The organism is Tsukamurella sp. PLM1, from assembly GCF_023168325.1.
Classification (GTDB): domain Bacteria; phylum Actinomycetota; class Actinomycetes; order Mycobacteriales; family Mycobacteriaceae; genus Tsukamurella.
In genome coordinates this window covers 682910-737601 of record NZ_AP025688.1, presented here as the reverse complement: position 1 = coordinate 737601, position 54692 = coordinate 682910, and the positions used below count along the sequence as shown (strand labels likewise).

The following is a 54692-nucleotide window of genomic DNA, read 5'->3' as shown; positions in this document are numbered from 1 at the left end:
GGGCTGGCCCCCTAGTCCTCCCGGGTGAGCCGGCGCATCGACCGCGGTTTCGGCAGCGCGCGGGCGGTTCTCGGACCCGCGGTGGCAGGAGGACAACGGGCGCCACTCAGGCGGCAGGTGTCAGATCAGGCGGCGGGTGAGCTCGTCGGGGGCGTGCCGGAGCACGGCGCCGAGCGGGGTCCACGGCCACGGCGGCACAGCGGCCTCCTTCGGCTCGCGGTCGATGGCCTTGACGAGGGCCTTCACGCCGTCGTCGAGCGACGCCTTCATGGACGTCTTCACGCCCTTGTTGATGTCGGTCTCGATGAAGCCGGGCTTGATCACGGTGACGGTGATGTCGCTGTCCGCGAACTCGGCCTGCAGGCCCTCGCCGAGCGCGGTGAGCCCGGCCTTGCTCGCCGAGTACGCGGTCTGCGCCTTGGGCATGCCGCGCTGGCCGGCGATCGAGGAGATGAGCACGAGGTGCCCGCGCCCCTGCGCGCGGAACACCTCCAGCACCGCCTCGATCTGCGCGAGCGCGCCGGTGAGGTTGGTCTGCACCGTTTCGAGATTCGCGTACGCCTTCCCCGTGCCGAGCGGCGCGCCCTTGCCGATGCCGGCGTTGATGATCGCGCGGTCCAGGCCGCCCAGGCGCTCCACGACCGTGCCGATCGCCACCGGGACCGCGGCGAAATCGGTGACGTCCAGCTGCTCGATCGCGACGGCGCCGGACTTCGGGCAGGCGGTGAGCTCGGCGCGCAGCGCCTCGAGCCGGTCGAGGCGCCGCGCGAGGAGACCTACGTCCTCGCCGCGCTCCGCATACGTCCGAGCCATGCCTTCGCCGAGACCGGAGCTGGCTCCGGTGATGAGGATCCGCATTCACTCACCTTAACCGCGGCATGGTCATCCGCCGCGGGAGCCGGAGCGCCGTGCGCGTCGCCACGGGCCGCCAGCGCGGGGCCGCCCAAGCCGGTGCGCGCGAACAGCTGGATCAACGGCCCGACACCGACGGCGTAGAGCACCGTCCCCACGCCCAGCGTGCCGCCGAGCACGAACCCGACCACCACGACCGCAACCTCCATCGACGTGCGCACCACCCGGACCGAGCCGCCCGTCCGGGCGACGAGCCCCGTCATCAGGCCGTCGCGCGGGCCCGGGCCCATCCCGGCCCCGATGTAGAGCACCGTCGCGAAGGCGTTGAGCACGATCCCGCCCAGCATCATCGGCACGGCGATCACCAGGGCCGGGTTCGCGGGGAACAGCGGGGCCATGGCGTCGAACGCGACGCCGATCACCACCACGTTGGCGACGGTGCCGAACCCGGGTTTCTGCCGGATCGGGACCCACGCGAGCAGGACGACCGCGCCCACCAGGATCGACGTCACGCCCACCGAGAGCCCCGACTTCCCGGCGAGCCCCTGGTGCAGCACGTCCCACGGCATGTTGCCCAGGCCGGCCTTGAGAATGGCCACCATCGCGGTCCCGTACAGCCACAGGCCCACGAACAGCTTCAGCAATCGGATCATCATGCCGACAACCATCCCGCGTGGTGGACTGATATTCCATAGCCAGTTCTGACATACTGGCTTCGTGTTCCCGTCAACTGGCACCGTCGGCGCGGCCGCCCTCACCAAGCAACTGGGCGCGTGGCGTCCCGACGGTCCGCGGTCGGCCTACGTCGCGCTCGCCGAGGCGCTGCGCCTGCTGGTACTGGACGGGCGGGTCCCCGTCGGGACCGCGCTGCCGAGCGAGCGCGCCCTGGCCGCCCACCTCCAGGTGAGCCGAACGACGGTGACCGCCGCGTACGCCGAGCTCCGCGACAGCGGCCACCTGCAGTCCCGGCAGGGCGCGCAGCGTGCTCACGCTGCCGCACTCCGCGCCCGCCGAACCTGCCGACACCGGCGCCGAGGCCGACCTGATCCGGCTGAACATCGCGGCACCGTCGGCCCCGGACCAGATCGTGCACGACGGATACCGCCACGCCCTCGAGTGCGCTCCGCCGTACCTGGCGGGCATCGGCCTGTACCCCGGCGGCGTGCGGGCGCTGCGCGAGTCGATCGCCCGGCGCTACACCGACCGCGGCCTGCCGACGTCGTCCGAGCAGGTGCTGGTCACCTCCGGCGCGCAGCACGCGCTGCGCGTGGTGCTGGACACGCTGGTGCACCCCGGCGACCGGGTGGTCATCGAGCAGCCGACGCACCACGGCACCATCCTGGCGCTGCGCCGGCACAACGCCCGCCCGATCGCGGTGGGGCTGCACCCCGAGCACGGCTGGGACCTGGACCAGCTGGAAGCAGTTGTGAAACAGCAGAATCCGCGGATCATCTTCACCATCCCGGACTTCCACAACCCGACCGGCCTGCTGCTCGATGAGGCCGGGCGGGCGCGGCTCGGCGAGATCTCGGCGCGCTACCGGGTGCCGATCGTCGTCGACGAGACGATGGCCGAGCTCGCGCTCGACGTTCCCGCGCCGCCGCCCGTCGCCGCCTTCGCGCCGCGCGGCGCCCGGATCATCACGCTCGGATCCGCGAGCAAGACGGTGTGGGCGGGCCTGCGCGTGGGGTGGATCCGCACCGAGACCTCGCCGGACTCCCTGACCGCCGCGCGCTACGACATGGACCTCGCGGGTGCGGTCTTCGAACAGCTCGCCGCCGCGTACGCGCTCGATCACCTCGCGGACTTCCTGCCGGGACGGCTCGACTCGCTGCGCGCGTCGCGCGCAGTGGCCCGCGCCGCCGTCGCGCGGCACCTCCCCGGCGCCACGGCGTCCCCGGCCTCGGCGGCCTGTGTCTGTGGGTCACGCTGTCGCGCCCGGTCGGGACCGCCACCGCCGCAGCGGCCGCCGGACTCGGGGTGCGCATCGCCGCCGGCTCGGCCTTCGGGGTCGACGGTGCCCTCGAGCGGAACATCCGCATCCCGTACTCGCTGCCGTCGGACGTTCTGGAAGGCGCGATCGAATCGGTGGGGACCGCGTACCGTCGGGCGACGGGCGGCGCGACGGTGCCCGACCTGGCCGGGCAGCTCGTCGTGTGACTCCCGGCACACCCGGAATGCCTCGGACCACGGTCCGGTTGAATGTCTCAGTACCTCGCACCTCTAGGAAGGATCCATCGTGAGCAAGACCCGTGACCTCGGACTGTTGGCCCTGCGTACCGTCGTGGGAGGCACGCTGGCGTACCACGGCGCACAGAAGCTGTTCGGCGCATTCGGCGGCGGCGGCCTCGAGGGCACCGGCCAGGGCTTCGAGTCGATGGGCTTCGCCCCCGGCAAGCCGAACGCCGCCATCGCCGGTGCCGGCGAGTTCGCGGGCGCCGCGCTCGCGCTCGGTGCCGCGACCCCGCTGGCCGCCGCCGGCGGTGTGGGCGCGATGATCGTGGCCGCCGACGTGCACCGGCCCAACGGCTTCGCCGCGCAGAGCGGTGGCCTCGAGTACCAGGTGGTGCTCGGCACCGCCGCCGCAGCACTCGCCCTGACCGGCCCCGGCAAGTACTCCGTCGACCACCTGCTGGGCGACCGCCTGAACAAGCCGTGGCTCGCGGCCGTCGCGCTCGGTGGCGCCGTCGCCGGCGGTGCGATCACCATCGCGCGCCGCAACGCCGCGCTCGCCCAGGCCGAGGCTGTGTCCGAGGCGATCGAGGAGGAGGCCGCCGAGGGCGACGTGATCCTGGGCGACTACGACCCCGAGACCGGCAAGAACGACGGCGCGGACAAGCTCATCAAGTAGTCCCGCCGGAGCGGCACTCACCGGCCGCTGGAACACGGATGCCGCCGGACCCCTCACCCAGGGTCCGGCGGCATCGTCGTCCATCGCGCCTGCGCTTCACGATGTCGGGTTCCGGGGCGTCACAGGTGCGCTGGCACCCCAGTTCATTCCTATTGAGGTAGGGCGCCTGCCCGTCAACGCCACGCGATGCCGACCCTCAGGGCGGTTTCGCCTATTTCAGCAGTTTCGACATCCGACGGTCCGCGAGCACCTTGCCGCCCGTCTGGCAGGTGGCGCAGTACTGGAACGAGCGGTCGGCGAACGAGACCTCGCGCACCGTATCGCCGCACACCGGGCACGGGCTGCCGGTGCGGGCGTGCACCTTCATCCCGGATCGCTTCTCTGCCTTGAGGGTGGCCACGTGCTGCCCGACGGACCGCTCGACCGCGTCCTCGAGCTCGGACCGCATGGCGGCGTACAGGGCGTCGGCCTGCGCCTCGTCGAGCGACTTCGCCGCCGCGAAGGGCGAGAGCTTGGCGGTGTGCAGGATCTCATCGGAGTAAGCGTTGCCGATGCCGGCGATCGTGCGCTGGTCGCGCAGCAGCGTCTTGAGCTGCGCCCGCGAGCCCACGAGGATCGCACCGAACTCGTCGCGGGTCACGGCCAGCGCGTCCGGACCGAGCGTCGCGACCATCTCGATCTCCTGCGGGTCGCGCACGATCCACACCGCGAGCCGCTTCTGCGTGCCCGCCTCGGTGAGATCGAAGCCCTCCCCCTCCGGTCCGACGTGCACACGCAGGGCGATGGGCGACTTGCCACCCGGTTTGAGCGGTGTCGGCGACAGCTTCTCGGACCAGCGCAGCCACCCGGCCCGGGAGAGGTGCACGACGAGGGCCGGGCATCGTCGCCCTTGCGTGCATCGAGGACGAAGTACTTGCCGATCCGGCGGGTGCCGGTGACGGTGGCGCCCACCAGGTCGTGCGGGCCCGGCGCGTAGGTCTTGAGCACCGACAGCGCCGCCACGTCCACCCTGCGGACGGCGGTGCCGACGGCCTTGGCGCCCACGTAGTCCGCGATCGCGGCGATCTCGGGAAGCTCCGGCATGACCCCACTCTAGGGTGGGGGTATGACGTTCTTCGGCCGTTCCGGCGGCGGCGCCCTGTCCGACATCGACCTCGCGGCCGAGATCGCCGACGGTGCCGGGCGGATCCTGCAGGCCATCCGGCACGGATCGCTGCTCGACGGTCCGCTGCTCGGCGACACCGGCGACCGCCTCGCGCAGGCATGGATCGCGCGCGTCCTGCGCACCCACCGCCCGCACGACGCGGTGCTCTCCGAGGAGGCCCCCGACTCGACCGAGCGGCTCGCCGCCGATCGGGTGTGGGTGATCGACCCGCTCGACGGCACCCGCGACTACGCCGCGCACCGTCCGGACTACGCCGTGCACGTCGCGCTCACGCAGGACGGACGGCCGGTGCAGAGCGCGGTCTCGCTGCCCGCGACGGGCCAGATGTTCCGGTCCGACACCGTCACCGCACCGACCGGCGCGCTCACCGGGAACCTCGCGCTGTCGCGCAGCCGCGCGACCCCGGGCATGTTCCGGGTCGCGGATCAGCTGGGGCTACAGCCGGTCTCGCTCGGCTCGGCCGGCGTGAAGACGATGGCCGTGGTGAGCGGGCAGGTGGACGTGTACCTGCACGCGGGCGGCCAGTACGAGTGGGACTCCTGCGCCCCCGTCGGCGTCGCGCGGGCCGCGGGGCTGCACTGCTCGCGCCTCGACGGCAGCGAGCTCACCTACAACAACCCCGACCCCTACCTCCCCGACCTCGTGATCTGCCGGCCGGAGTTGGCGGAGAAGGTGCTCGACGCGTTGAACTGAATCAGGGGCGGCGGAGCAGGTACACGTCCATGATCCAGCCGTGCTTCGCGCGGGCCTCGGCGCGGGTGCGGGCGATCAGCTCGCCCACTTCGCCGACGGGTCCATCGATCAGGATCTCGTCGGGCGTGCCGAGGTAGGCGCCCCAGTAGATGTGGTCCGTCGGCTCGGCGGTCTCACGGAAGGTGCAGTCGGCGTCGAGCATCACCACTGTGTTGCGGCCGTCGTCCTCGTGCAGGCGCCGGCCGGTGGTGATATGGATCGGCTCGCCGACGCGGTTGAGCAGGATCGCGTGGGCGGCGGTCAGCGCCTGCACGCTGGTGATGCCGGGGATCACCTTCGGCGCCAGCGGGAGCGTGCGGGCCACGCGCTCGACGACCCGCAGCGTCGAGTCGTACAGCGACGGGTCGCCCCACACCAGAAATCCCGCGCTCCCGCCGTCGGGCACGTGCTCCGCGATCGCCGCGGCCAGCGCCGCAGCGCGGGCGTCGTGCCAGTCGGCGACGTTCCGGGCATAGGCACCGTCGGGCCGGGAGGCGCCGCGTTCGGCGGACCGGTCCCGCGGCGGATCCGGCACGAGGACGACCTTCGCGCCGGGCGCGTGCCGGTCCACGATCTCCTGCCGGATGCCGGTGAGCGTGCCCGCGTTCGGCTTGTCGAGGACGAAGAGGGCGTCGGCCGCGCGCATCGCCTCGATCGCGCCGACCGTGACGTGCCCCGGGTCACCGGCGCCGATGCCGATGACCAGCGCCGTGCGGGTCACGCGATCGGCTCGCTGTACATGTTGAGGGTCGCGGTGAGCAGATCGATCCGGTTCTGCTTGAGGATCTCGTTGTCCGGGTCGATCACGCAGTACGAGGCGGTGCCCTCGTGCACCGCGAGCAGCGCGTAGCCGAGCGCCTCCGGCTTGGTCACGCGGCGGCCGGCCGCCTCGAGCACGTGCATCACGGTGGGGATCATGTTGGCGAGCAGCATCTGCTGGGCGTCGCGGACCGTCTGGTTGAGCTCCGGGGTGCGGGTGCAGAGCGCCACGAAATCGCCGTTCACGCGCTGCCAGCGCTCGTTGACCGGGATCGCGCGGACGGCCATCTCGATGAGCTTGCCGTAATCGGCGCCCGCCACCACGTAGGTGTCGACCACCTTGGCCATGACGTCCATGATCCACTGCACGTGGAACTTCCAGACCTCGATGAACAGCTCTTCGAGGCTGGTGAAGTTCGAGTAGAACGCGCCCCGCGTGAAACCCGCGGCCTCGCACACCATCTTGACATTGGTCGAGCCGTACCCGTGCTGCGCGAACACCAGGTAAGCCGCGCGGATCAGGCGCCGACGGGTGCGCGCGCGCCCCTTGGCGTCGTCGGTCGATTGCAGCGCCGCGGTCATCCGACCGTCCCCGTGGGACAGATTGCGCGTCGCTGTTTCATCCGCTCAGTGTACCCGTCGGTAGCCACCGCTTTGGTGCGAGTTCAGCGACCGCCAACCAGTGCGTCGTACGGTGGGAACCGACTCGCTCTAGGAGGCCCGCAATGCCCGATTCCTCGTCCGTACCCGCCGCATCCGGCGGCGTCCTGCCGCGCCTGGCCGGGCTCGCTCTCGCCGCGATCGGCGGCGCGGTACTGATCGTCGCGGCCTTCCTGCCCTGGTTCACCGCGACTCCCGACCTCAGCGGGCTCGGCAGTCTCCTCTCGGGACGGAGCCTCGAGGCCGAGATCTCGGGCGTGGGCGCGGTCACCATGCCCGAATTCGACGGCTACGACGTGAGCTCCGCGATCGCCACCGACGCCGCGTGGGCCGGCTGGACCGTGATCGTGCTCGCCGTGGCCGCCGTCGCCGCGGCCGCGGCGGGCGCGTTCCTCCGCTCGCCCCTCGGGCGCACTGCGGGCGCGGTGACAGGGCTCTGTGGGCTCGCGGCCCTCGGCGTCGCGGCGTACGCCCTGATCATCCCCACCGGCCACCAGGCCGTCCCCGTCGCCGGACTGTCGGTCGACGTCGACACCACCGCGGCGGCCGGTCCGTACATCGTGATCGGCGGAGCAGTGGCGCTGCTGCTCGGCTCCCTCGCGCTGCTCCTCGCCCGACGGTCCGCCGTCACCCCGGTCCGGCACCTGCTGCGGCGCCCGCGGCACCGTTCGCGCCGGCCCCGGCGAACCCGGGGCAGCCGGTGCCGGGGCAGCCGGTGCCCCCGGTGCAGGCGAACGCCGCGCCCCCGGCCCGGTGCCGCCGCACGGTCCCGGCGCCGACGCCGGGTGGGCCCGGCCCGCGTCCTCTGTGCAGGGGCCCGCAGCACCGTCGAACCCCGAGCCGCCGCAGGCCGACGAGCACCAGGTGACCGCGATCGCGCCGGTCGCGCAGCGCCGGCCGCAACCGGAGTGGGACCGGAACTGGCCGACCGCGATACCGCCGCAGCCGCAGGGCGCGACGCCGCCGGCCCCGACGGTGCCATCCGAACAGCACACCGTCGTGGTCAAGCGGCCGCCGCGTCCGGTACGGGTCTCGCCCAAGCCCGAGACCGAGGCGATCCCGCGACGCGACCCGCGCTTCGACGGGCCCACCGGGCCGCTCTGATCCGGCGCTCGCTCAGCGGCCCGCGAGGATTCAGCGCTCGAGCTCGGCGACGCGGGCGCGCAGTCTGTCGATCTCGGCCTGCAGCTCCGCCTCCCGCTCCGCGGCGACCTTCTGGTACGCCTGGCCCAGCTGCTTGATGTACTCGCGGTCGAAGCGCGGGATGATGCTGCGCTGGCAGTTCCAGTCGTATGCCTCGACCGTGACCTCGATGATGCGACGGTCCGCGGTCTCGCGCACCGCGCCGCGCCCGAATACCTTGAGTCGCACCCGCCGCGGGTAGTCGACGAAGAACATCGCGAGCCGGTCGTCGTCAGCGAGGTTGCCCAGCGTCACGAACTGGTTGTTGCCCGGCAGATCGATGAAGCCGAGCCGCCCCGTCGCCGGGTCGTGCTGCACGAAACCGGCGGGGCCGCTGCGGTACTGCAGGTACGGCCATCCGTGCGGGGTGATCGTGGCCAGGCAGAACTGATCGGCACGGCTGATCATCAGCAGCTCGCGGTCGGTGAGGGCCTGCGGGCCGTCGTCGCCGCGTTCGAGCTGCCGGCCGTAGGCCACGTAGCTGCCGTTGGCCCGTTGCCGCGCCAGCGCCTCGTCGCCGAAGACGAGGTGGTGGTAGTGGTTGTTCGGCACGCAACTACGCTACGACACGTGGCGGACGAGATCGTGATCTACACCGACGGTGCCTGCCTGGGCAATCCCGGGCCCGGCGGCTGGGGTGCGGTGCTGCGCTTCGGTGCGCACCAGAAGGAGCTGTACGGCGCCGAGAAGGACACCACCAACAACCGCATGGAACTCATGGGCGCCATCTCCGCGCTGGAGGCGATCACGCGCCCGCTCCCGGTGGTGCTCTACACCGACAGCTCGTACGTGAAGAACGGCATCACCAAGTGGGTCGCGGGCTGGAAGCGCAACGGCTGGAAGACGGCGAGCAAGCAGCCCGTCAAGAACGTCGAATTGTGGCAACGGCTGGAGCGGGCCGCAGCGCAGTACGAGATCGAGTGGCGCTGGGTGAAGGGTCATGCCGGCAACGAGGGCAACGAGTTGGCCGATCAGCTGGCCTCCCGCGGCGCGCAGGAGGCCCGGGACGCCGAGGGTGAGGCGCTGGGCCGAGGTGGGCCGCGGTCGCCGTCGACCGCCGCGCGCACGGCCGGTGGGACCACCTACCGCAGCAGCTATTCAGATAGTGAATAACCCCAGGTAGACCTCGCGCGCGAGCATCGGACCTGGAGTTATTCACCTTCTGAATAGCAGTGGCGACCACACCGTGCCCTACTCCCGCCCGGAGCGCCCGGAGCGCTCGGCACGCCGGGGGTACGACGCCAGGTTCGTCGTCGCCCGGGCGAGCCGCGACGTCACCCGCCGCTGCGGCGGGCGCACGGGACGCAGTTTCGGTGGCACGTCCGCGACGCGGGCGCTGACCTTCCCGCCCCGCCCGTCCCGCGGATTCGGCTCGCGCGTCCCGGGCTCGGCGAACTTGCGGGTCCACTTCGCACCGTTCCACCAGCGCATGCGGCCGGGATCCTCCGGGTCCGGGTACCAGCCCCGCGGCGCCACGGGCGGCGGCAGTTCCGCCTTCCGCGGCAGCTTCAGCCCCGTGGCCAGCGCCCTGCGCTTCGCCGGCCCCGCCGGCCGGGCGGGTTTCGCCGGGCGGGCCGACGGTGCCACACTCACCCGGACCGGCCCGACTTCGGTACTCGCGCGTACGTTCATCCGACCGGCCATGCGCCGATTATGTGCGGATCACGCCGCGCGCAGCTGCAGAATCGCGATCTCCGGCGGCGACGCCACCCGCACCGGCGGGCCCCAGGCACCCGCACCGCGGCTGGTGTAGACCGGCATCCCGTCGACCGATTCGAGCCCCGCGAGCGCGGGCTGCTGCAGGCGGACGAAGTACCGAAACGGCCACAGCTGGCCGCCGTGCGTGTGGCCCGCGACCTGGAGGTCAGCGCCGCGGGCGGCGAACTCGCGTCCCTGCAGCGGCTCGTGCGCGACGGCGATCGTGAACTCGGAGCGCTGCACTCCGGCGAAGGCGGCGTCGTAGTCGGGGGTGAGCGGCGCGGTGCCCTTGCGGTCGTTGACCCCGACGACGGTGACCGACGAACCGCCGTTCGGTCCATCCCGCGATACCCGCACCGACTCGTTGACCAGCGGCCGCACGCCCACGTCGCGCCAGCGCTGCACCCAGTTCACGGCGTCGCCCGCGTAGTACTCGTGGTTCCCGGTCACCGCCAGCACCCCCATCGGCGCGCGCAGGTCGCGCAGCGGGCCAGGTGGTCGCCGATCTGCGCGACCGTGCCGTCGATGAGGTCTCCGCCCAGGAGCACCAGGTCCGGCTTCTCGGCGTTGGTCCGGTCCACGACGTCCTGCACGAACGCGCGGGTGCGCACCGGCCCGGCGTGGATGTCGGTGATCAGTGCGACCTTCACCGTCCCCAGCGCCGCGGGCATCGACGCGAGCGGCACGTCCGTGTGGGTGACCCGCGGCGTGGCCGCCTCGACCAGCCCGTACAAGGTGGCCGCGACCGCGGCCACGACCCCGGCGAGCGCGATGCCGCGGCGGAGCGGCGCACCGTCGAACCCGGGACGGAGCAGGCGCACCACCCGGCCGAGCACCCACACCACCCCCAGCACGATCAGCGTGAGCAGCAGGTAGAACACGGTGGCCAGCCACGTGAGACCGGCGGCGCTGATCCAGCGGACCCCGGCCGGATCGATAGCGCCGGCACCCGCGAGCAGGCCGACCGCGGCCGCCCCCGTCAGCAGCCCCGCCGCGACCAGCAGCAGGTTCCCGACGAGGCGCGCGGGGCGCGTCGTCCAGTGCGCGACCACCCGGCGCTGCACCAACACGAGCGCGCCCAGGATCACGATCAAGAGCACGGCGATACCACTCGGCACGACGAGAATCCCCCCACATGAGAAAGCAAACCGATTCCGAATGTACCGGCACCCGCTCGCCCCGCTAAACTCGTGCGCGCACGCCCTCGTAGCTCAGTTGGATAGAGCGGATCTCTCCTAAAGATCAGGTCGCACGTTCGATTCGTGTCGGGGGCACCATCACTTCGCGCGCTTGGCGATGGCGGTCACGAAGTCGGTGAGCATCTGCTCCTCCGATTCCGCCGACTGCGCGGTGCCACCGGTGGCATCGGCGATCTTCTTGAGAGCCGCGAGGTCGGCGTCCTTGCTGATGCCGACGGTGTGGATGTTCACCGGCCGCGCCGGGTCCACGAGCTTCGTGAGTTCGGCGACCAGCTCGTCCAGCGTGGTGCCACCGTTCTTCTCGTTGCCGCCGTCGGTGAGCAGGATCAGCGAGTTCGAGTAGGCCGGGTCGAAGTCCTTCACCGCCTGCCGGTAGGCGGCGAGCGTCGTGTCGTACAGGCCGGTGCCGCCGCCCACCTTCCCGGGCAGCGCGTTGACCGCGTCCAGCAGCGCCTGCCGCTGGGGCTTGCCGCCCCGGTCGGCGGACAGGGCAGCGGTGGGGACGACCTCGGCCCAGTCCTTGGCACCGCCGGCGCCCAGCGAGAAAGTCCACAGGCCGACCGCGTTCGCGTCGGGGATCTGCGTGACCACCTTGGTGAATCCCGACGCGAGCATCTTGATCCGCGTGGTGTCGCCCGCCTTCTCCTCCATCGACCCGGACGTGTCCACCACGACGAGCGTCTTGAGCGGCACGGCGAGTGCGGTGTACGCCTGCTCGGCGCGCGCCAGCTGCGCCGCGTCGGGCTCGGGGAGCCGGGCGACCTCGCCCACCCCGCCCGACGGTGCCGGGGTCAGGTCGACGCCGCGCAGGCCCTCACGGGCCAGCGCGTCCTTGCCGTCCGCGGAGGCGAACGCCGCGGCGAGGCGCTTGCCGGCCTGCTCGGCGGCGGCGCGCCGCTCGCCGGTGGCGGTCACCGCGAGCAGGAGCTCATCGCGCGGGGCACCGGACTTCGGGACGGTCGCGACGACGTCGTTCGTCTTCTTCTTGGCCGCCAGGTACGCGAACTCGGGGACGACGACCACGCCGCCCTCGGCCGCCGCGGCGGCGACCGGCTCCCCGGTCACGCGCTTCGCGGCCTGCGCGTACCGGGCGAGCGCCGCGGTGAGCGCCTTCGCATCGGCACCCGGCTGGGTCGATTCGGAGACGCCGGCCACGACGGGGACCGCGGAGAAGGGGGAATCGGCGGGCACCGCGCGGATGGTGGCCTGGGAGAGGGCCTCGAGCCAGCTGGCGGGCTGCGGGATCGCGGCGCCGGCCAGGACGATCGGCGATCCCGCGACCGCCGATGCGGGCAGTTCACGCCCGAGCTGGGCCGACACGGCCGCGGACCGGGTGCGGGAGGGCGAGCCACAGATCGGGCGTCTCGCCCCCGCCGGCCAGCCGACCGGCGGTCTGCGTGTCCGGGGTCTCGGTGACCGCGAAGGTGGTGCACCGATCCGATGCGAGCGCGGTCTGCGCGCGGAGAGCGGGCGCGAGCGTCGGATCGGCCATCACCGTGTAGTGCGCGGAGCCGTCACACTGCGAGACCTTGCCGCCGACGATGGCGAGCACTCCCGCCACCAGGACGGCGATCAGACCGATGCCGAGGAGGACGCGGGCGATGATGCGGCCACGCGGCTTCCCCGCAGCCGGGTCCCCCGGCGCGTAATGACGACCCATGAGTCAGGAAGGCTACTCGGTACCTACTGCTGCTGGTCGGGGTTCTGCTGCCCCTGCTGTCCCTGCTGGCCACCGGCGAACTTCTTCGCCGCGTCCTGCGCCTTGTCGACGTGCGAGGCGTACTTGCCGCCGGTCTTCTTGTCGACGAGATCGCCCGCCTTGTCGATGACGCTCGGGTTCTTACCCAGAGCAGCCTTGGCCTTGTTCGCGAGATCCTTGAAATCCATGTGGCCAGGCTAGCCGACCCTGCTCCACCAGTCCTCCGGACCGGCGGCGCGGGCACCGTCGACCCGGCCTCCCGGCATGGGGATGATCGTCGCGACCCCGGCCTCTCGCGCGGCGGCGAGGAGCCGCTCCACGGGTTCGGACCAGTCGTGGAAGGCCAGGTTGAACGTGGCCCAGTGCACCGGAACCAACGGGGCGCCCGGCTTGGCGATCATCACGTGGATGGCGACCGCCTCCTCCGGATTGGTGTGCACGTCGGGCCAGAGCGGGTCGTAGGCGCCGATCGGCAGCAGCGTCAGGTCGAAGGGGCCGAAATGGTCGCCGACCAGCTTGAACCGCTCCGTGAAGCCGGTGTCGCCGCCGAAGAAGACGGCGTGCTCGGGTCCGACGAGCGACCAGGACGCCCACTGCGTGGAGTTGCGGGTGAGGCCACGCCCGGAGAAGTGCCGGGCCTCGGTGCACACCACCTTGAGGCTCTTCCCGTCGCGCGTCAGGGTGTGCGCCTGGTCCCAGTCCAGCTCGACGATCCGGCCGTCCGGCACGCCCCACGCGCGCAGGTGGCCCCCCACGCCGATCGGCACACAGAACACCACGTCCCGTTCGCGGGTGAGTTCGTCGATCGTGGGGAGGTCGAGGTGGTCGTAATGGTCGTGGCTGATGATCACCGCGTCGATCTCGGGCAGCGCGCTGAGCGCGACCGGCACCGGATGCAGGCGGGCCGGACCGATCGTCGGCGACGGCGACACCCGCTCGCCCCAGACCGGGTCGGCGAGGATCCGGAAACCGTCGACCTCGATGAGCACCGACGAGTGCCCGTACCAGGTGACGGCCAGGTCGGACGCCTGTTCCGGGCTCGGGTCCGCCGCCAACGGGATCGGGCCCGACGGTGCCCCAGCCCGTGCCGGGCACGGCCGACCACGCCGCGGGCGATCTTGGCCGCGTCGAAACGCTGGTGCGGGCTGTCCGGGTCGGTGTTGGTGTAGACCGTGTCGACCTGCGCGCCCATCGACCGCTTCAGGCCACTCGCAGCGCGGAGCCCCGCGGCACCCGCGACCCCGGCGGCCGCGCCGGCGGCGAACGTGACGACGCTGCCGAGCCGCATGATCAACGGCCAAGGAAGCGCGGCTCGCGCTTCTCGAGCCGCGCCATGATGGCCTCCTTGAGGTCCTCGGACTCCCACACGGCGTGCAACCGCGCCTCCTCCGCCTCGGTCAGCGGTTCACGCGCCACGTCGCTCTTGAACAACGCCTTGTAGTTCTGCAGCGACAGCGGCGCCAGCCCGGCGATGTGGCGCGCGTACTCGAGGCCGGCCTCCCGATCACCGACACGGTTCGCGAAGCCCAGCTGCGCGAGTTGCTCGGCCCCGATCTTCTCGGTGGCCATCAGGACGCCGCGCGCATGGCCGCCGCCCACCAGGTCCTCCAGGCGGCGCAGCGTCCACTTGTCGATGGTGACGCCGAGCTTGGCCGCCGGAATGGCGATGACGGTGCTCGGATCCACCACGCGCAGATCGGCGACCATCGCCATCTGCACGCCGGCGCCGTACGCCGGGCCGTTGAGCACCGCGACCACGATCTGCTTCATCGCCTCGACCCGCTGGTAGAACCGGATCACCCGCGTCATGAAGTCCTTGTCCAGTACCGCGCCGGAGCGCAGGTCCGCCCCCGCGGAGAACACCGTGCCCTGGCCCGTGAGCACGATGACGAACACCCCGTCCGCCTCGGCGCGGTCGAACGCCGCCTCCAGGCCGTCCATGAGCTCGGGGTTCAATGCGTTCCGCGCCTCGGGGCGCTGGAACTCGATGATGGCGACCTTGTCCTCCAGCGTGTAACCGATCATGGCCCGCAATCTACGCTACGGGGGTGAAGGATGTCGTCGTGGTCGGTGCCGGCCAGGCCGGGCTGTCGGCCGCGTACTTCCTGCCCCGGTTCGGGATAGGCGATTACGTTGTGCTCGATCACAACTCGGGCCCGGGCGGCGCATGGCGGCAGCGCTGGCCATCGCTGACGCTCCGCGCCGCGAACCGCGTGCACGACCTGCCGGGATGGGGGCTGCAGGACGCGCTCGGAACCGATTGCGATGACATTCCCGCCTCCACCGGCGTCGCACAGTACTTCGGCGAGTACGAGAAACGGTTCGGGATCGACGTGCACCGGCCCGCCCACGTGGCGTCCGTGACGCGCGACGCCGAGGACTACATGGTCTCCGGCCGCGCGCACGACGGGCCGTTCGAGTACCGCACGAGGGCCGTCATCAACTGCACCGGCACCTGGGACAGCCCGTTCCTCCCGGCGCTGCGCGGCGCGCACGAGTTCCGCGGGACGCAGTTGCACGCGCACGACTACCGCACGGCCGAACCGTTCGCGGGAAAGACGGTGGCCGTCGTCGGCGCCGGCATCACGGCGGTGCAGTTGCTCCTCGAGATCGCGGAGGTCGCCGACACCGTCTGGTTCAGCCGGCGGGAGGTGCAGTGGGACGAGACCCCGTTCGACCCCGAGAAGGGCCGCCGCGCCGTCGCGCGCGTCGAGGAGCGGGTGCGGGCGGGCCTGCCGCCCGGCTCCGTCGTGTCGGTGACGGGCCTACCGGTGACCGCCGCGATGCGGCGCGGCATCGACTCCGGGGTGCTCACCCGCCGCCCGATGTTCGCCTCCCTCTCCCCCGACGGTCCGCTGCTCGCCGACGGTTCGCTGGTCCGCGCGGACGTGATCCTGTGGTGCACCGGCTTCCGGTACTCGATGGATCATCTGGCGCCGCTCGGGCTGCGAGCACCCGGCGGCGGCATCGTCATGACGGGGCGGCTCGCGACCGAGGTCGCCGGCGAGCCCCGACTGCACCTGCTCGGGTACGGCCCGTCGGCGTCCACGATCGGCGCGAACCGGGCGGGGAGGGAGGCGGCGCGAGCGATCGCCGAGATTCTTCGCGGGTCCGGCGGGTCTGGACCGGGCCGGGTGGGGGACACGCCGCTCGCTTAGACGTCCTCGCCTCGCCTAGCGGCTCGGGTCGTCCGATGCGCTCGACGGCCTCTCCCCCACCCGTCCCTCGTTCGTTCGTGGTCGCGTCCGGTACGCCGGTCGTCTCGCCGGGGCCTTTGCGGACCGGGGATTCGTGTGCAGGCGCCTCTCCGATTGTGTCCGTGGTGGACTGGCCCACTTGCGCTGTCGTCCCCCGCGCGGCGCCGAATCCCCGCCCCGGGCTTCCGTCCCCTACCGTGCGCCAGGCCTCCCGTGTGGGCTCGATCGTCCCCCACTCGGCACCGAGTCCCCCGCCGCACGCCAGCATCTCCCCCACCGGAATCCGTCTCCCCCACTGGTCGCCGTGGATGATCAGCGGTGGGACGCTTGTCCGAATCGGCCACAATCCGAGTGTCCAGCCGTGGAGGCACCGCCGGTCCCGGGGACTCGACGGTGCCAGCGCGGCGGAAGCCGATGTCAGCGCAGGTTGAACGTGGCCGGGTCGGGGCCGATGCGCTTGCCCTCAACAGCGCTGATGCGGGCGACCTCGTCGTCGGACAGCGTGAAGCCGAAGACGTCGAAGTTCTCGGCGATGCGGGCGGGCGTCACCGACTTGGGGATGACGACGTTGCCGAGCTGTAGGTGCCAGCGCAGGATCGCCTGCGCGGGGTCACGCCGTGCGCGGCTGCGACCTCGACGACTGCGGCATCGGTCAGGGACTCGCCCTGCCCGAGCGGCGACCACGCCTCCGTGGCGATGCCGTGCTCGGCGTGGAAGGCGCGCAGCTCGTCCTGCGGCAGGCCGGGGTGCAGCTCGATCTGGTTGATCGCCGGGGTCTCGCCGGTCTCGTCGATCACGCGGCGCAACGCCTCCACGGTGAAGTTGCTGACGCCGATCGCCTTGGCTCGACCCGAATCGCGGATCTGCTGGAACGCCTTGAAGGTGTCCACGTAACGGTCGTACTCGAGGACGGGCCAGTGGATGAGGTAGAGGTCCACGTAATCGGTGCCGAGACGCTCGAGCGAGCCGTCGAAGGCGCGCAGCGTCTCGTCGTAGCCCTGGTCCGAGTTCCACAGCTTGGTGGTGAGGAAGACGTCCTCGCGCGCGAGCCCGCTCTCGGCGATCGCGCGGCCCGTGCCCTTCTCGTTCTCATACACCTTCGCCGTGTCCACGGACCGGTAGCCCACCCGCAGGGCCTCGGCGACAGCGGCCTCGGCACCGTCGTCGGACACCTGCCAGACGCCGAAGCCGAGCTGAGGGATCGAGGTTCCGTTATTGAGCTTCACGTTCGGTACGGTCATGGCCCGAACAACGCGTCCGCGCCGCCCGGTGTTCCCAGTAGCCTGAATTCCATGGCGATCACGGCGCAGGACCTCATCGATGCGATCCTCGACCGCGGCACCTTCACCAGCTGGGACGGCCCGCTCCTGGACGTGCACCCGGACGCGGAGTACGCCGCCGCGCTGGACCGCGCCCGGGCGGCCTCCCACCACGACGAAGCCGTGATCACCGGCGAAGGCCGCATCCGCGGGCAGCGGGTGGCGCTCATCGCGTGCGACTTCGCCTTCCTCGGCGGTTCGATCGGCGTCGCGGCCGCGGAGCGCATCGTCTCCGCCGTCGAACGGGCCACCGCTCTGCGGCTGCCGCTGCTGGCCACGCCCACGTCGGGCGGTACGCGGATGCAGGAGGGCACCGTCGCCTTCCTGCAGATGGTCAAGATCTCGGCGGCGATCACGCTGCACAAGCAGTCGGGCCTGCCGTATCTGGTGTACCTGCGTGACCCCACGATGGGCGGCGTGTTCGCCTCGTGGGGCTCGCTGGGGCACGTGACGATCGCCGAACCCGGCGCGCGCATCGGCTTCCTCGGGCCGCGGGTCTACGAGGCCCTGCACGGCGAGTCCTTCCCGGACGGCGTCCAGACCGCCGAGCACCTGTTCAGCCGGGGCCTCATCGACGGCGTCGTTCCGCTGCGGTTCGTCCGGCTGCTGGCGCACCGCACGTTGCGGGTGCTCGCCGGCGTCCAGGACGCCGATCCGTTGGCCCCGCACCTCGGCGTGCGCGAGGAGCTCAGCGCGGAGGACGACGGTACGCCCGCGTGGGAGTCCGTCCGGATCAGCCGCGCGGCGGGCCGGCCCGGCGTCCGCGCCTTCCTCCGGCACTCCGCCACCGACCGGCTACCGCTGTCGGGCACCGGCGAGGGCGAGACCGACCACACGCTGCTGCTGTCGCTCGCGCGGGTGCAGGGCTATCCGTGCGTCGTCGTCGGGCAGGACACGACCCGCGCCGACGGCGCCGCTCCCCCGCTGCTGGGCCCTGCAGCGCTCCGCGCTGCCCGCCGCGGCATGCGGCTGGCCGCCGAGCTGAAGCTGCCATTGGTCCTCGTCATCGACACCTGGGGTGCGGCGCTGTCCCGCGAGGCGGAGGAGGGCGGCCTCGCCGGGGAGGTGGCGCGCAGCCTGTCCGATCTGGTCACCCTCACGGTCCCGACGGTGTCCGTCCTGCTCGGCCAGGGCACGGGCGGCGGCGCGCTCGCGATGCTCCCCGCGGACCGGGTGCTGTGCGCGCAGCACGCCTGGCTCGCGCCGCTGCCGCCGGAGGGAGCGAGCGCGGTCATGTATCGCGACACCGAGCACGCGACCGAGATGGCGGACCGGCAGCGGATCCGCGCCGCCGACCTCCTGGCCGACGGGATCGTGGACCGGGTGATCCCCGAGCGGCCCGACGCCGCCGCCGAGCCGACCGAGTTCTCGCGCCGCGTCGGCCTTGCGGTCAGTGAATCGCTCGCGGAACTGTCGCTGATCCCCGACCCGATCCGGATCAGCCGCCGCCTCGACCGTTACCGCTTCCTGGGCGGCCGCGGCTGAGCCGTCACCAGTCCTGCAGGCTGGTGTAGCCGTCCTCCAGCAGACGGACGAAGAGCGCCGTCTTCGAGCGGGCGGGGCGCCCCGCCGCGGCGTACTTGGCGCGGACCCGGGCGATGTGCGTGGCCACCGTGGCCGCGCTGATGAACAGCACCCCCGCGGCTCCGTCCTTCGAGTCGCTCGCGAACCACGCGAGCAGGACCTCGACCTCCCGCGCGGACAGCGCGGGGGACGCGCCACCGAATTCCCCGGGCACGGCCGCACCGGGGTGCGCGGCCGCGCTCTCGACCATTTCGACAACCGTCATGCCGAGGTCACCTACTTCCCAATTCCCCGCCCACGCGAGCCGCGGGGCGTCCTTGAGATGAATCTGTCATCCGGCGCCCGGAATTTCCGTCATCATCGTCGGTGTTCGTACGATCTCCGTACGGCGACCAGCGTGAATGCCGTGAATGCGTGGCGTACGGGGGAGGCGCGATGACATCGCACGACGATCGACCGGAGCGCCCGGATCCGCGCACGGTGGGAACACGCGCGGAACTCGGCGCCGCGCTGCGCGGACTGCGCGACGCCGCAGGTCTCACCGTACGAGAACTCGTGGAACAGGCAGAGGTCCATCTCGGTACCCTGTCGGGCTGGCTGTCCGGGGCGCACGCTCCGACCGCCGCGAATCGCGACGTCTTCAACCGCGTGCTGGCGGTGTGCGGCGTCGCGGAAAGCGACGCCGACACCTGGTGGGACGCCGTCGCTCGGGCCCGTGTTCGTTCGCGCACCAAAGAAAAGAACGGTGGGAAAACCTCCGTACCGGGGTTTCTCGCCCTTCGAGATCGGCGATCTGGACGACTTCTTCGGGCGCGAGAAGGACACCGACAATCTCTTCCGCCGCGTTACTGCGATCGCGAACAACCCGGAACTGAAATCACCGATCATCGTCGTCGGGGCCAGTGGCATCGGGAAGTCCTCGGTGGTCCGCGCCGGCCTCGCGGGGCGGTTCGCCGCCGACGGCGGCGCGCGCTGGGACCACATCGTGATCACGCCGGGCACCGCACCGCAGGAATCCATCGACGAGGCCCTTGCCGCACTGGACGAGCATCCCGCCGCGCACCGCGTCCTGGTGATCGACCAGTTCGAGGAGATCTGGACGCAGGGAGGCGACGCCGCCCGCGCCGTTGTCGCCCGCGCGCTCGCGCTCGCCGCCGGGCGGCCGCGCACCGTCGTGGTCCTGGTCCTGCGTTCCGATTTCCTCGACCGCCTCGTGGCCGAGCCCGGGTACACCGACGCGGCGGCGTCCGGCACCGTCGTCATCGGCCCTCTGGACCGGCCCGGCCTGCGCGCCGCGATCGTCGGCCCCGCCGAACGGGCGGCGGTCACCGTCGACCCCGGACTGGTGGAGCTCCTGCTCGACGACGCCGAGGCCACGGGCGACGCCGCCGGCGTCCTGCCCCTGCTGTCGCACTCGCTGCTCACGACGTGGGAGCGGTCCGGGCCGGGCCGCCTCACCGTCGACGGCTACCTCGAGACGGGACGCCTGTCCGGGGCCGTGGAGAAGAGCGCCGAGACCGTGTACGCGAGCCTCGACGACGCCGGCCGCGCCACGATGCACGATCTGTTTCTGGGCCTGATCAACGTGGGCGAGTACCGGGTCGCCCGCCGGATCGCGCCGCGCGCTGAGCTGGGCGTGGACGCGGACGCCACCGGCCTGCTCGACCGGCTGGTGGACGCGCGGCTGGTGAGCGTCGGCGACGACGGCGTGCAGCTCGCGCACGAGGCACTCGTCCAGGCGTGGCCGAGGCTGTCGCAGTGGGTCGAGGAGGACCGGGCGCGGCTGCGCCTCGAACACCGGATCCGGGTGGCGGCAGCGCACTGGTCGGCGGCGGGCGAGCCGCAGACGTTGCTGCTGTCCTCCGGCATGCTGGACCTGGTCACCTCGCTGACCGAGGAGCGCCCCACACGCTGGGGCACCACCGAGCGGTCGATGATCGAGCAGAGTATCGAGCGGCGCGAGCAGCGCATCGCAGGCGAGCGCCGCCAGGTCCGCAAGCTCCGCGCCGTCGCGGTCACCGCGGGTGCGCTCGCGCTGGTGGCCGTCCTGGCCGCGACGATGGCGTGGTTCGGCCTTGCGGACACCGCGCGCGCCCGGGACGCCGCCGCACAGGCGCACGGCGAGTCGACGAGCCGTCAGCTGGCGCTCGAATCCCGCCGGCTGCGCCCCCGCGACTCGGCGCTGGCGGCGCAGTTGGCCGTGGCCGCGTACCGGATCTCGGAGACGGTGGAGGCACGGTCGAACCTGCTCGACACGCTGTCCGACCCACTGGCCTCGCGCCGCACCATCGGCAGCTACTTCGAGGTGACCGCGGCACCGTCGGGGCTGCTCGCGGCGGTCCGTACGCCGACGCGCCTCGCGCTGTACCGCATCGACGCGCGCGGCGTCGAGGACGTGGTGGGTGCGGCGGATCTCGAGCCGGGTGCGCTCCCCGGGTCCGGCCTGGTGTTCACGACCGACGGTACGGCGGTGCTCGTCGGCACCGGCCGCGGGGTGGTGGAGGTGGACGCGCGCGATCCCGCCGCGCCGCGGGTCACGCGGACCACCGACCTGGGCCGGCCGGTGGTGCGGCTGTCCGCTTCCGCGGACGCGCGCACCGTGCTCGTCTCCCTCGACAACGCGCCGCCGGAGTTGCTGCGCCGCACCGCGCTCGACGCGCCGTGGTCGCGGGTCCCGTTCCCCGACGACGGCTTCGCCGAGTCGCAAGCGGGGGTCGCGCTCAGCGCCGATGCGCGGCTCGCCGCCGTGTCCGCCCCCGGCCGCGGCATCACCCTGTGGGACGTATCGGGCCCAGCGCCGGTGCGGCGCGGCACGTTCCCGCTCGACGGTGCCTCCAACCAGGCGGTCCGGATGTCCTTCCAGGAGCGCACTCTCGCCGCGGGCCTGCGCAGCCGAGAGGCGGTTCTCCTCGACGCCGCGGACCCGGACGCGCCCGGCCTGCGACGCACCGTCTCGGGGTTCACCAGCTACGTCAACGATGTCGAGTTCACCAGCGACGGTGCGCGACTGGTGTCGGCGAGCTCCGACGGACAGGTCAAGATCAGCAGTCTCCGGGACGGCGAGCCGGATCTCGTATTCACCGGGCCCGAGCCGATCGGTCTCGCGACGGTGGCGGGCGGCACCGTGCTTGCCGCCGCCGACGGCGGCGTCCTGCGCAGCTGGCCGCTGCGCTCGGCCGGCCTCGAGCTCGGCTCGCGCGCGGTGTTCCAGATCCCCGTCCACGGCTCGGACGTGCTGGTCGCCAACGGCGGCCCGGATTCCGCGGTCGGACAGTGGCGCGCTGCGCCCGGGCCCGCCCTGGTGAAGGCCGGCCCGGACATCGCGCCGCCGGGCGGTGACCTGTTCTCCGGCGCGCTGGCCCTCTCCCGCGACGGCAGCACCGCCGTCCTGGGCACCGGCAACGGTCGCGTCTTCCTCGCGGACCTCCGGGACCGGACCCGGCCGGCGCTGTCGCCCACCGGGGCGCAGGCACTCGGTTCGATCGTGGAGACCGTGGCGGTCTCGCCGGACGGCCGGACCGCCCTGGTCGGCGGCCTGTCCACGCCGCGGGTCGCGGTCCTCGACATCGCCGACCGCACCGCGCCGCGAGTGATCGGCGGGCTGGACGTGACCGACGGAGTTCCATCATTGGGGTTCCTACGCAACGACTTCGCGGTGCTGGGCACCGCGGGCGGCGCTCTGCTGCAGGTGGATCTGCGCGAACGCGCGGCACCGAAGCCGGTGCGCAGCACCGACGTCTTCGACGCGTCGATCGCGGCTCTCGCCGTGGCCCCGGACGGCAGTACGCTGCTCCTCGCCGCGTCCGGCGGCGGCCACCTGGCGCAGGTCCGCCACGCCGGGACGGGGAACGAGCCGGCGATCATCAGGTTCAGCGGCCCCAGCGGGTCGGTCAACGGCGCGGCCTTCTCCCCGACGGTGCGCGGCTCGTCGTCGCGTCCAGCAGCGGCGAGGCGCGGCTGTACCGGCGGCACGACGGTGCGTCGCCCGAGCGGGAGGCGACGCTCACCGTGGACGGCGCGATCCTGTTCGACGCGCGGTTCACAGGCGACGGCTCGATGGTGGTCGCCTCCGGGAACAGGGGCAGGCTGCGCACATGGGACCTGAGCCCACAGCACGTGATCGACGCGGTATGCGCTTCGCGTTCCGCGCCCATCACGGCGGAGGAGTGGGAACGGCTCGTTCCGGGCGAGCCGTACTTCGCGCCGTGCGGCTGACCCCACCCGGGCGGTCGCCGGGGCCGCGACCGCGGGTGGGTGCGTTCGACGACGTCATTCGGTGACGGTGACGCCCCAGCGCACGTGATCGGGGGTCACCGTCGCCACTTCCACCAGGACGGCGTGCCGCGCACCGCGGGACGTCATCGTGCAGTCCTGGACGGCGCCCACCACCCCGGGGAGCGCCCCGTTGCAGGTCACGACCTCGACGGGGCGCTCGCGGGCGAGTACCTCGCGAGTGCGGATCTCGAGTTCGGCGACGGGGACGCGCTGGCCGGACTCGGGTGCGCCGGCGACGACCGAGTCCCAGCTGACCCGCTCCCCGTCGACGTCCGTGACCGTGAGGTTCACGGAGAACTTCTCGTCCCCGCGGATGAGCGTGCAGGACTGCGCCGCGCCCACCTCGGCGCGCAGCCCACCCTCGCAGTTCAGAGCGTCCGACGGGGCGTCGGCCACCTGCGAGAGGGTGCCGGATTCGACCTGATCCCGCGTCACTTCGGCGGGGGCGAACAGCGACCAGCACACCGCGACTGCGGCACCCACGCCACCGACACCCACCACGAGTGCACGCACGGACATATTGATCGCTTCCTCCGCGAATGATCTCCGCTGTCAAGATCATCTGGTTGCGAACATTGAATCATGGACGTGGTCGGTCTCCACCGTCGACATGCCGCGGAGACGATTCCGTCGCCGCCGGCGCGGTCAGCCCACGAACGTGAGGTAGATCAGTGCGACGTTGAGGGCCACGATCAATGCGGCGGCAGCGGCGGAGGCCCACCGCAACGGGCCACCGTCGACGAACTCGCCCATGAGCGCGCGATCGGAGGTGTACCGGCGCAGCGGCAACAGCGCGAACGGGATCCCGAAGCTGAGGACCACCTGCGAGACGATGAGCGCCTCGGTCGGCGGGAGGCCGAGCCCCAGCACCACGAGCGCGGGGATCATCGTGACCACGCGCCGCACCACCACCGGGATCCGACGGTGCAGCAGCCCCGCCATGATCGTGCCGCCCGCGTAGCTGCCCACCGACGTCGACGCGAGCCCCGACGCGAGCAGGCCCACCGCGAACAGACCGGCGACCACGGGGCCGAGCGCGTCCGCGACCGCGGCGTGCGCACCCTCGATCGAGTCGGTCCCCTCCCGGCCGTACAGGCTGCTCGCCGCCAGGACGAGCAGCGCGATGTTCACGGCGCCGGCGATGATCAAGGCGAGCACCACGTCGACCCGGGTCACCTTCAGCAGCCGACGCGCGCGTTCGGCGCGCCCCGCCTCGGGCGGCGCCCCGTGCCGGTCGATCACGAGGGCCGAGTGCAGGTAGATCGCGTGCGGCATGACGGTGGCTCCCAGCATCGATGCCGCGAGGAGCACCGTCTCCGCGCCCTGCAGCCGGGGAACGAGCCCGGCGAGGAAGGCGGCACCGTCGGGCGGCGCCGCGACGAGACCCGAGAGGAATCCGACCACGATGATCGCAAGGAAGCCCACGACCACGAGTTCGAACCGGTACTGCCGGCGTCCGTCGGCCAACGTGAGCAGCAGGGTCGAGATCACGCCCACGATCAGCCCGCCCCAGAGCAGCGGCAGCCCGAACAGCAGGTTGAGCGCGAGGGCCCCGCCGATGATCTCGGCGATGTCGGTCGCGGCGGCGACGAGCTCGGCCTGACCCCAGAACGCGAGGCGCGCCCGCTTCGACAAACGGTCCCCGAGCACCTGCGGCAGCGAGCGGCCGGTGACGACACCGAGCTTCGCGGACTGGTACTGGATCATCACCGCCATCACGTTGGCGAGCACCAGCACCCACACCAGCAGATACCCGTACTTCGCACCCGCGGTCACGTTCGCGGCCACGTTGCCGGGGTCCACGTACGCGATCGCGGCCACGAACGCCGGCCCGAGCAGCATCAGCGTGCGCACCTTGCTCGGCTTCCGCACGGCGGTATCGGTCAACACAGGTAGAGGGTATGCAAATTATTATTTTCGGTCAACCAAACTTTGAAGTGGCAGCGTGGCGACGCTCTTGACGCGGTCGGGTGGGTTGCGGCCCCGACGCCCGGATCCGCCCGCGCGACACCGGCAATGCTCGCATCGGGCACCTGGAACACCCGAAATGCACGTAGATACCCTGCATGCCGGGTGTCCACGCGCAGAACGGGTGCGTGACGGCTCAGCCACCCCTTCTGCCCGGTGCCGGCGGCTCGGGCACCCGTTCTGCACGGTGCTGACGGCTCGGGCACCTGTTCTGCGCGGTGTTGACGGCTCAGGCACCCGTTCTGCCCGGGGCCCGTCACTCCCCGCGGCGGCCGGTGGCGTCGTGGTCGTGACGATCGGCTTCGCCACCGTGGGCTTGGGCACCGTCGTCCGCACCGGCGGGGGCGCGACGGTGGTCGTCGAGACCGGCACCGTCGTCCGCACGGGCGGCGGGGTAACGGTCGTCGTCTGCACGGGCGGCGGGGCAACGGTCGTCGTCCGCACGGGCGGCGGGGCAACGGTCGTCGTCCGCACGGGCGGCGGGGCAACGGTCGTCGTCGGCACCGTCGTCTGCACCGGCGGGGGCGCGACAGTGGTCGTCAGCACCGGTGGGGCGACGGTGGTCGGGACCGTCGTGGTCGGCGCGGCCGCCGTGGTCGACGGTGCCTCGCCGGCGCCGCTCGGCGGCGCGACCCGCGCGCCGGTCGGGACCGACGCGCCCGTCGACGTCGCCGCGGGCGCCGTGCCGCCGCCCGCAGTCCCCGGCGCCGCGGACGTCTGCGTCCCCGACGTCTGCGCCCCCGTCGCCTGCGCGGTCTCCGTCGTGGTCTGCGCGGAGGTCGCGGCCTTCGCCTCCGTCGTGACCGCCTGCGCGGTCGAGGCGACGGTCGCGGACACGCTGGTCCCGACCGCCTCGTCGAGCTTCGCGACGGAGCCGGCCTGGATCTGCGCGCCCTGCAGCGCGGCCGGGACCGGTGCGGTCACCTTCACGTCGGTGTTGACGTTGCCGGCCACCGCGGCGCCGGGCAGCGCGACGATCGGCTCGACCTTCGCCGAGGTGGGCATCGGCGCCAGCACGACCCCGGAGCGACCGGCGCCGTCACGGTGGTCGTCGTGGTGGTCGTGGTCGTGGTGCTCACCGTGTAGACCGGCGCGACGATCCGGCCCTGGTTCCGCACGTCCACCACGCGACCCGGCGTCACCGCCCACACCGGATAGAACGGCTCGGTGTGGCGCGGGTTCACCCGCCGGAACGGGTTGGTGCCGAGGTTGATGGTGATCGACACGGAGATGATCGGCTGCGGCCTCGGCCGGGTCCAATTGCGCGGGTAGACCCACATCACGGGCACGTCGGAGCGGAACCCGGGGTCGAACCACGGCTTCGGGTAGCCCGGACGGTCCCAGGGGCGCGGCTGCCCGGGCGTCCAGGGCCGCACGCCCAACTGCCGCCCGTACAGCGACCAGCAGGTCTGGGTCTGGCGCTCGACGCCGGCGATCCACGAGCCCCACCGGCCGGTCTCGCAGATGGTGCGGAACGTGTCGATCTGCTGCGGCGTGTACTGCCACGGACGGTAGTTCGCCGGCCGGGACATGGGCTCGGGCACCGCGGGCTGCGGCGCGACCCGCACGCCCGGGATGTCGTCGGGCACCGGCGGGTAGTAGACGGTGGTGTTCTGCGACGTGGAGGTGATGGTCCCCTGGGGGAGGCCGGCGTTCACGACGGCCTGCGCGGCCACCGGGTCGCCGACCATCATGACCTCCTTGGGCGGCACGGCGATGCCGTCGGTCTGGAACGCCCCCGGGTTCGCGGTGAAGTTGTCCCCCGTCACCGGGACGAAGTTCACGGGCGAGTCCTGCGGCTCGCCGTTCGATCCCCCGCAGGCGGCCACCATGCCCGCCGCGAGCAGCACACTGGTGGTCAGGCCGATCTTCTTCGCCGTCATCCCACCACTCTGGCAGGTGAAGGCCCCCAGCGGTATCCCTTGAACGAACGGATCTGCCCTACGCTGCTCCCATGACGACGCGCGATCACGGCGACCCCGGCGACGCCCCCAGCCTGGCCCCGCCCCTGACGGAGATCGACGATCCGGCGCGGCCGTCCGCCGCGGAGGAGGCCCGCACCGTCGCCGGCGCCACGAACACCGCGACGCTCGCGACCCTCTCCTCCGACGGTGCGCCGTGGGCCTCGCTGGTCACCTACGGCCTGCTGGGCGGCGACCCGGTCCTGTGCGTCTCGACGATGGCCGAGCACGGCCGCAATCTGCGCCGCGATCCGCGGGCGAGCGTCTCGGTCGTGGCGCCCGGCGCGAGCGCGGACCCGCTCGCGAACACCCGGATCACGCTGGCCGGCACCGTCCGCCTCCCCGGGCCGGACGAGGCCGCCGCCGCACGCGAGGCGCACCTCGCCGCGGTGCCCGCGGCGCGGTACTACATCGACTACAGCGACTTCACGGTGTGGATCCTGCAGGTCCAGCGGGTGCGCTGGGTCGGCGGATACGGCCGGATGGACTCGGCCGACGCAGCGGCGTACGCCACCGCGGAGCCGGACCCCGTCGAGTACCGGGCCGAGCGCGCGGTGCGCCACCTCAACGACGATCACGCGGCCGCGCTGCTCGCGATGGCGCAGCGCCTCGGCGGCTACCCCGACGCGACCGAGGCGCGCTGCGAGGGCGCCGACCGGTACGGCCTCGACATCCGGGTGAGCACGCCGCGCGGCTGGGCCGTCACGCGCGTCGGGTACGGCACCCGGCTGGACGACCCGGCCGAACTGCGCGCGGCCACCGTCGCCCTTGCGCGCCGCGCCGCCTCGACCGAGTCCTGAGCCCGACCCGGGCAACGCGAGGGCCCCGCACCGTCGGGCGACGGCACGGGGCCCTGAGCGCTTCGAGCTACTTGACGCCGAGCAGCTCATGACGGAGACGAGGCCCCGTGCCCGACGAACGTCGAGCTACTTGACGCCGAGCAGATCGATCACGAAGACGAGCGTCTTGCCCGACAGGCGGTGGCCGCCGCCGGCGGGACCGTAGGCCAGGGCGGGCGGGCAGATCAGCTGGCGGCGACCGCCGACCTTCATGCCGGGGATGCCCTCCTGCCAGCCGGCGATGAGGCTGCGCAGCGGGAAGTTGATCGACTCGCCGCGGCTCCACGAGGAGTCGAACTCCTCGCCGGACTCGAATTCGACGCCCACGTAGTGCACGTCGACGACGCTGCCGGGCTGCGCCTCGGCGCCCTCGCCCACGACGATGTCCTTGATGACGAGCTCGGTGGGCGCGGGGCCCTCGATGAACTCGATCTCCGGCTTGGTCATTCCGACTCCTTTGATCAGGCGGTGCAGGTTGTCGCGACGGATCGGCGGCATCTAGGCACCGGGGTAGTCACGGGCGGTGTGGCCCGTGTAGATCTGCTGAGGCCGACCGATCTTGGTGGTCGGGTCCTCGTGCATCTCGCGCCAATGGGCGATCCAGCCGGGTAGCCGGCCGAGCGCGAACAGCACCGTGAACATGCGCGTCGGGAAGCCCATCGCGCGGTAGATCAGACCGGTGTAGAAGTCCACGTTCGGGTACAGCTTGCGCTCGATGAAGTAGTCGTCGTGGAGCGCGACATCCTCCAGGCCCTTGGCGATGTCGAGCAGCTCGTCGGATACGCCGAGCAGCTCGAAGATGCGGTCCGCGGTCTGCTTCACGATCGCCGCACGCGGGTCGTAGTTCTTGTAGACGCGATGCCCGAAGCCCATGAGCTTCACGCCGTCTTCCTTGTTCTTGACCTTGTTCATGAAGGCCGCGGTGTCGCCACCGGAGGCCTTGATGTCGTCGAGCATCTCGAGGACGGCCTGGTTGGCGCCGCCGTGCAGCGGGCCCCACAGGGCGTTGATGCCGCCGGAGATCGAGGTGAACAGGTTCGCGTTCGACGAGCCCACCAGGCGCACGGTCGACGTGGAGCAGTTCTGCTCGTGGTCGGCGTGCAGGATGAGCAGCATGTCGAGCGCCTTGACGAGCTCCGGATCGACCTCGTAGGGCTCGGCCGGGAAACCGAAGGTCATGCGCAGGAAGTTCTCGACCAGGCTCAGCGAGTTGTCCGGGTAGAGGAACGGCTGGCCGACCGACTTCTTGTACGCGTAGGCGCAGATGGTCGGGAACTTCGCGAGCAGGCGGATGGTCGCGAGCTCGACCTGCGCCGGATCGTTGTGGTTCAGCGAGTCGGGGTAGTACGCACTCAGCGCGTTCACTGCCGACGAGACCACCGGCATCGGATGCGCGTTGCGCGGGAAGCCGTTGAAGAACAGCTTCAGGTCCTCGTGCAGCAGCGTGTGCCGCTGGATCTTCGCGGTGAACTCGGCCAGCTGCTCCGGGGTCGGCAGCTCACCGTGGATCAGCAGGTAGCTGACCTCGATGAACGTCGACTTCTCCGCGAGCTGCTCGATCGGGTACCCGCGGTAGCGCAGGATGCCCGCGCCGCCGTCGATGTACGTGATCGATGACTTGCACGACGCCGTGTTGACGAAGCCGTTGTCGAACGTGCTGTAGCCGGACTGCGCGAGCAGCTTGCCCAGGGCGATACCGTCCGCACCCTCGGTCGCCTTGACGATCGGCAGCTCGATCTGGCCGCCGGGGTAGGCGACCGTAGCGTTCCCGGTGTTGTCATCGGTGGACAATGTTCGTATCCCCTCGCTGTAGTCGGCGGATAAAAGCTACCTGGCTAGAACCTAGCGGTATCGCGGTTCGTGGCGAAAACGGGGGCGTCACCTGATGCCCCATTCGCACGTGTAGACGCCGCCCGGCGGGACGCGTGCGACGTCGGTTCCGGTGTGCAGCGCGTTGCCCGGGCCGGACATGGGCTCGACCGCCGGGCCCGGCCCGGCGCACCGTCGGGCCCGCGGCCGGGGAAGCCCTTCGCGCCGTCCGGGTCGGCGATGAACACCTGGGCCCAGGGCAGCGACGGTGCCGCCCACAGCACCGTCTCCCCCTGCGCCGACTGCAGGGTGTAGGTGCCGGCCGCGGCGGTGAACGGCGTGTCGATGCGCACGCCGCGCAGGGGCTTCGGTGCGCGGTAGTCGTATTCGGTGCCCTCGACGGTGCGTGGTGGACCGTCGGGCAGCAGGCGCGCGTTCAGCGGCTGCCACTGCTCGGCACCCAGTTCGAGCGTGCACTCGTCGACCGGGGCGTCGCCCACGCGCAGGTAGGTGTGGAAGCCCACGACGAACGGCAGGTCGACGGTGCCCGCGTTGCGCGCCTCGAAGCGGCAGGTCAGGCCGTCGTCACCGACGGAGTACCGGATCCGCAGGTGCAGGTCGAACGGCCAGCCGGGATGCCGACCCACGTCGAGGACGAGCGTCACCGCGTCGGCGGCGATCTCCACGTCGTCCCAGTCCCGCTCGCGCACCAGGCCGTGGTTGGCGGTGCCGGTGTCCTCGTGCGTGACCGGGAGGCGGTAGAGCTCGCCGTCCCAGGAGTAGATGCCGTCCTCGGTGCGCCCGGGCCAGGGGGCGAGCACGAGGCCGGCTGACAGTGGCGGCTTCTCCCCGAGCGGCCACTCCTCGGTGAGGGCGACCGCTCCGCGGCGCAGGCCCCGCAGGCCTGCGCCCCTGCGCGCGATCTCGGCGGTGTAACCGCCGGCGGAGATGGTGAACCCCGGTTGCACCGTCATGGGCGTCACAGTACCGGCGGCGCCGCCGGGAGGAGCACCGTCGGGCCGACGGGCGGGGCGTGCAACCCCGCGCAACCCGATTGAACACTGTTTCGGTCCACGCCCACCTGGGATTTCTTCGACGGAAACGGTGTTCAATCGCCGCGGGCGAGCACGCCGGCGAGGACGACGGCCACGGATTCGCGCAGCGCGGGGATCAGGTCCACGCGGAAGACGGCCAGGGTCGGGTCGACGAGGTACGCGGACTCGCAGCCGCGGGACTGCTCCGCCTGCACGTACAGCGCACCGGCGAGCGTGAGCAGCAGCGAGCACGTCTCGCGCGCCCGGTCCCCGAGCTCCGGGAGCGCCCGGGTGAGCACGGCGGCCATCGCGTCGATCGCGACGAGCGCGCTGCGCTTGAACCGCACGATCGCGTCGGTGGAGACGTTGCGCTCGAGCACGCCGGCCTGCGCCGACAGCAGGTCGAGGAGCTCCGGGCGGGCCGCGGCGACGCGGGCGAAGACGTCGGCGACCGCGTCCACGCGCGCCGCCGACGGGCCTCCCGCCGGGACGTCGGCGCGGCACTCGGACTCGAACTCGACGATCCACTCCCCGGCCGCGCGCATCAGCACCTCCAGCAGGACCTCCTCGCGGGACTCGAAGTAGCGCAGCACGTTCGACTTCGCGAGGCCCACCCGACGACTGAGCTCACTCAGCGTGACCGCCGCGACGTCCATCTCGCCCAGCATCGCCTCCGCGGCGGCGAGAATCGCCTCCCGGCGCTGCTGCCGCTGCTCTGCACTGCGTGCCCGCTGGAATCCCACGGATCGATTTTACAGACCGGCGTTCTATTGACAAGAGACCCGGCAGTCTCTTAACGTGGGTTGCAACAGACCGACGGTCTATTAACCCGATTCCCCCGAGGAGTGGACATGAGCTGGACCGAGAACGACGTACCCGATCAGACCGGCCGCACCGCCGTGGTCACCGGCGCCAACACGGGCCTCGGGTTCGAGACCGCCCGAGTGCTGGCGGGGCGCGGCGCGGACGTCGTGCTCGCGGTGCGCGACACGGACAAGGGCGCGGCGGCGGCCCGGCGCATCGCCGCGACCGCCCCGGGGTCGACGGTGCGCGTCCAGCGCCTCGACCTGGGGTCGCTCGCCTCGGTGCGGGATGCGGCGGCGGAGCTGCGCGAGAGCACGCCGCGGATCGACCTGCTGGTGAACAACGCCGGCGTCATGTACCCGCCGAAGCAGACCACCGCCGACGGCTTCGAGCTGCAGTTCGGCACCAACCACCTCGGCCACTTCGCGTGGACCGCGCAGATCCTGGACCTCCTACTGGACGTGCCCGGATCGCGGGTGGTGACGGTCGCGAGCATCGCGCACCGCATCCGCGCCGCGATCCACTTCGACGATCTGCAGTGGGAGCGCTCGTACGAGCGAGTGGCGGCATACGGGCAGAGCAAGCTCGCGAACCTGCTGTTCCACTACGAGCTGCAGCGCCGCCTCGCCGCGCGCGCGTCGGGCGAGCGCGGCACCGTCGCCGTCGCCGCGCACCCCGGCATCGCCGACACCGAGCTGGTGCGGAACCTGCCGAAGGCCCTGCAGGTCGCGCAGGTGGCCGCTCCCCTGTTCTCGCACGACGCGCAGCACGGCGCACTGCCGCAGCTGCGTGCCGCCACCGACCCGGGCGTCCTCGGCGGCCAGTACTACGGCCCGGACGGGCTCGGCGAGCGGCGGGGCGCCCCGAAGGTGGTCACCTCCAGCGCGCAGTCCTACGACCCGGACCTGCAGCGCCGCCTGTGGTCCGTCTCGGAGGAGCTCACGGGCGTCGCCTTCCCCTCCCTCGATTGAACGATGTTCTGGAGAATCTGACCTGCGGTTTTCCTCTCCAGAACATCGTTCAATCAGTCAGGGGCTGCGGTCAGCGCACCACCCGGTAGCGGACGAACGCGGGCACGACGAGGGCCGCCAGCACGGTGAACACGATCACCAGCACGCCACCGCCCGCCGCGGCCATCGCGGCGCCGGCGGTGGCCGCCGCGGCGCCGTGCACCGCGTCGCCGATGCGCGGGCCGCCGGCGACGACCACGATGAACACGCCCTGCAGGCGGCCGCGCATGTCGTCCGTCGCCGCCTCCTGCAGCATCGTGGTGCGGAACGCCGCGGAGAACATGTCGGCGGCGCCGCCCAGTGCGAGCAGCACCAGCGCCGCCCACAGCCAACTGACGTGCGCGGCCACGCCGAAGCCGCCGATCGCCGCGCCCCAGAGGCAGATCATCACGACCACCGCGAGCCCCTGCCGGCGCACGTGCGAGGTCCAGCCGGACAGCACACCGCCGAGCACCGCGCCCACCGACATCGCCGCGAACAGCGCCCCGAACACGAAGCCACCCTCGAGCGGATCTCCGAAGTTCTCGTGCGCGATCTGCGGGAACAGCGCCCGGGGCATGCCGAAGACCATCGCGATGATGTCCACCACGAAGCTCATCATCAGCACCTTGTGACCGGCGAGGTACGCGAATCCGTCCAGCACCGAGCGCAACCCCAGCGACTGTCCCTTGTCCTCCGCCTTGATCGACGGCAGCTTCCACACCGCCCACAGCGTGAACAGCAGCGAGCACGCGTCCAGGGTGTACAGCCAATGCACGCCGATCACCGGGATCAGCGGGGCACCCAGCATCGGCCCGGCAATCGCCCCGAACTGCATCACGGTCATGTTGAGCGAATTCGCGGCCGGCAGCTGTTCGGGCGGCACGAGGCGGGCGTAGATCGCCGACCGGGTCGGCTGGTTCACCCCGAAGAACGCCTGCTGCAGGGCGAACGCGCACAGGATCAGCCACACGTTGTCGGGCAGCAGCGCCAGCAGCAGCGCCGTCCCCGCGAGGCCGAGCGTGGTGCCGATGATCACCAGGCGCCGGTCGAGCGCGTCGGCGATCGCGCCGCCCCACAGGCCGAAGATCACCAGCGGGACCAGGCCGAACACGCCGGTCAGGCCCACGTACGCCGACGATCCGGTGATCGCGTAGATCTGCGCGGGGACCGCGACCGCGGTCAGCTGCGCCCCGATCACCGTGACGATGCCCGTCCACCACAGCCTCCGGTAGTCGGGATTCTGCAGCGGCCGGGTGTCGGCCAGGAGTCTCGGCACCGAAAGATCCTACGACTTCCTCACTACTCGCCGCCAACCGAACGCCGCGCGTCCGGCGCGCTACCGTGGCGCCGGTGAGGCTCGCGAACGCACGGGTCGACGGGGCCGGATCCGTCGATGTCGACATCGATTCCGGTCGCATCGCCGCGCTCTCCCCCGCGGGCTCGACGGTGCCCTCGGCCGATGTCCTCGACCTCGGCGGCCGCCGACTGATCCCCGGCCTCTGGGACGAGCACGTGCACGTGCGCACGTGGGCCGTCTCCTCCCGGCGCGTCGATGTCCGGGCCGCCACCGGGCCGCAGGAGGTCGCGGCGCTGGTCCGCGCGGCCCTCCCGGAAGCGGAGCCGGGCCTGCCGGTGGTCGCCGCGGGGATGCGCGACGGGCTGTGGGGCGGCGCACCGTCGCGCCTGCTCCTGGACGACATCGCGCCCGACGTACCCGTCATGGTGGTCTCCTCGGACCTGCACAGCTCCTGGTCGAACGCCGCCCTCGGCCGGCTGCTGGGCATCGACCTCGACGGGACCGGGATGCTGCGCGAGGCGGCGAGCTTCGCCGCGGCCACCCGCGTCGAGTCGATGGTGGCCGACCGCGCGGACGCCTGGATCGGCGAGGCCCTCGCCGACCTCGGACGCCGGGGCGTCGTCGGGCTCGTCGACCTGGATTTCGACGATGCCGTGCGCGCGTGGGAGCGCCGCGCGGCGCCGCCGGTCCGGATCGACGCGGGCGTCTACCCGCACGACCTCGACGCGGCGGCCGAGCGCGGCGCGCGTACCGGCGACCCGATCAACGGCCTCGCCCGGGTGGGCCCGCTCAAGGTGATCACCGACGGTTCCCTCGGCACCCGCACCGCCTACTGCCACGCTCCGTACCCCGGCACCGCGGACCGGGGCGTCCTCGAGGTGCCGCCGGAACACCTGGAGTCGCTGCTCCGACGCGGCGCGGAGCTGGGCCTGACGCCCGCGATCCACGCCATCGGCGACGCCGCCAACGCGCTCGCCCTGGACGCGTTCGCCCGCACCGGGATCCGCGGCCGCATCGAGCACGCGCAGTTGCTCACCGACGCCGACCTGGCGCGGATGGCCACGCTGCGGATCGGTGCGTCCATCCAGCCGGAGCACATGCTCGACGACCGTGAACTGGTCGCGCGGTACTGGGGCGACCGCGCCACCGACGCGTTCCGCATCGGGTCGCTGGTCGCGGCGGGGATCGACGTGGTCCTCGGCTCCGACGCCCCGGTGACGCCGCTCGACCCGTGGCTCGCGATCTCCGCCGCCGTCACCCGCGCCCGCGACGGCGACCCGCCGTGGCAGCCGGCCGAGGCCGTCGACGTCCGGACCGCGCTACGCCTGTCGGCGCGCAGTCGCATCGCCGTCGGCGAGCCCGCGGACCTGGCCGCCCTCGGCGACGATCCGGAGCCGCACCGGCTGCGTACGATGCCCGTCGACCTCACGATGGTGGCCGGCCGCATCACCCACTCGAACCTCTAGGGCTGCAGGCGGAACGGCACGAAATCCGGGGCCACGAGCCGCACGCGGTTGTGCACCCGGTTCTCGCGGCCCTGCCAGAATTCGACGACCTCCGGCGCGATCCGGTAGCCGCCCCACTCGGGCGGGACGGGCACGTCGGCGCCCTCGAACCGGGCCTCGACCTCGGCGAACCGGTCCGCCATCGCCCGACGGTCCGCCACGGGTCGCGACTGGTCCGACGCCCACGCGCCCAGCTGCGATCCCCGCGGCCGCAGAGCCCAGTACTCCGCCGTCTCCGCCGGGCTCACCCGCGTCACCGCGCCGCGCACATGCACCTGCCGGTGGATTGCGATCCACGGGAAGGTCACGGCCGCACGCGGGTTCGCCTCCAGGGCGCGCGCCTTGTCCGAGCCGTAGTTGGTGTAGAACACCACGCCCCGCTCGTCGAGCCCCTTGCACAGCACCGTCCGCGTGGCGGGAGGCCCGCCTCGTCGACGGTGGCCAGCACCATCGCGTTGGGCTCGGGCGCGCCGGCCGCGACGGCCTCGTCGAACCAGGACCGCCACAGCGGCACCCAGCCGGCCGCCAGGTCCTCGGGCCCAGATCGGACGGATCCCCGTCGTACTTCTCCCGCATCGCAGACAAGTCCACGCCACTAAGGTAATGCCCATGACTGGGATTCCGGGCGGACTCGAAGGCGTCGTCGCGTTCTCCACGGAGATCGCGGAGCCGGACAAGCAGGGCGGGGTGCTGCGGTACCGGGGCGTCGACGTGGCCGACCTGGTGCGCAACGAGGTCACCTACGCCGAGGTGTGGGGCCTGCTCGTGGACGGCGAGTGGGGCAACCCACTGCCCGCCGCGGAGCCCTTCCCCCTGCCGATCCACAGCGGCGACGTCCGCGTGGACGCGCAGGCCGGGCTCGCGATGCTGGGGCCGCTCTGGGGCTTCGAGCCGCTGCTGGACATCGACGACGCGACCGCGCGCGAGAACCTGGCCCGCGCCTCGGTGACGACCCTCAGCTTCGTGGCGCAGTCGGCGCGCGGGCTGGAGCGGCCCGCGGTGCCGCAACGCATCATCGACGAATCCCCCACGGTGACGCACCGTTTCATGACCCGGTGGCACGGCGAGCCGGATCCCGATCACGTGCGGGCCATCGACGCCTACTGGGTCGCGGCGGCGGAACACGGGCTCAACACCTCGACGCTCGCCGCGCGGGTCATCGCCTCGACGGGGGCCGACGTCTCGACGGCACTCTCGGGTGCGGTCGGCGCGCTGTCGGGCCCGCTGCACGGCGGCGCACCGTCGCGCGTGCTGCCGATGCTCGACGAGGTGGAGCGGACCGACGACCCGCGCGGCGTGGTCACGGCCCGGCTGGACCGGGGCGAGCGGATCATGGGCTTCGGGCACCGGGTGTACCGCGCGGAGGACCCCCGCGCCGCGGTGCTGCGCGAGGTGGCCCGCGACCTGGACGCGCCGCGGTACGAGGCCGCCGCCGCACTCGAGCGCGAGGCGAACGCGGTCTTCGCCGAGCGGCGCCCGGACCGCGCGATCTCCACGAACGTCGAGTTCTGGGCCGCGGTGATCCTCGATTACGCGGGCGTGCCCGTGCGGATGATGCCGGCCATGTTCACCTGTGCGCGCACCGCGGGCTGGTGCGCGCACATCCTGGAGCAGAAGCGCTCGAGCAAGCTGATCCGGCCGTCGGCGCAGTACACCGGCCCGGCCGCGCGGCGGCCGGACGAGGTGCCCGGGTGGGACACCATTAGGATTCAGGCATGACGATCGAGATTCCCGCCGCGCTCAAGCCCGTCGACGGCCGCTTCGGCTGCGGCCCGTCCAAGGTCCGCCCGGAGCAGCTGCAGTCGCTCGTCGATACCGGCGCCTCGGTGTTCGGCACCAGCCACCGCCAGGCCCCCGTCAAGAACGTCGTCGGCCGCGTGCGCGAGGGCCTGAAGGATCTGTTCAGCCTCCCCGAGGGCTACGAGGTGGTGCTCGGCAACGGCGGCACCACCGCCTTCTGGGACGCGGCCGCCTTCGGCCTGATCCGCGAGCGCAGCCAGCACTTCACCTACGGCGAGTTCTCCAACAAGTTCGCCTCGGTCGCCAAGGGCAACCCGTTCATCGGCGACCCGGTCGTCGTGTCGAGCGATCCGGGCTCGGCGCCCGAACTCGTCGCGGACGGTTCCGCCGACCTCATCGGCTGGGCCCACAACGAGACCTCGACGGGCGTGGCCGTGCCGGTCAGCCGGCTCGCGGGCAGCGAGAACGCGCTCATCGCGATCGACGCCACCTCGGGCGCCGGCGGCCTGCCGGTGAACGTGGCCGACACCGACGTCTACTACTTCGCGCCGCAGAAGTGCTTCGCCGCCGACGGTGGCCTCTGGGTCGCGCTGATGAGCCCGAAGGCACTGGAGCGGGTTGCCGAGATCAAGGCCGCGGGCCGCTACACCCCCGAGTTCCTCTCGCTGCCCATCGCGGTGGACAACTCGAGCAAGAACCAGACCTACAACACCCCCGCGCTGGCGACACTGCTGCTGTTCGCGAACCAGATCGAGTGGATCAACGGTCAGGGCGGCCTCGACTGGGCCGTGAGCCGCACCAAGGACTCGAGCGACCGCCTCTACCAGTGGGCCGAGGCCAGCGAGTTCGCGACGCCGTTCGTCACCGACCCGGCGCTGCGCAGCCAGGTGGTCGGCACCATCGACTTCGACGAGAAGGTCGACGCGGCCGCCGTCGCCAAGACGCTCCGGGAGAACGGCATCGTCGACACCGAGCCGTACCGGAAGCTGGGTCGCAACCAGCTCCGCATCGGCATGTTCCCGGCGATCGACCCCGAGGACGTCACGGCGTTGACGAAGTGCATCGATTTCGTGGTCGAGCGCGTGTCTGACGGCGCGTAACGATTCGATAACCTACCCTGGATTCATGCAGGAACTGCGGGTTGTGGGACTGGACGACGACGGGACGTCGGTGGTCTGCGAGGCCCCGCAGGGCGGTTCCGCGTGCCGATCGACGAGACCTTGAAGGCGGCCGTGAGCGGTGAGCTGAAGACCGGCACCCAGACCGAGCTCGAGCTGGGTGCCGACCTGTCCCCCGGGAGATCCAGGCCCGCATCCGTGCCGGCGCCACCATCGAGGAGATCGCCGAACTCACCGGCGCCCCGAACCACCGCATCAAGCGGTTCGCTGGCCCGGTGCTCCTGGAACGCTCCCGCGCCGCCGAGATGGCGCAGCTCGCTCACCCCGTGCGCGGCGACGGGCCGATGCACGCCACCCTGGCCGACGTCGTCCGCAGCGCGCTGGCCGAGCGCGGCCACGCCGACACCACCGAGTGGGACGCCTTCAAGGGCGCCGACAACCGCTGGGTGGTCCGGATCTCGTGGAGCGTCGGCAAGTCCGGCAACCAGGCGCACTTCCGGTTCGCGCCGGGTTCGCACGGCGGCACCGCCACCCCGGTGGACGAGACCGCCCGCACCCTCCTCGATCCCGATGCGCGGCAAGGACTCCGGAGCATCCAGCGCACCGTCGACGAGCCGCTGCGCGCGGTCCCCGGACCGGTCGTGGAAGGCACCGTCGAGCCGCGCCCGGAGCAGCCCGAGCGCGCGTCCCAGCAGTTCCCGGCGGCCGCCGCGGCGGGCCAGCACGGGCGCCGTCATCCCGAGATGCCCTCCTGGGAGGACGTACTACTCGGTGTCCGCGGCGGGAAGAACGGGTAGGAACGTTGGGCGCAACAGCTGCGACGCTGTGGTTCATCGACGTGGCGGAGCCCAAGGGCATCCTGGCCATCGTGGGTCGGCCCGACGAGGCCGCGTCCCGCGCGATCGCCGAGCGAGTGCTCGGCGAGCCCGTCGCAGGCCGCCCGGAATCCCTGGCCCGCGCGGCCGACCCTCAGCCCGGTCACGTGTACGTCGCGGCGTGGGGCGGCCTCACGGTGATCGCGCACGACGGACTGCGCACCGACCGGCCCGGTGAACTCTCCGATCAGTGGTGGGACCTGCAGCCCGCGCACCGGCAGTTCCTGCTGGTCTCCGATGCGGAGCGGGCGGTCGGCGGGTTCGCCGTGCGCACCGACGGCGTGCTCAAGCGCGCGTTCGCCGCGCACCCCGTGGACATCCTCGAGGACGAGGGCCTACCCGAGCTGTTCGAGGGCCCGTTCTGGGCCGGCGAGCACCCGCTCACCTACGCGGAGGGCGTCGTCCCCGACCCCCGCGCGCTGCCCTTCCACCCGATGGAGTTCGCGGAGCAGGCGAACCGCGAACTCCTCGGTTTCCGCTACACGCATCCGCTGGACGCGACGGACCTGGATCCCGCCCGGATCCAGGTGATCGATTTCGTGCCGGCGTCCGGCACCGCCGGGCCCGTGGTCCCGTCGGCGCAGGGGGCGCCCGTCCTCGGGCCCGACGGTGCGCCGCCCGCCCCCGTCGAGCGGCCCCTGGACGGCGACTACGAGGACCGCGGAAAGGTCCGCAGCTTCTTCGGGTTCTGACGGCCGCCGCCGCTCGGCGGGGGTGTGTCGGCCGCACGGTCCATACGGAAACTGAATACGCCCAGCCGACCACCGGTTGTACCCGGATTCCGCGATGAAACCGCTGGTCCGATCGCGGAATCGACGTACAACTGCGGCACCGGCGAATCGGAACCTGTTGCGGCGGACGACACGCCGGTATCGGACCGCCACTTCCGCATCCGATTGTGACCCGTGGTATGTGGCGCCCTGATCGGCTGCAGTCCGAATCAACGCTCCTCCGGCCCGCGCGATGCGCCCGCCGTGCCGAATCAGGATCACGGCGTACACCGACCGATGCGCGGGTCGGCATCTTCACCAGGCGTTATTCATGTTCTGAATGGCCCGCACAGAGACCACAACCGCTTCCGCGGCCCGCGCACGACTCGGACTCAACTCCGACTCGGCGACACGCGTCACCGCTGTGGTGCCCGCCGGCGGAGCGCGTAGCCCCCGCACAGCACGCACGTCACCGCCGAGACCACTCCGCCCACCAGCAGCGGCGCGGCGGGGGTGGTGACGTCGGCGATCGCACCCAGCAGCGGCGCCCCCAGCGGGGTGCCGCCGAGGAACGCCAGCATGTAGATCCCCATCACGCGGCCGCGGAACTCGGGATCCACCGACAGCTGCATGATGCTCATCGCGGAAGTGGTGAACGCCATCTGCAGCAGCCCCACCGGCACCAGCAGCGCCGCCACCGCCCAGAACCACGGCGCCATCCCGGCCAGCACGGAAGCCACGCCGAACGCGCACCCGCCCACCAGACAGGTGCGCAGCGACGCCCTACCGGTGCGCTTGGCCGCGAGCAGCGCCCCGGTCAGCGTGCCGACAGCGAGCACCGTCGAGAGCAGGCCGTAGGCGTCGGCCCCCAGGCCGAACTCCTGCCGCGCCAGCAGCGACAGCGCGAGCGGGAAATTGATCCCGAAGGTCGAGACGAAGAACACAGCCACGATCACCAGCAGCAGCTCCCGGTGTTCGCGCACGTACCGGAAGCCCGCGCGCAGCTGGCCCCGCGCCCGCGCCACCGGGGGCGACGGGTGCAACTCCGAGACCCGCATCGCGGCGAGCGCCAGCACGATCGCGGCGGTGAGCACGGCGTTCACCGCGAACACCGTGCCGGTGCTCGACGCGGCGATCACCAGGCCCGCGACCGCCGGACCCACGATCCGTGCGGCGTTGAACACCATCGAGTTCAGCCCGATCGCGTTGGGCAGCAGCGCGTCGCCCACCATCTCGATGGTGAACGCCTGCCGGAACGGGCCCGCGATCGCCGTCACGCACCCGAACACGAACGCCAGCACGAACACGTGCCACAGCCGGACCACGCCGGTCAGGGTGAGCAGCGCCAGCGCCGCGGCGCACATCGCCGCCGACGTCTGCGTGAACATCAGCGCCCGCCGCTTGTCGTATCGGTCGGCGAGGAGACCCGCCCACGGAGACAGGAACAGCGTCGGCCCGAACTGCAGCGCCATCACCACGCCCAGCACCCAGCCGCGTCCGTGCGCGAGGTCCAACACCAGCCAGTCCTCGGCGACACGCTGCATCCACGTGCCGACCAGGCTCACCGACTGGCCACCAGCCCAGAGGCGGTAGTTCCGTGTCCGCAGGGAGACGAACACACTCGGCATTGCACCCACAGTAGTAGGTCAGACCGCCCCGTTCGCCAGCGCCGTGACCGCCGCGAGCCAGGCGATCCCGAGTGCCCCCGCGAAACCCGCGCAGAACCACCTCACCACCGGGGCCCGACGGTACGCCGCCACCACCGGCCCGGCGCCCGCCGTGCCCAGCACCAGGAGGAACAGCCCGAGCCACCGGTTCACCGCCATCACCGCCACGAACAGGCCGGAGAACACCGCCCCCGCGAGCAGCGCGACGAGCGCCGCCACCGCGGCGCCGACGAACCAGGGCGGGAATCTCACGTCACCCCCGTCGCGCGAGTTCGTACAGCGCCACGGCTGCGGCGGTGGCCACGTTGAGCGAATCGGTCCCCCGCGCCATCGGGATCGCGGCGCGGACGTCCGCGGCGGCAAGGGTCTCCGCCGCCAGCCCAGGCCCCTCGGCGCCCACCAGGTAGGCGAGCTTCCCCGGGGCGTCGGCGACCGCGCGGGCCACCGCCGCCTCGCCGGACGGGGTGAGGGCCACCGTCCGGAATCCGTGCTCCGCCAGCATCGCCAGGCCCGTGCCGGGCCAATTCTCCGCGGGCAGGTGCGCGAACGGCACGAGCAGCACGTGCCCCATCGACACCCGCACCGCGCGCCGGTACAGCGGATCCGAGCAGCGGGGCCCGAACAGCACAGCGTCGGCGTCCAGGCCCGCGCAGTTGCGGAAGATCGAGCCCAGGTTCTCGTGGTCGTTGACACCCTCGAGGACGACGACGGTGCGCGCGCCGTCGAGCAGTTCCCCCACCGCGGGCGGCGCGGGACGGCGCGCCGCCGCCAGTACCCCGCGGTTGAGGTGGAATCCCACCACCTCCGCCATGAGCTCGGCGGTCACCTCGTAGCGCGGCACCCCGGCGGCGGCCGCGCCGAGCCGGTCCAGCTTCGACCGCACCCCCATGATCGCGTGCGGCGTGAAGCGCGACGCCAGCATCCGCTCCACCACCGGCACACCCTCCGCCAGCACGACGCCGCGCGCGAGGTCCGGCCGTTTGTCCGCCGCGGACAGGTCGCGGAAGTCGTCCAGCCGCGGATCCTCCGCGTCGTGAACCGGGTAAATCGGTTGCGCCACCACGCCACCAGCCTAATATCGGGCTACGTGATCGAGATCCGCACCGCCGCCGAATCCGACTGGCCGGAGATCTTCGCGCAGGACGTGCGCGCGTTCGGCTCCCCTTCGAGGCCGACGCGATGCCGCTGATCCGGCGCACCCTGGACCTGGACCGCTTCGTCGTCGCCCGTGACACCACCGACGGCGCGCTGGTCGGTGTCGCCGGATCGTTCGACCTCACCCTCACCGTGCCCGGCGGCGCGCAGCTGCGGGCGCCGGGCGTCACGTGGGTCTCCGTCGCGCCCAGCCATCGCCGGCTCGGCGTCCTGCGGAACATGCTCGGCGAGCTCCACGCCCGGTACCGCGCCGACGGCGCGGCGGTCGCGATCCTCACCGCCAGCGAGGGCACGATCTACGAGCGATTCGGGTACGGCCCCACCACGTTCGTCGACGAGGTCACGATCGCGCGGCGCACCGCCCGCCTCCGCGCGCCCCTCGCCGGCCCGCTGCGGACCCGCGCGGTCACGGGCGAGCAGGCCCGCGAGGCGATCGAGGGCCTGCACCGGCGCTGGCACGCCGCCACCCCGGGATCGGTGTCCGTGGAACAGTTCTGGGAGCTCTTCCACGCCGACCCGGAGTGGGTGCGCTGGGGCGGTTCGGCGCGCCGGTACCTACTGCACCCCGACGGCTACGCCACCTACCGCGTCGACGAGAAGGACCGCGCGCAGCTCGAACACTTCGCGGCGCTCACCGACGACGCCGCGGCCGACCTCTGGCAGGCCGTCCTCGGCCTGGACGTCTTCGACGAGGTGACCGCCGACCTGCCGATCGACCACCCGCTGCGGGAGATGCTCGTCGACCCCCGATCGCTCCGCGTCACCGCGCGCCAGGATCGGCTGTGGCTGAAGTTCCTCGACCTGCCCGCCGCCCTCGAGGCCCGGGCCTACGACCATGACGGCGATGTCGTCCTCTCCGTCGACGGTGCCGCGTACCGCCTCACCGTGATCGACGGTGCCGCCCGCTGCCGCGCGACGGACGAGGCACCGTCGGTGCGCCTGACGGGGGCCACGCTGGCGGGCCTGTACCTGGGCGCGGTCACGCCGTCGACGATGGCGCGGGCCGGGCGGGTCGACGGCGATTACGCACTCCTGGAAATCTTCACGACGGCACGCCAACCGGAACTCGGAACCACGTTCTGAATTGGCCTGTACCAGTGAATGCATTTCATCCCATGTTTTTGCATTCCAATAAAGAAGAACGGTCCCGCCGGAATGAATCCGGCAGGACCGTGCGTTGCCCGGGGACGAGAAGTCAGGCCTTCTCCTCCGCGGCGATCAACCCGTTGAGAATGCCGACGGCGCTCGACAGGGTGACGCGCTGCTCATCGGTGAGCTCGTCGAGCTTGCCCCGCAGCCACGCCTCCCGCGCAGCGGCCTCGCCCGTGATGACCTGTTCTCCCTCGTCGGAGAGGCTCACGATCACCTGGCGACCGTCGGTCGGGTGCGGCGCGCGCCGGACCAGGCCCAGGTCGGCGAGCGAAGCGATCACCCGGGTCATCGACGGCGGCTGCACGCGCTCGCGCGCCGCGAGCTGCCCAGGGTGAGCGGCCCGTCGTTCGCGAGGGCGTTCAGCGCCGAGAGCTGCGTCAGGGAGACGAGCGAATCGCGACGCCGGCCGCGCAGGTGGCGGGCGAACCGCACAGTGGCCAGCGCAAGATCCCCCGCCAGCCGATCGTCATTGTCAGTCACGGCGTTAGAGTACATCGATAAGAATGTTTTCCGCGCATGAACCCCTGGAGTACCCGTGAACCTTCAATCGAACGGTCCCGGTGCGGTTGAAGCGCCGGACCTGCCCCGAGCGCTCACCGAACCCCGGCCGGTGGTGGTGGCGGGAACCGTGCTGTTCGCCGTTCTCCTCGTCGTCACCCTGCTCGCTCGGAACACGTTCGGCGACGTGTGGGTCGTGTGCGCCTGCGGCGTGGGTGTGGGTGCCCTGGGCGCTGCCGTCCTCACCCTGCAGCGGCGGGCGGCCCGGCGCGGGGACCGGGGCGCCCAGCGCGGCCTGACGTGAACCGCAGCGCCGCATAGCCGATCAGCACCAGCAGCGCTCCGATCGCCCACCCCGCCAGCACATCGGTCATCCAGTGCGCCGCGAGGTACACGCGGCTCATCCCGATCGCGAACGAGCCCACCAGCGCCGCGACCAGCGGCCACCGTCGGCCCGTGGTCCCGGCTGCGGCGACGGCCAGCACGCCGAGCACGACCATCGAGTTCAGCGCGTGCCCGGACGGGAAGCTCAGGGAGTCGATCTCCACCAGACGCGGCGGGATCGGCGGGCGCTCGCGCCCGAACAGCACTTTCAGGCCGGCCATCAGGCCCCATGCCAGCAGCGAGGTCGCCGCGCAGTACCCCGCCCACGCGCGGCGCCCGCGGCGCAGCAGGAACAGCACGCCGATCGTCGCGATCACGATCAGCGACACCGTGTTCCCCACGGTGGTCACCCCGCGCACGACCGCGGTCAGCGCATCCGAGCGGGCCGACACCATCGTGTCGAGCACCGCCGTGTCCAGCCCGTTCGGCCACGCCCCGTCCGTCACAACCGCTCCGAATCCACATGCAGCACACCGTCGGACACCAGGAACGGCACCCGGCGCTCGCGCCCACGCGCCCGCACCCGCAGTTCGGCGTGGACCTCGATCCCGGGCGCGTCCGGCAGTTCCCCGAGCGCCTGCGCCAGCGTCACGCCCGGATGCGCCCCGCGCACGAATCGCTCTCCGCGCGTGAGTATTCGAACGGCCTCGACGCTCGCCAGCGGCAGGTCGAGAGTCTCCGCGAGCTCCACCGCGACGTCGATGCCGCCGAACACCAGCGCCTCTCCTGTGAACCGCGCGTGCGCAAGGTCCAGCACTGCGGCTACGTCCGCGGCCAGCAGAGCACCGTCGAGGCCTCGCACCCGGTCCGGCGGCGCCGGGCGGTACCCCGCGATCGCGCGATGCGCCGCGAACACCGTCCCGGCCGTGGGGCTGCGCTCCCCGTCGGCGAGGGCGTCCACAAGGATCTGCGCGTCGGCGTCCGAACGCACCCCCGTGAACAACGCGGAGCGCAGGCGCGGCGCCGCGGGATGGGTGCAGGGGTCGAGCAGACCTGCGAACGCCTCCTCGTCCGGGGCCGGAGCCGGCCCAGCGGGGTGTACGTGCGCAGCCACCACGCCGTGTAGCCATCGGGGTCGTCGAGCACGCCCGGCAGATCCGCGAGCAGCGTGAGCGCCTCGTCCCAGTGCTCCACCAGGTCGAGGTCCCGGACCGCGACCAGCTCGTCCGGCTCCGCGGGCAGTTGCTCCCACCAGTCCTCGGCGCCGTCCAGCGTGACGTCCGGCTCGGTGGGCAGCACCTCGCGCAGCACCGGGAACGACCAGACCACCCCGATCGCACGCAGCGCCTCCGCCGAGTGGTGCGCCTCGAACTCCGGGTCGACGGTGCCGTACGGGTGATCGTCGCCCAGCGCCGCCCGCAGCGGTGCCGCCGCCGCGAGCAACTCGTCGGCGGGGTACAGCGCGCCGTCGTCCCCCGGCACCGGCAGCGCGCCCAGCCAACTCGGCCCGACGGGGCCGGGCCGGCCCGGCCCGCCGGCGCCGGCCCGCGCCGCCACGGCCAGCACGGCCTCCGTGAGCGCGAGATCCGAGTCGTCGGGGCCGGCGTCCCAGTCGACCCGCTCCACCTCGGCCCGCAGCGCGTCGTCGGCGAGCAGTTCGGCCGCCGCGACGCGGCGGGCGCCCGCACGGTCGAGCAGCGGGTGCTGCGCCGCAGGGTGCACGACCCGCGCCCACGTCACGGCCGCGAGCGAGTCCGCGGTCCCGAGCGGTTCCGCGGGGCCGCCGGGCAGGATCACGGCGCCACGCGCGCCCGTCACGACCCGCCCGTCGACCAGCGGCACCGGGAGCGCACCGAGGTCCTCGGCAGGCAGCCGCGCGGCGTCGAGGGCGTCGTACAGGGCCGCGTACCAGGCGGGATCGCGGTCGCGCGGCGCGGCGTCGGCGAGGTCGGCGCCGGTCAGCTCGCGCGCCCCGAGCGCGACCAGGGCCGCGGCCTCGGGCGCCCCCGACATCGCCGGTGGCACCAGCGGCAGCACCTCCCGCAGCAGGGCGTACAGCTCGTCGGTCAGCCCCGGCAGCACGGCGGCGCGATCCGGGCGGATCGGCGCACCGTCGGGCCCCGGGACCCAGGGTGCCCGCGCAGCTCGGACATGATCGCCTCCCGCAGGGCGGCGTCCACCGCTCCGGCGGGCGGGCGCCGGGGCGGCAGCAGTCGCAGCGGGTCGGGCTGGGCCGCCACCCAGGCCGCGTACCCGCGTGCGGCGAGCGCGACATCGGCGTCGGGGTGCAGGCGCCGCCGGTCCGGCGTGGTGGGCAGGTCGGCGATCACGCGGACGGGCAGGGTGAGCGGCTCGTCGGTCACCGTCGGCGCGTGCAGGCGCGACGCGTCGGCCCCGCGCACCCAGCGCGCGTGCGGGCCGCGCCCCTCGGGCAGGCCGGGCGGCTCGGTCCGCTCCCCGTCGACGGTGACCGCGACCAGCGCCGGCAGGTCCAGCAGCAGGTCCTCGGCCTGCGCGGCGAACTCGCCGGCGAGCGCCGGGTCGGCACCGAGCAGCACGACCTCGGTCGCGAAGCCCTCCGCCGGCGGCGTGTCCAGGGCGTAGGGCAGGCGCATTGCGGCCACGTCGTCGCGGCCCGCGTCGGCCCGGGAGCGCGCGCCGGAGAACTCGATCCCGCCGCCGGACGAGCGCAGCTGGACGTGGTCGGTCACCGTCAGGACCGCGGCGAACCCGACACCGAATCGGCCGACCGCGCCGGCGGCACCGTCGGACTTGGGAGAGACGCGCAGCGCGGCGAGCGAGGCCACCCCGTCCGCGGTGAGCGGGGCGCCGGTGTTGGCGACGTGCACGCCGTCGGGCGCGGTCCAGACCGCGAGCTCGCCTTCGATCCCGGCGGCGACGGCCGCGTCGGCGGCGTTCTGCGCCAGTTCGACCACGACGCGGTCGCGGTACCCGACGGTGACCAGGTCGCGCTCCGTCGCCGCGTCCTCCGCGGCCCGGGTGGGCGAATCACGCCACGCCGCGAGGACCGCCGACCGCAGCGCGGCGGTCCCGAACGGGTCGCTCTCAGCCCTGCTCGACAGGGACCTTCTCCACGGCGCCGTCGTCGTAGGGGTCGTAGGCGGGGCTCCCCTGGCCCGACGGTGCCGTCACCGACGAGTGCGCGCCGCACCCGTAGTGCGCGTGCACGACGTGGCCGTCGGCCGAGTACTCGTTGCCGCAGACGCCGAACGCCGCGCGCAGCGCGCCCGCGAGCGGCAGGTAGAAGGCGCAGTCGCCGCAGTGATAGCGGGTGGAGCGAGCCATCTCCGACTCCGGGCCGAACGGGCCCTCGAGCCACCGCTCCGCCGCCTCGATCCGGCCGATCCGCGACATCACGCGCTCGAGGTTCACGCCGATCTCGCCCGCGACGTCGTCGACCTCGGAATCCCCCGACAGGGCGTGGCCCGGCTCGATGCGCACGTCGTTCTCGCGGGGCGGCAACGTATCGCCGGGGGCCAGGTCGCCCGCACGGATCCGCTGGTCCCACGGCACCCACTCGGGCGCGGTCAGCGACCCGGGGCCGGGCAGCAGCGCCGTCTCCGACACCGTCAGCTCGCCGCCGGGCGTCGCGGCGATCACCGCGCACCACTGCCAGCCGCGGTAGGCGGGCAGATCGGCCTCGAAGTAGTGGGCGACGGCGAACTCGTCCTCGACGACGGACGCCACGTGCGCCCCCACGGGGGCGCCCTCCTCGGCTTCCAGCGCGGCGCGCGCGAGGTCGACCGCGGCACCCGACTGCAATGCGGAACTCACCCCATAAGTGTGCCGTACGCTCTCGCGCGCGGCGCACGCCCTCCGACACCTGTCGGCCGGATGCGGAACAATGGTGCGCGTGAGCGGTCATCCGGGGCAGCAGCAGTATCCCCCCGACGAGCCCCGGCGCCGTCCGGGGTCGGTTCCGCGCGCCCATACCGTGCCGCCGCGGCGCCCCGGTCCGACCACCGGCAACGGGCCCGCGAGCAACGGGCCGGCGAGCAACGGCCGGGGTGGGAACGGCGCACCGTCGAACCCGGGACGGCCGCGGCCGCGGTTCGAGACCAGCAACCACCATCTGCCCCCGCTCGAGGACACCCCTACGCCCGCCCAGCGTCGCGCGGCCGAGGAGGAGCGGCGGCGGATGCCCCGCAAGATCACCGTCACGCGCGTCGCGGCGATGCGCAGCCGCGAGATCACCGAGGCCGGGCTCGCGAAGTGGCGGCAGGCCACCACCGCCGACGGTGCCGACAAGTCCGGGCTGACCGCGCTCACCTATCCGGTGATCCTCAACAACGCGGTGGACGCGGCCCTGATGGTGGCACTGGCGAACACGCTGTTCTTCGCGGCCGCGCAGGCGGAGTCGAAGTCGAAGGTGGCACTGTACCTGCTGGTGAACATCGCGCCGTTCGCGATCATCGCGCCGTTCATGGGCCCGCTGCTGGACCGGATCCAGCACGGACGCCGGATGGCGCTCGCGGCGTCGTTCGGGATCCGCGTGGCGCTCGCGATCCTGCTCATCACCAACTGCGAGTACGACCCGATCAACAACACTGTGAACTTCGATCCCTGGGTGCTCTATCCCTGCGCGCTCGGGATGATGGTGATGAGTAAATCGTTCTCGGTGCTCAAGTCGGCGATGGTGCCGCGGGTGCTGCCCCGTCGATCGACCTGGCGCGGGTCAACTCGCGGCTCACCCTGTTCGGCCTGGTCGTGGGATCGGGCGTGGGCGGCGCGATCGCGTCGGGCGCCGAGTTCGGGCTCAGCCGGATGCTGCACATCCCCGGCGGGATGTACGTGCTCATCGCGTTCGCGATCGGCGGCGCGGTGCTGTGCATGCGCATCCCCAAGCGGGTCGAGAGCACCGCGGGCGAGGTGCCCACCACACTGTCGTACACCGGAGCGATGGCCCGCGAGGCGGCGGCGCCGGGCGGAGCTCAGGGCGCGGGCGGCGCGTCGGCGCTGGGCGCGGCGTTCAAGAACCTGCGCGTGCCGCTGGGCCGCAGTGTGGTCACCGGGCTCTGGGGCAACACGACGATCCGCATCCTGACGGGGTTCCTCACCCTGTACATCGCGTTCTACAGCAAGGCACAGCAGGCCGCGGGCGGCGCGGCCACGCAGTCGCTGCTCATGATCGGCGCGATCGGCGCCGCGGCGGGCGTGGGCAACTTCCTCGGCAACGGCATCGGCGCGCGGCTGCAGCTGCCCAAGCCGGCCCGGCTCGTGGTCCAGGCCACCTCGGTCACCTGGGTCGCCGCGATCGCGGCCGCGCTCTTCGGCGATCTCCTCGTGGCCGGCGTCGCCACGTTCATCGCGTCGGGCGCCTCGGCCATCGGCAAGGTGTCGCTCGACGCGGCGATCCAGGACGACCTGCCCGACGAGTCGCGGGCGTCGGCCTTCGGCCGCTCGGAGACGGCGCTGCAGCTCGGCTGGGTCGGCGGGGCCGCGCTCGGCGTCCTGCTGCCGCCCACGCTGTGGATCGGCTTCGCGAGCGTGGCCGCGATCATGGCGGTCGGCACCCTGCAGACCGTGCTCACCTACCGTGGCGGCTCGCTGATCCCGAACTTCGGCGGCAAGCGGCCGGAACACGTCCCACCCACGATGAACGGGGTACCTCGATGATCAAGCCCAGCCGGAAACTGCTCGTCGCCGGGGCGGTGTTCCTCGTCGCCGTCGCCGTGCTGATGACGTACACCGTGCTGGCCGCGCTCGACCATCGCAAGCAGCCCGAGGCCCGGCCCGCGCTGCAGGCCACCGTCGGCGCCACGATGCTGACCGTCCCGCCCCTGCAGTTCTGCGACGACGTGGCCGCGCTGCGGTGCGATTCCCCGATCAAGCCCCCGAAGCTGGGCGTCGAGCCCGGGCAGGCGCTCGTGATCTCGCTGCCCGACTACATCACCGCGCGGCCGTGGTTCCTCACCATCCAGCGGTACGACACCAAGCTGGGCGAGGCGAAACTCGAGACGATCACTCACCTCGAACCCGAGGAAGCGACGCTCGTGCTCAAGTCCACCGACGACCTGCTGCTCGCCGCGGTCGAGATCAACGTGCCGTCCACGGTCCAGGACCAGTACGGCAACCTCATCGCGCAAGCGCTCTGGGGCATCGACACCCTGGCCCCCAGCGTCGCCAAGGACTTCGCCCTGGTCCAGAAGCCGTAGCCACCGCGCACTTCGGGTGCGGATGCGCTCGGCTCCGCGCACTTCGGGTGCGGATGCAGGTCCCACACCCGTTTCGCTCAGTTACACCCGGCACGCAGGGTGCGCTCGCGCATTTCGGGTGCGGCTGGCTTCCCACACCCGCTCACCGGGCGGGGCGGACTTCTACGAGTCCAGCTCGCGGGCGATCTCGCGAAGCACCTTGGCGATCTGCTCGGACGCCTTGCGGTCCGGGTAGCGGCCCTTACGCAATTCGGGCTGCACGCCGGCGTCGAGCAGCTGGATCATGTCCTCGATGAGCACATTCAGTTCCTCGGCGGGCCGGCGGTTCGCGGCCGGCCGACGCCCGCCCCGCTGCGCGCCCGCGGTACCCCGCGAGATGCTGGGGGCGGGCTCGAGCACGGTCACCGTCAGGGCCTGCGGTCCGCGGCGGCCGGCGGCCATGCTGAACTCGACCCGCTGGCCCTGCTTCAGCCCGTCGGCACCGTCGGGCAACGCGGACGAGCGGACGTACACGTCCTCCCCGCCCTCCTGGGAGAGGAAGCCGAAGCCCTTGTCCGTGTCGTACCACTTGACCCTGCCGGTAGGCACCGTCGTCACCTTCTTCACTCTGAAGAACAACAAAACGCGCCCCGCTCCCGGCGAGACGCACTGGGATTAGTCTAGAGGAGTGGGCAAGCTGGTTTCCGTCGCCGTCTCCGTCTCGATCGCGCTCTTCGCGATCGGGCTGATCGCGATCGCCGCCCTGTTCCTCACGCCGCTCCTCACCGGCGGCTCCACCGCGCCCACGTGGGTCTATGCGCTGACCCCGCTCGCGCCCGTCGGGTTCCTGGTGGGAATCGTCGGCATCGTCGCGGGCGGCCGGGAGGAGCGGTCGTGAAACCCCTGGTGGATCGGTACGGCCGGGTGGCGAAGGACCTCCGTGTCTCGCTGACCGACCGATGCAATCTGCGCTGCACGTATTGCATGCCCGCGGAGGGCCTGCCGTGGCTCGCGAAGGACCACGTGCTCACCGGGCCCGAGATCAACCGGTTGCTCACCATCGGCGTGCGCGACCTCGGAATCACCGAGATCCGATTCACCGGTGGTGAGCCGCTGCTGCGTGCCGACCTCGACGCCATCGTCGCGCACGCCGCGTCGCTCGAGCCCCGGCCGGAGATCTCGCTGACCACCAACGGTCTGTCGCTGGCCCGGCACGCGGGCAAACTCGCCGCGGCGGGCCTGAACCGGGTGAACGTCTCGCTCGACACCGTCGATCGCGACGAGTACGCGAAGGTCACCCGCCGCGACCGCCTCGACGACGCGCTGGCCGGCATCGCCGCCGCGGCGGCCGCGGGGCTCAACCCGGTGAAGGTCAACGCCGTTCTCGGGCCCGGGCGGCTTCAGGACGCCGCTCCTGCTCCGGCTGTGCCTCGACGCCGGATACGAGCTGCGGATCATCGAGCAGATGCCGCTCGACGCGGGGCACACCTGGGACCGCGGCACCATGATCACCGCGGACGACATCCTGGCCGAGCTGAGCCGCCAGTTCACGCTCACGCCGCACGGCGAGGCTCGCGGCAGCGCCCCCGCGGAACGCTTCCTGGTGGACGGCGGACCGTCGACGGTCGGGATCATCGCGTCCGTCACGCGCCCGTTCTGTGGCGACTGCGACCGCGTCCGCCTCACGGCCGACGGGCAGATCCGCACGTGCCTGTTCGCCACCGGCGAGACCGACCTCAAGCCGCTGCTGCGCGAGGACGCGACCGACGAGCAGATCGCCGACGCGTGGGCGGAGGCGATGGTCGGCAAGCAGGCCGGCCACGGCATCGACGACCCCACGTTCCTCCAACCGGTGCGCCCCATGAGCGCGATCGGGGGCTGATCCGTGCTGATCCGTTACTTCGCCGCCGCCCGCGCGGCCGCGGGGTGCCGGAGGAGACGATCCCGGTGCCCGACGGTGCCTCGGTCGCCCAGGTGACCGACCTCCTGACTGCGCGACACCCCGACCTGGAGAAGGTGCTCACCCGCTGCAGCTTTCTGCTCGACGAGGTGGCCGTCCGCGACGTCTCGGCGCCCGCGTCCGGCGCGATGCTCGACGTGCTGCCGCCGTTCGCGGGCGGCTGACCGGCCAGTGACATCGATCACACATCCGTAAATCACGGTCCGGTAACGGTTGGGCCACGGGCGGGGTTCTGTTACCGTCGCTGGGGGCCGCAGCAGCAGCCACCCGATCGTTCGCAGCGCAGAGCTTCGTCCAGTGTCCGATTCGGGAAATGCACCACAGATCTACACCTGGACGAAGGCGGAGGAACCACCGCGGCCATCCGGTCGCAGGGCGCACGCCCTTGGGGTCAAGCCGACACCCGGCCGAGCAGCCTCTCGCTCGAACCCGACAGCTAACTTCGCACGCGCGTAGAGAGGAAAGACTTCACACGATGACCGGTCGTCACCGCAAGCAGTCCACCACCGCCCGTACCGCCGCCAAGGTCGCCGCCACCGGCGCGATGCTGGGTGGCGCGGGTCTCGCGCTCTCCGCGCCCGCCGCCAACGCAGCACCGGACTCCCAGTGGGACAAGGTCGCGCAGTGCGAGTCGGGCGGCAACTGGGCCATCAACACCGGCAACGGCTACCACGGCGGCCTGCAGTTCAGCCCGTCCACGTGGGCGTCGTACGGCGGCACGCAGTACGCCCCCACCGCCAACCAGGCCAGCCGTGCGCAGCAGATCGCGATCGCCGAGAAGGTCCTCGCGGGCCAGGGCAAGGGCGCATGGCCCTCGTGCGGCACCGGCCTCGGTGCGCCCACGCCGCGCACCGTCTCGCCCACCGAGGCGAGCACCACCAAGCCCGTGACCAAGCCGGTCGCGAAGCCCGCCGCCAAGCCTGTCGCGAAGCCCGTGGCCAAGCCTGCTGCGAAGCCCGTGGCCAAGCCGGTCGCGAAGCCCGCCGCCAAGCCTGCTGCGAAGCCGTGGCCAAGCCGGTGGCGAAGCCCGGGCAGTCGGTCAACTCGGCCTACGTCCAGCAGATCATCTCGCAGGCGCAGAACGGCGGCCAGAAGGTCGATCCGGCCGTGCTCGCGATGCTGCAGCAGGCCGCGGCCAAGGGCTACTGAGCCACACCGCACCTCGATCTCGACCGAATGGGTCGGCAGCTACGCGCTGCCGACCCATTCGTCTGTTCCGTCCCGGAACAGCTGATGCTTCCACACCGGGAGCGCTTCCTTCACGGCGTCCACGATCCGCGCGCAGGTCGCGAAGGCCGCCGCGCGGTGATCGGCAGCGACCGCCACGACCAGCGCCGCGTCGCCGATCCCGAGTGGTCCCACGCGATGCGAGACGGCGATCGCACGCACCCCGTCGGCCTCGAGGGCCTGCAGCCGCACCACGTCCGCAAGCACGCGGGGCGCGGTCGGATGGGCCGAGTACTCGAGCCGCGTGACCCCACGACCGCCGTCGTGATCCCGCACGGCGCCGACGAAGCCCACGACCGCGCCGGCCTCGGCGCGGGCGACGGCCGCCTCGTGGGTCGCCAGGTCGATGGGGTTCTCCGTCACCTGCGCGAGGACCACGTCAGCCATGGTCGCCGCCGCGGATCTGGTCCAGGGCGTGCAGCAGCACGCCGTCGAGCACGGCGAGGCCGTCGTGGACCCCGCCCGTGGACCCGGGCAGGTTGACCACCAGGGACGATCCCGCGACGCCGGCCAGGCCACGGCTGAGCACCGTCGTCGGCACGTCGGGCAGGCCGGCCGCGCGAATCGCGTTGGCGAGGCCGGGGATCTCGAAGGTCAGGGCACCCCGGGTCTCCTCAGGCGTGCGGTCGGTAGGCGTCAGCCCGGTACCACCCGTGGTGAGCACCACGGCGTCGCCCCGGCGGACGGCGGACCGGATGGCGGCGCCGACCTCCTCACCGTCGGGCACCACGACCGGGCCGTACACGTCGAAGCCCCGCTCCTGCAGCCACGCCGTGATCCGCGGGCCGGT

General features: G+C 72.3%; 58 protein-coding genes, 1 tRNA gene, 7 pseudogenes and 1 riboswitch (1 of these 67 cut by a window edge). Of the genes and pseudogenes, 25 read left to right on the top strand and 41 right to left on the bottom strand.

Annotated elements, in window-relative coordinates:
- Positions 1-120: 120 nt before the first annotated feature.
- Both MTP03_RS03925 and MTP03_RS03920 read right to left on the bottom strand, forming a co-directional pair.
- Positions 121-858 (bottom strand): SDR family oxidoreductase, encoded by a 738-nt coding sequence (locus tag MTP03_RS03925; protein ID WP_248490825.1) that lies wholly within the window; start codon positions 856-858, stop codon positions 121-123.
- A complete protein-coding gene (locus MTP03_RS03920) occupies positions 777-1508 on the bottom strand; it encodes a YitT family protein (RefSeq protein ID WP_248490824.1) in 732 nt (243 codons plus the stop codon). The genes MTP03_RS03925 and MTP03_RS03920 overlap by 82 nt, the downstream gene beginning before the upstream one ends.
- Positions 1509-1569: 61 nt before the next feature.
- Between MTP03_RS03920 and MTP03_RS03915 the strand changes: the two are divergent.
- The 3 genes and pseudogenes from MTP03_RS03915 to MTP03_RS03905 form a co-directional block, all read left to right on the top strand.
- Positions 1570-1767: pseudogene (locus MTP03_RS03915) on the top strand (GntR family transcriptional regulator); the annotation flags it as partial.
- Between the two features lie 67 nt (positions 1768-1834).
- A complete protein-coding gene (locus MTP03_RS03910; RefSeq protein ID WP_248490823.1) occupies positions 1835-3079 on the top strand; it encodes a PLP-dependent aminotransferase family protein in 1245 nt (414 codons plus the stop codon).
- A gap of 12 nt (positions 3080-3091) precedes the next feature.
- A complete protein-coding gene (locus tag MTP03_RS03905) occupies positions 3092-3703 on the top strand; it encodes a DoxX family membrane protein (RefSeq protein WP_248490822.1) in 612 nt (203 codons plus the stop codon).
- A 211-nt stretch (positions 3704-3914) separates the two neighbouring features.
- On the opposite strand, the pseudogene MTP03_RS03900 reads toward MTP03_RS03905, so the two are convergent.
- Positions 3915-4786 (bottom strand): annotated as a pseudogene (locus MTP03_RS03900) (DNA-formamidopyrimidine glycosylase family protein).
- A gap of 22 nt (positions 4787-4808) precedes the next feature.
- Between MTP03_RS03900 and MTP03_RS03895 the strand changes: the two are divergent.
- On the top strand, positions 4809-5561 hold the full coding sequence (locus MTP03_RS03895; RefSeq protein ID WP_248490821.1) for a 3'(2'),5'-bisphosphate nucleotidase CysQ: 753 nt from the start codon (positions 4809-4811) through the stop codon (positions 5559-5561).
- Between the two features lies 1 nt (position 5562).
- Here the strand turns inward: MTP03_RS03895 and cobF are convergent, their stop codons facing one another.
- The 3 genes from cobF to MTP03_RS03880 all read right to left on the bottom strand — a co-directional run bounded on the left by cobF (position 5563) and on the right by MTP03_RS03880 (position 7578).
- The gene (cobF, locus tag MTP03_RS03890) at positions 5563-6321 is read right to left on the bottom strand and encodes a precorrin-6A synthase (deacetylating) (RefSeq protein WP_248490820.1); all 759 of its coding nucleotides are present in this window, start codon (positions 6319-6321) and stop codon (positions 5563-5565) included.
- Positions 6318-6941 carry a TetR/AcrR family transcriptional regulator gene (locus tag MTP03_RS03885; protein WP_248490819.1) on the bottom strand — a complete coding sequence of 208 codons (624 nt, stop codon included), beginning with the start codon at positions 6939-6941 and terminating at the stop codon, positions 6318-6320. The genes cobF and MTP03_RS03885 overlap by 4 nt, the downstream gene beginning before the upstream one ends.
- A gap of 367 nt (positions 6942-7308) precedes the next feature.
- Complete coding sequence (locus MTP03_RS03880) at positions 7309-7578, bottom strand: hypothetical protein (RefSeq protein WP_248490818.1); 270 nt, start codon at positions 7576-7578, stop codon at positions 7309-7311.
- A gap of 194 nt (positions 7579-7772) precedes the next feature.
- Between MTP03_RS03880 and MTP03_RS03875 the strand changes: the two genes are divergently transcribed.
- Complete coding sequence (locus MTP03_RS03875; protein WP_248490817.1) at positions 7773-8123, top strand: hypothetical protein; 351 nt, start codon at positions 7773-7775, stop codon at positions 8121-8123.
- Positions 8124-8153: 30 nt separating this feature from the next.
- Here the strand turns inward: MTP03_RS03875 and MTP03_RS03870 are convergent, their stop codons facing one another.
- Positions 8154-8753 (bottom strand): pyridoxamine 5'-phosphate oxidase family protein, encoded by a 600-nt coding sequence (locus tag MTP03_RS03870; RefSeq protein WP_248490816.1) that lies wholly within the window; start codon positions 8751-8753, stop codon positions 8154-8156.
- Positions 8754-8786: 33 nt separating this feature from the next.
- Here MTP03_RS03870 and rnhA point away from each other — a divergent pair, with 33 nt between their 5' ends.
- Entirely contained in the window at positions 8787-9314 is a 528-nt protein-coding gene (rnhA, locus tag MTP03_RS03865; RefSeq protein WP_371820956.1) for a ribonuclease HI, read from the top strand.
- 78 nt (positions 9315-9392) lie between these two features.
- Here the strand turns inward: rnhA and MTP03_RS03860 are convergent, their stop codons facing one another.
- From MTP03_RS03860 to MTP03_RS03850, 3 genes are read right to left on the bottom strand one after another with little or no spacing between them, the layout of a single operon-like run.
- Positions 9393-9845, bottom strand: a complete 453-nt coding sequence (locus tag MTP03_RS03860) for a DUF2510 domain-containing protein (RefSeq protein WP_248490814.1) — start codon at positions 9843-9845, stop codon at positions 9393-9395.
- 18 nt (positions 9846-9863) lie between these two features.
- Positions 9864-10349 (bottom strand): metallophosphoesterase, encoded by a 486-nt coding sequence (locus tag MTP03_RS03855; protein WP_248490813.1) that lies wholly within the window; start codon positions 10347-10349, stop codon positions 9864-9866.
- Entirely contained in the window at positions 10346-11017 is a 672-nt protein-coding gene (locus MTP03_RS03850) for a metallophosphoesterase (RefSeq protein ID WP_248490812.1), read from the bottom strand. The genes MTP03_RS03855 and MTP03_RS03850 overlap by 4 nt, the downstream gene beginning before the upstream one ends.
- 82 nt (positions 11018-11099) lie before the next feature.
- Between MTP03_RS03850 and MTP03_RS03845 the strand changes: the two genes are divergently transcribed.
- A tRNA-Arg gene (locus tag MTP03_RS03845) sits at positions 11100-11176 on the top strand.
- Here MTP03_RS03845 and MTP03_RS03840 read toward each other — a convergent pair.
- From MTP03_RS03840 to MTP03_RS03820, 5 genes and pseudogenes are all read right to left on the bottom strand, one after another.
- Complete coding sequence (locus tag MTP03_RS03840; protein WP_248490811.1) at positions 11177-12418, bottom strand: VWA domain-containing protein; 1242 nt, start codon at positions 12416-12418, stop codon at positions 11177-11179.
- Positions 12396-12758, bottom strand: coding sequence for a hypothetical protein (locus MTP03_RS03835; protein ID WP_248490810.1), 363 nt, complete (start codon positions 12756-12758; stop codon positions 12396-12398). The genes MTP03_RS03840 and MTP03_RS03835 overlap by 23 nt, the downstream gene beginning before the upstream one ends.
- A gap of 23 nt (positions 12759-12781) precedes the next feature.
- Complete coding sequence (locus MTP03_RS03830; RefSeq protein ID WP_248490809.1) at positions 12782-12985, bottom strand: antitoxin; 204 nt, start codon at positions 12983-12985, stop codon at positions 12782-12784.
- Positions 12986-12994: 9 nt separating this feature from the next.
- Positions 12995-14085: pseudogene (locus tag MTP03_RS03825) on the bottom strand (MBL fold metallo-hydrolase).
- A 2-nt stretch (positions 14086-14087) separates the two neighbouring features.
- On the bottom strand, positions 14088-14822 hold the full coding sequence (locus tag MTP03_RS03820; RefSeq protein WP_248490807.1) for an enoyl-CoA hydratase: 735 nt from the start codon (positions 14820-14822) through the stop codon (positions 14088-14090).
- Between the two features lie 23 nt (positions 14823-14845).
- Here MTP03_RS03820 and MTP03_RS03815 point away from each other — a divergent pair, with 23 nt between their 5' ends.
- Positions 14846-15955 (top strand): NAD(P)-binding domain-containing protein, encoded by a 1110-nt coding sequence (locus tag MTP03_RS03815; protein WP_248490806.1) that lies wholly within the window; start codon positions 14846-14848, stop codon positions 15953-15955.
- A 456-nt stretch (positions 15956-16411) separates the two neighbouring features.
- Here MTP03_RS03815 and MTP03_RS03810 read toward each other — a convergent pair.
- Positions 16412-17235, bottom strand: a pseudogene (locus MTP03_RS03810) (aldo/keto reductase).
- Between the two features lie 51 nt (positions 17236-17286).
- On the opposite strand from MTP03_RS03810, the gene MTP03_RS03805 reads away from it, so the two are divergent.
- Positions 17287-18798 carry an acetyl-CoA carboxylase carboxyltransferase subunit alpha/beta gene (locus MTP03_RS03805; RefSeq protein WP_248490805.1) on the top strand — a complete coding sequence of 504 codons (1512 nt, stop codon included), beginning with the start codon at positions 17287-17289 and terminating at the stop codon, positions 18796-18798.
- 4 nt (positions 18799-18802) lie between these two features.
- On the opposite strand, the gene MTP03_RS03800 is transcribed toward MTP03_RS03805, so the two are convergent.
- Positions 18803-19102: a LuxR C-terminal-related transcriptional regulator gene (locus tag MTP03_RS03800; protein ID WP_248490804.1), complete on the bottom strand. Its 300-nt coding sequence runs from the start codon at positions 19100-19102 to the stop codon at positions 18803-18805.
- A 480-nt stretch (positions 19103-19582) separates the two neighbouring features.
- Here MTP03_RS03800 and MTP03_RS03795 point away from each other — a divergent pair, with 480 nt between their 5' ends.
- Positions 19583-22942 carry a WD40 repeat domain-containing protein gene (locus tag MTP03_RS03795; RefSeq protein ID WP_248490803.1) on the top strand — a complete coding sequence of 1120 codons (3360 nt, stop codon included), beginning with the start codon at positions 19583-19585 and terminating at the stop codon, positions 22940-22942.
- A 164-nt stretch (positions 22943-23106) separates the two neighbouring features.
- Here MTP03_RS03795 and MTP03_RS03790 read toward each other — a convergent pair whose 3' ends face one another.
- From MTP03_RS03790 to MTP03_RS03775, 4 genes are all read right to left on the bottom strand, one after another.
- Positions 23107-23631, bottom strand: a complete 525-nt coding sequence (locus MTP03_RS03790; protein WP_248490802.1) for a DUF4333 domain-containing protein — start codon at positions 23629-23631, stop codon at positions 23107-23109.
- 126 nt (positions 23632-23757) lie between these two features.
- Complete coding sequence (locus tag MTP03_RS03785; protein WP_256465217.1) at positions 23758-25002, bottom strand: Nramp family divalent metal transporter; 1245 nt, start codon at positions 25000-25002, stop codon at positions 23758-23760.
- 21 nt (positions 25003-25023) lie between these two features.
- A complete protein-coding gene (locus MTP03_RS03780) occupies positions 25024-26085 on the bottom strand; it encodes a hypothetical protein (RefSeq protein ID WP_248490801.1) in 1062 nt (353 codons plus the stop codon).
- Complete coding sequence (locus MTP03_RS03775) at positions 26007-26963, bottom strand: hypothetical protein (RefSeq protein WP_248490800.1); 957 nt, start codon at positions 26961-26963, stop codon at positions 26007-26009. Before MTP03_RS03775 ends, MTP03_RS03780 begins: the two co-directional genes overlap by 79 nt.
- A gap of 71 nt (positions 26964-27034) precedes the next feature.
- On the opposite strand from MTP03_RS03775, the gene MTP03_RS03770 reads away from it, so the two are divergent.
- Complete coding sequence (locus tag MTP03_RS03770) at positions 27035-27841, top strand: HugZ family protein (RefSeq protein WP_248490799.1); 807 nt, start codon at positions 27035-27037, stop codon at positions 27839-27841.
- A 126-nt stretch (positions 27842-27967) separates the two neighbouring features.
- On the opposite strand, the gene MTP03_RS03765 is transcribed toward MTP03_RS03770, so the two are convergent.
- The 4 genes from MTP03_RS03765 to MTP03_RS03750 form a co-directional block, all read right to left on the bottom strand.
- Positions 27968-28327, bottom strand: a complete 360-nt coding sequence (locus MTP03_RS03765; protein WP_248490798.1) for an FKBP-type peptidyl-prolyl cis-trans isomerase — start codon at positions 28325-28327, stop codon at positions 27968-27970.
- Positions 28328-28378: 51 nt separating this feature from the next.
- Positions 28379-29671, bottom strand: a complete 1293-nt coding sequence (locus MTP03_RS03760) for a citrate synthase (protein WP_248490797.1) — start codon at positions 29669-29671, stop codon at positions 28379-28381.
- A gap of 44 nt (positions 29672-29715) precedes the next feature.
- A complete protein-coding gene (locus MTP03_RS03755) occupies positions 29716-30663 on the bottom strand; it encodes an aldose epimerase (protein ID WP_248490796.1) in 948 nt (315 codons plus the stop codon).
- Between the two features lie 134 nt (positions 30664-30797).
- A complete protein-coding gene (locus MTP03_RS03750; RefSeq protein WP_248490795.1) occupies positions 30798-31466 on the bottom strand; it encodes a TetR/AcrR family transcriptional regulator in 669 nt (222 codons plus the stop codon).
- A gap of 108 nt (positions 31467-31574) precedes the next feature.
- Here MTP03_RS03750 and MTP03_RS03745 point away from each other — a divergent pair, with 108 nt between their 5' ends.
- On the top strand, positions 31575-32498 hold the full coding sequence (locus MTP03_RS03745; protein WP_248490794.1) for an SDR family NAD(P)-dependent oxidoreductase: 924 nt from the start codon (positions 31575-31577) through the stop codon (positions 32496-32498).
- Positions 32499-32568: 70 nt separating this feature from the next.
- Here the strand turns inward: MTP03_RS03745 and MTP03_RS03740 are convergent, their stop codons facing one another.
- Positions 32569-33795, bottom strand: a complete 1227-nt coding sequence (locus tag MTP03_RS03740; RefSeq protein WP_248490793.1) for an MFS transporter — start codon at positions 33793-33795, stop codon at positions 32569-32571.
- A gap of 74 nt (positions 33796-33869) precedes the next feature.
- Here MTP03_RS03740 and MTP03_RS03735 point away from each other — a divergent pair, with 74 nt between their 5' ends.
- Positions 33870-35282: an amidohydrolase gene (locus MTP03_RS03735; protein ID WP_248490792.1), complete on the top strand. Its 1413-nt coding sequence runs from the start codon at positions 33870-33872 to the stop codon at positions 35280-35282.
- Here MTP03_RS03735 and pdxH read toward each other — a convergent pair.
- Positions 35279-35850: pseudogene (gene pdxH, locus MTP03_RS03730) on the bottom strand (pyridoxamine 5'-phosphate oxidase). The gene MTP03_RS03735 and the pseudogene pdxH sit on opposite strands and share 4 nt — an antisense overlap.
- An 80-nt stretch (positions 35851-35930) precedes the next feature.
- On the opposite strand from pdxH, the gene MTP03_RS03725 reads away from it, so the two are divergent.
- The 4 genes from MTP03_RS03725 (at position 35931) to MTP03_RS03710 (ending at position 39746) form a co-directional block, all read left to right on the top strand.
- Entirely contained in the window at positions 35931-37040 is a 1110-nt protein-coding gene (locus MTP03_RS03725; RefSeq protein WP_248490791.1) for a citrate synthase 2, read from the top strand.
- The gene (gene serC, locus MTP03_RS03720; protein ID WP_248490790.1) at positions 37037-38161 is read left to right on the top strand and encodes a phosphoserine transaminase; all 1125 of its coding nucleotides are present in this window, start codon (positions 37037-37039) and stop codon (positions 38159-38161) included. Before MTP03_RS03725 ends, serC begins: the two co-directional genes overlap by 4 nt.
- Before the next feature lie 200 nt (positions 38162-38361).
- Positions 38362-38976, top strand: coding sequence for a septation protein SepH (gene sepH, locus MTP03_RS03715; RefSeq protein ID WP_371820955.1), 615 nt, complete (start codon positions 38362-38364; stop codon positions 38974-38976).
- A 5-nt stretch (positions 38977-38981) separates the two neighbouring features.
- On the top strand, positions 38982-39746 hold the full coding sequence (locus MTP03_RS03710; protein ID WP_248490789.1) for a hypothetical protein: 765 nt from the start codon (positions 38982-38984) through the stop codon (positions 39744-39746).
- Positions 39747-40180: 434 nt separating this feature from the next.
- Here MTP03_RS03710 and MTP03_RS03705 read toward each other — a convergent pair whose 3' ends face one another.
- Genes MTP03_RS03705 through MTP03_RS03695 form a run of 3 tightly spaced genes read right to left on the bottom strand, consistent with a single transcriptional unit; the run spans position 40181 to position 42491 of the window.
- Entirely contained in the window at positions 40181-41392 is a 1212-nt protein-coding gene (locus tag MTP03_RS03705; protein WP_248490788.1) for an MFS transporter, read from the bottom strand.
- A gap of 18 nt (positions 41393-41410) precedes the next feature.
- A complete protein-coding gene (locus MTP03_RS03700) occupies positions 41411-41683 on the bottom strand; it encodes a DUF2537 domain-containing protein (protein WP_248490787.1) in 273 nt (90 codons plus the stop codon).
- 1 nt (position 41684) lies between these two features.
- Positions 41685-42491 (bottom strand): RNA methyltransferase, encoded by an 807-nt coding sequence (locus MTP03_RS03695; RefSeq protein WP_248490786.1) that lies wholly within the window; start codon positions 42489-42491, stop codon positions 41685-41687.
- Between the two features lie 119 nt (positions 42492-42610).
- Here MTP03_RS03695 and MTP03_RS03690 point away from each other — a divergent pair, with 119 nt between their 5' ends.
- Positions 42611-43669 carry a GNAT family N-acetyltransferase gene (locus tag MTP03_RS03690; protein WP_248490785.1) on the top strand — a complete coding sequence of 353 codons (1059 nt, stop codon included), beginning with the start codon at positions 42611-42613 and terminating at the stop codon, positions 43667-43669.
- A gap of 112 nt (positions 43670-43781) precedes the next feature.
- On the opposite strand, the pseudogene MTP03_RS03685 reads toward MTP03_RS03690, so the two are convergent.
- Positions 43782-44218: pseudogene (locus MTP03_RS03685) on the bottom strand (MarR family winged helix-turn-helix transcriptional regulator).
- 55 nt (positions 44219-44273) lie between these two features.
- On the opposite strand from MTP03_RS03685, the gene MTP03_RS03680 reads away from it, so the two are divergent.
- Complete coding sequence (locus MTP03_RS03680) at positions 44274-44540, top strand: DUF2530 domain-containing protein (RefSeq protein WP_248490784.1); 267 nt, start codon at positions 44274-44276, stop codon at positions 44538-44540.
- Here MTP03_RS03680 and MTP03_RS03675 read toward each other — a convergent pair.
- From MTP03_RS03675 to MTP03_RS23335, 7 genes are all read right to left on the bottom strand, one after another.
- Positions 44479-45066, bottom strand: a complete 588-nt coding sequence (locus tag MTP03_RS03675; protein ID WP_248490783.1) for a phosphatase PAP2 family protein — start codon at positions 45064-45066, stop codon at positions 44479-44481. The genes MTP03_RS03680 and MTP03_RS03675 overlap by 62 nt on opposite strands.
- Positions 45063-45377, bottom strand: a complete 315-nt coding sequence (locus tag MTP03_RS03670; RefSeq protein ID WP_248490782.1) for a hypothetical protein — start codon at positions 45375-45377, stop codon at positions 45063-45065. Before MTP03_RS03670 ends, MTP03_RS03675 begins: the two co-directional genes overlap by 4 nt.
- Positions 45378-45382: 5 nt before the next feature.
- Positions 45383-46642, bottom strand: coding sequence for a hypothetical protein (locus MTP03_RS03665; RefSeq protein ID WP_248490781.1), 1260 nt, complete (start codon positions 46640-46642; stop codon positions 45383-45385).
- Positions 46627-47496: a sacsin N-terminal ATP-binding-like domain-containing protein gene (locus MTP03_RS03660; protein WP_248490780.1), complete on the bottom strand. Its 870-nt coding sequence runs from the start codon at positions 47494-47496 to the stop codon at positions 46627-46629. Before MTP03_RS03660 ends, MTP03_RS03665 begins: the two co-directional genes overlap by 16 nt.
- A gap of 130 nt (positions 47497-47626) precedes the next feature.
- A complete protein-coding gene (locus tag MTP03_RS03655; protein ID WP_248490779.1) occupies positions 47627-48355 on the bottom strand; it encodes a DUF3027 domain-containing protein in 729 nt (242 codons plus the stop codon).
- Between the two features lie 87 nt (positions 48356-48442).
- Complete coding sequence (locus MTP03_RS23340; protein ID WP_371820880.1) at positions 48443-48850, bottom strand: hypothetical protein; 408 nt, start codon at positions 48848-48850, stop codon at positions 48443-48445.
- Complete coding sequence (locus tag MTP03_RS23335; protein WP_371820879.1) at positions 48851-49129, bottom strand: hypothetical protein; 279 nt, start codon at positions 49127-49129, stop codon at positions 48851-48853.
- A 171-nt stretch (positions 49130-49300) separates the two neighbouring features.
- Between MTP03_RS23335 and MTP03_RS23330 the strand changes: the two genes are divergently transcribed.
- The gene (locus MTP03_RS23330) at positions 49301-50197 is read left to right on the top strand and encodes a hypothetical protein (RefSeq protein WP_371820878.1); all 897 of its coding nucleotides are present in this window, start codon (positions 49301-49303) and stop codon (positions 50195-50197) included.
- Entirely contained in the window at positions 50194-50736 is a 543-nt protein-coding gene (locus MTP03_RS03645) for a DUF2771 family protein (RefSeq protein ID WP_248490778.1), read from the top strand. The genes MTP03_RS23330 and MTP03_RS03645 overlap by 4 nt, the downstream gene beginning before the upstream one ends.
- Before the next feature lie 162 nt (positions 50737-50898).
- Here MTP03_RS03645 and MTP03_RS23075 read toward each other — a convergent pair whose 3' ends face one another.
- Positions 50899-51324, bottom strand: a complete 426-nt coding sequence (locus MTP03_RS23075; RefSeq protein ID WP_305852784.1) for a cold-shock protein — start codon at positions 51322-51324, stop codon at positions 50899-50901.
- Positions 51325-51403: 79 nt separating this feature from the next.
- Between MTP03_RS23075 and MTP03_RS03635 the strand changes: the two genes are divergently transcribed.
- The 4 genes and pseudogenes from MTP03_RS03635 to MTP03_RS23070 all read left to right on the top strand — a co-directional run bounded on the left by MTP03_RS03635 (position 51404) and on the right by MTP03_RS23070 (position 53909).
- Positions 51404-51613: a hypothetical protein gene (locus MTP03_RS03635; RefSeq protein ID WP_248490777.1), complete on the top strand. Its 210-nt coding sequence runs from the start codon at positions 51404-51406 to the stop codon at positions 51611-51613.
- A pseudogene (gene moaA, locus MTP03_RS03630) lies at positions 51610-52597 on the top strand (GTP 3',8-cyclase MoaA). Before MTP03_RS03635 ends, moaA begins: the two are co-directional and overlap by 4 nt.
- Before the next feature lie 44 nt (positions 52598-52641).
- A complete protein-coding gene (locus MTP03_RS03625) occupies positions 52642-52839 on the top strand; it encodes a MoaD/ThiS family protein (RefSeq protein ID WP_248490776.1) in 198 nt (65 codons plus the stop codon).
- A gap of 145 nt (positions 52840-52984) precedes the next feature.
- Positions 52985-53140: riboswitch (cyclic di-AMP (ydaO/yuaA leader) on the top strand.
- 10 nt (positions 53141-53150) lie between these two features.
- Positions 53151-53909, top strand: coding sequence for a transglycosylase family protein (locus MTP03_RS23070; RefSeq protein WP_305852783.1), 759 nt, complete (start codon positions 53151-53153; stop codon positions 53907-53909).
- Here the strand turns inward: MTP03_RS23070 and MTP03_RS03615 are convergent.
- Entirely contained in the window at positions 53864-54289 is a 426-nt protein-coding gene (locus tag MTP03_RS03615; RefSeq protein ID WP_248490775.1) for a molybdenum cofactor biosynthesis protein MoaE, read from the bottom strand. The two genes, MTP03_RS23070 and MTP03_RS03615, sit on opposite strands and share 46 nt — an antisense overlap.
- On the bottom strand, positions 54282-54692 hold the 3' portion of the coding sequence (locus MTP03_RS03610; RefSeq protein ID WP_248490774.1) for a molybdenum cofactor biosynthesis protein B. 90 nt of this gene lie beyond the right edge of the window; the window shows 411 of its 501 coding nt (coding positions 91-501); its start codon lies beyond the right edge, outside the window; it ends in the stop codon at positions 54282-54284. The genes MTP03_RS03615 and MTP03_RS03610 overlap by 8 nt, the downstream gene beginning before the upstream one ends.

Bases quoted from the DNA above. Each gene is read 5' to 3' on its own strand.
- MTP03_RS03925 (WP_248490825.1), bottom strand. From the start codon at position 858: ATGCGGATCCTCATCACCGGAGCCAGCTCCGGTCTCGGCGAAGGCATG.
- MTP03_RS03920 (WP_248490824.1), bottom strand. From the start codon at position 1,508: ATGATGATCCGATTGCTGAAGCTGTTCGTGGGCCTGTGGCTGTACGGG.
- MTP03_RS03895 (WP_248490821.1), top strand. From the start codon at position 4,809: ATGACGTTCTTCGGCCGTTCCGGCGGCGGCGCCCTGTCCGACATCGAC.
- MTP03_RS03885 (WP_248490819.1), bottom strand. From the start codon at position 6,941: ATGACCGCGGCGCTGCAATCGACCGACGACGCCAAGGGGCGCGCGCGC.
- MTP03_RS03880 (WP_248490818.1), bottom strand. From the start codon at position 7,578: ATGTACGGACCGGCCGCCGCGGTGGTGTCGACGTCGACCGACAGTCCG.
- MTP03_RS03860 (WP_248490814.1), bottom strand. From the start codon at position 9,845: ATGGCCGGTCGGATGAACGTACGCGCGAGTACCGAAGTCGGGCCGGTC.
- MTP03_RS03835 (WP_248490810.1), bottom strand. From the start codon at position 12,758: ATGGGTCGTCATTACGCGCCGGGGGACCCGGCTGCGGGGAAGCCGCGT.
- MTP03_RS03830 (WP_248490809.1), bottom strand. From the start codon at position 12,985: ATGGATTTCAAGGATCTCGCGAACAAGGCCAAGGCTGCTCTGGGTAAG.
- MTP03_RS03820 (WP_248490807.1), bottom strand. From the start codon at position 14,822: ATGATCGGTTACACGCTGGAGGACAAGGTCGCCATCATCGAGTTCCAG.
- MTP03_RS03805 (WP_248490805.1), top strand. From the start codon at position 17,287: ATGGCGATCACGGCGCAGGACCTCATCGATGCGATCCTCGACCGCGGC.
- MTP03_RS03800 (WP_248490804.1), bottom strand. From the start codon at position 19,102: ATGACGGTTGTCGAAATGGTCGAGAGCGCGGCCGCGCACCCCGGTGCG.
- MTP03_RS03790 (WP_248490802.1), bottom strand. From the start codon at position 23,631: ATGTCCGTGCGTGCACTCGTGGTGGGTGTCGGTGGCGTGGGTGCCGCA.
- MTP03_RS03780 (WP_248490801.1), bottom strand. From the start codon at position 26,085: ATGCCCACCTCGGCGAAGGTCGAGCCGATCGTCGCGCTGCCCGGCGCC.
- MTP03_RS03775 (WP_248490800.1), bottom strand. From the start codon at position 26,963: ATGACGGCGAAGAAGATCGGCCTGACCACCAGTGTGCTGCTCGCGGCG.
- MTP03_RS03770 (WP_248490799.1), top strand. From the start codon at position 27,035: ATGACGACGCGCGATCACGGCGACCCCGGCGACGCCCCCAGCCTGGCC.
- MTP03_RS03765 (WP_248490798.1), bottom strand. From the start codon at position 28,327: ATGACCAAGCCGGAGATCGAGTTCATCGAGGGCCCCGCGCCCACCGAG.
- MTP03_RS03755 (WP_248490796.1), bottom strand. From the start codon at position 30,663: ATGACGGTGCAACCGGGGTTCACCATCTCCGCCGGCGGTTACACCGCC.
- MTP03_RS03745 (WP_248490794.1), top strand. From the start codon at position 31,575: ATGAGCTGGACCGAGAACGACGTACCCGATCAGACCGGCCGCACCGCC.
- MTP03_RS03725 (WP_248490791.1), top strand. From the start codon at position 35,931: ATGACTGGGATTCCGGGCGGACTCGAAGGCGTCGTCGCGTTCTCCACG.
- serC (WP_248490790.1), top strand. From the start codon at position 37,037: ATGACGATCGAGATTCCCGCCGCGCTCAAGCCCGTCGACGGCCGCTTC.
- MTP03_RS03705 (WP_248490788.1), bottom strand. From the start codon at position 41,392: ATGCCGAGTGTGTTCGTCTCCCTGCGGACACGGAACTACCGCCTCTGG.
- MTP03_RS03690 (WP_248490785.1), top strand. From the start codon at position 42,611: ATGCCGCTGATCCGGCGCACCCTGGACCTGGACCGCTTCGTCGTCGCC.
- MTP03_RS03645 (WP_248490778.1), top strand. From the start codon at position 50,194: ATGATCAAGCCCAGCCGGAAACTGCTCGTCGCCGGGGCGGTGTTCCTC.
- MTP03_RS23070 (WP_305852783.1), top strand. From the start codon at position 53,151: ATGACCGGTCGTCACCGCAAGCAGTCCACCACCGCCCGTACCGCCGCC.
- MTP03_RS03615 (WP_248490775.1), bottom strand. From the start codon at position 54,289: ATGGCTGACGTGGTCCTCGCGCAGGTGACGGAGAACCCCATCGACCTG.